Here is a 56,872-nt window from a genome sequence, read left to right on the forward strand (position 1 = left end):
GTACGGGTTCGGGCGGTAGGTGTGCACGACACGGTCGGTGAGGTATTTGTGCACCGTTTCCAGCGGTATCCCCGCTTGCGCCCATTCCACCGCGGCGGTTTCGGCGTCATGGGTGATCCGGGCGGTGGCGGCGCACTCGATGATCGAGTTGACCAGGGCACGGGAGGTTCGGGTCTGCATCGGGTCGGAATCGATGGACAGCGGCGCCAGGGTCGCAGAGAGTGAATCACCCGAGTTCATCTCTGCCTCCGTTTCTCGTCGTCGAGTGGTGAACGGCGGGGGAGAGGCCGGAATATCGAGCAGTGCCGAACTTCGGAACCGTGACCTAGCCGATCAGCTAGTCAGAGGCTAGCCGAACGGCAAGGTGGGAGCAAGACCCTTTCCGCCGGGATCGGCAGCGTCCGCCCGCGGGTGCGTCGCCGACCCGCACCTAGCCGATCAACCGGCCGTTATGGCCGAAATGAGTGACGGCATTCCGCCCGGGTGTCGAATTCGATTTCGGGCGCGAATCAGCCGGGCAGGCGAAAGAGCCGCTGCGCCAGATGCATCAAATGCGACCGCAGCGTGGCGTTGTCGAAATTCGCGACGAGCGGATGCGCGGCCGCGCCGCCGATGGCCGCCATCAGCATCGCGGCCGGGACCTGTACGGTTCCGGCCGCATCGCCGGTCTCGAGGACCGCGAACAACCTGTCCGTGACGCGGTGGAACGGCTCGTAATCGGCCAGGAATTCGACGATGACCGGGTCGGTCTGCAACATCCCGACCAGGCCGCGGCGTTCGATGGTCAGATCGATCATCCGGCTCAGCAGCAGCTCGCGTGCGGTCACATCGCACTGTTCGGCCTCCGCCGCGTCGACCGCGGCCTCGAGCCACGCGAGTTCGGTGCTGGCCACGCCGAGCACGATCTCGAACTTCGTGCGGAACTGGAAATAGATCGCCGCCTTGGTCACCCCGACCGCGTCCGCGATCATCTGTAATGACGTTCCGCTCACGCCGTGCTGACCGAACAACTCCACCGCCGCGGCGATGGTGCGGGCCTGCGCCGGACTGTACGCACCACGAACTGCCGAATCGGTCAGCGCACTGTCGGCGGAACTCACAGGACGAGAATAGGTGATGTTTCATCGAGTGGGTAGCCGGCCGGTCGATTACCCGTGCGCGCGGTTCGGTTGTTGTGGGCACAATGAGGTTTTCCGTCGCCGAGCCTGTAGCTTCCCCGGATATCCGTTCGGCGGATTGAGCGTTCGCGACGCGGCCGTTAGCGTCGTCCCCGCAGTCCGAAAGCAATGTCGATTCTTCCGGTAATCCATGTCGGCGCACGCCGTGTTCTGCCGGGTCGTGACATTCGCGGGTCGTTGTTGCGTGCGATGAATTCGATGCCGCTGTTCGCCGGCATATCTTGGAGGTCGATCGATGTCTGTCATCACCCGTCGTGCCCTGCTCGGTGGGGCCGCGGCGGCGGGAATAGCCGGTGCGGCAACGGGTTTGGCGAACGCGGCCGGGCACGGCATCGCGGCCGCGGTCGGCCGCGTCCGGGTCGTGCGGGAGGATCACCGGGTCATCGTGATCGGATCCGGCTTCGGCGGCGGGGTCACCGCGCTGCGACTGGCGCTGGCCGGTGTGCCCGTGCTGGTGCTCGAGCGGGGACTGCGGTGGCCGACCGGCCCGAACTCCGAAACCTTCCCGCGCGCAACGTCTCCCGACAAAAGGATGCTGTGGTACGGATCCGCGCCGCAGTTGTTCGGCAAGCCGGTCGGCTTCGAACCGTACGCCGGTCTGCTCGAAACGGTGACGAGCGAACATATGACCGCGCTGTGCGCGGCCGGGGTCGGCGGCGGGTCGCTGGTCTACCAGGGAATGACGCTCGAACCCGCGAAAGATGTTTTCCAAAGCCAACTTCCGGCGCAGCTGGACTGGAACACCATGCACCGGGTGCATTACCCGCGCGTGGCGAAAATGCTGCGGATCGCCGTCGCCCCCGACGAATTGATCAATACCCGCAACTACACCGCCGTCCGGGTCTTCGCGGATCATGTGCGCAGAGCCGGATTGCCGGTGTCGAAGATTCCGATGCCGATCGACTGGAATTACGCCCTCGCCGAAATCCGCGGCGAGATGAAGCCGTCGTACACCAACGGCGACGGTGCGCTCGGGGTGAACAACGGCGGTAAGCATTCGGTCGACGTCACCTATCTGGCCGCCGCGGAGGCGACCGGGAAGGTCACGGTCGCGCCCCTGCACCACGTCACCGATATCGAGCGCGGCAAGGACGGTCGCTGGACGGTGCACGTGGACCGGACCGACGCCGCCGGAAAGGTCGTGGAGAACAAGATCCTCACCACACCCGCGCTGGTGATGGCCGCCGGAAGCCTGAACACCACTCGGCTGCTCGTGCGCGCCGGCGCCGAGCGCCGGATTCCGGATCTGCCCGACGGGCTCGGCGGCGGCTGGGGCACCAACGGCGACCGCATCTACACCTGGACCTGCCTGGACGCCGACGTCGGCTATCCGCAGGGCGGCCCGGTCGTGTACGGCAGCCTGAACTGGAAGAATCCCGCCACCGCCGCGACGGTGATCCAGGCATCGATCCCTCCGATGGGGCTGGACGCGCACACCACGATGCTGGTCGGCTACGGCGTCAGCAACGCCCGCGGCCGCTTCGTCTACGACTCCGGCCGGGGCGAGGCCGTATTGCAGTGGCCCGAGGAGGGCGATGCCGCCGCGCAGAACGGCTATATCGGACCGCTGGTCCGCAAGGTCGCGGGTCCGGCGAGCGTGCTCACCGATACCAATGCCGCGGTGCCGTCCACCTGGCATCCGCTGGGCGGCGCGCCCATGGGGCCGGTGTGCGACCTGGACGGCCGGGTGCACGGGCAGCGCGGCCTGTACGTGCTCGACGGCGCGCTGATTCCGGGCAACAGCGCGGCCTGCAATCCGTCCATGACCATCGCGGCGGTCGCCGAACGCGCGCTGGACAACCTCGTCCGGCACGACGTGGGCTCGGTCATCTGAGCCATCCAGGCCCGAATGTCGTTGCCGGGCACGGCCTCCGGACGGTGTGACCGCTGTAGGTCAGGTTCTCGGGGTCATGTCCTGGAGGCCGATCGCGGACAGGAGATCGAGTTTGCTCCTGGCGTCCGCGTCGCGCGGCGTGTCCACCACGAGGCGAAGGTTCGTGTTCTGAGTGGTGAGCACATTGGAGTCCAGCGCGATGTCCCCCACATCCGGATGCGCGGCGATCTTGTGCGCGCCCTGGTGGACACCCACCGACCGAAGCTCCCACAGTTCGCGGAACCGGGGACTGCGGTTCAGTCTCGAGACCAGCGCCGCGATATCCGGGTCGTTCGGGTAGCGGCTCGTCGTGGCGCGCAGGTCGGCGACCAGCGACTCCTCGAAAGCGTCGCGTTCCGCGGGGGTCTGCCGGATCCGGGAAGGCTGGTTCTCGAATTGAGCGATCAGGGCGTTGCGCTCGTCCTCGCCGCCCTTGGTGGGATCGCCGAAGGTCGCGGCGAACAGCGCGTTGCAGTGCAACAACTGCCAGGACGCGTCGCACACCGCTACCGGGCTGTCGGCGAGCTGCTCGACGATCCGGTACACGCTGGCGGGGACCAATCGCGGAATGCGGTCCGGATCGGCGGCATGGCCGGCCAGGCGCAGCAGATGGGCCTGCTCGTCATCGGAGAGTTGCAGCGCGCGGGCGAGCGCCGTGCAGACCTGCGCCGACGGCGTCGATGCCCGGCCTTGTTCGAGCCGGACCACGTATTCGGCGGAGATCCCGGCCAGCTGGGCCAGCTCGCCCCGGCGCAGGCCCGCGACCCGGCGGGGGGAATGGTGCGCGAGCCCGACGACGCCGGGATCGAGTCGATCTCGCCAAGCCCGCAGTGCGACACCGAGTTCGTTCACGAGTCCCATCCTCCCGCACCTGGGCACCCGCGGCGTGGTACCAGCTGTACCAGGAAGAGCTGTGGCTCCCACGGGCCCCACCCGCGGCCCACCATCGATCTTGCGCGCAACCTGCGGCAGGGTGGCCGGACCGCGGCAGCCCTCGATGGCGAATGGAGCTGACATGGACGTATTCCTCACCGGCGGAAGCGGTTTCGTCGGACAACACATCATCGGCCGGCTGCTCGCCGACGGCCATACCGTGTGGGCACTGGCCCGCAGTCCCGAGGCAGCGCGGCGAGTGGAGCGGGCCGGAGCGACGCCCGTCCTCGGCGATCTGGACGACCTGTGCGGGCCGGAGGATCAGCCCGGCGGTTCGCCCGCGCGAGCGTCGCGACCGGCCTGGCTTGCCGTGCTGGACCGGTGTGCCGCGGTGATCCACGCGGCCGCCCGGATGGAGTTCTGGGGGCCGGACGCCGGGTTCGAGCGGGACAACCACCGGCCGGCCGTGTCCCTGTTCAACGCCGCGGCCGCCGCGGGCGTCGAACGATTCGTGCTCATCAGCGCCGCGGCCGTGTCGACCGACCGGCGTCTCGAGCCCGCGCTGGTCGACGAGACCACGCCGACCGGTCGGCCGATCATCGCCTACGGCCGGGTCAAACTCGGGACCGAACGGGCCCTGGCCGGCATCGCGACTCCCGGGATGACGCTGATCACCCTGCGCCCGCCGTTCATCTGGGGCAAAGGCATGACGACGTTGCGCGAGGTGGCCGACTCCGGCCGGTTCGCGTGGATCGACAACGGACGTCACATCATGGACCTGGTCCACGTCGACAATCTGGCGACCGCGACGGCGGCCGCGCTGTCCCGCGGCCGGGACCGCGGGGTCTACTACATCACCGACGGCGCGCCGATGCCGATGCGGGAATTCTTCACCCCGGTCCTGGCGACCATGGGTGTCGACGTCAGCCGCTCACCGAGTTTTCCGCTCGCGATCGCCGCGCCGATCGCCGGGATCCTCGACGGGGTATGGCGACTGCTGCGCCGTCCCACTGCGCCGCCGCTGAACAACTGGCTGATCGCCATCATGGGGCGCGACCGCAGTTACGACATCGCCTGTGCCCGTGTCGATCTGGGCTATCGGCCGAGCGTGAGCTTCGCCGCCGGACTGGATGAGATGCGCACGTCCGGATCGGTCGGCCGGGACGAGGAGACCGCCGGGCGACACGATCGACCGGGCGGGCGCCACCGCTCGACCGGCAGCGCCCACCCGGTGCGTTGATACGGGTGCGTCTTCCGGTTAGGCGGTGATGAGTCCGGCCGTACTGGGAGCGCGCCCGTGCCGCATGAACAGCGCGACGACCAGTGCTACCAGCACCGTGGCGGCCATGAACCAGAAGGTGAGGATGTATCCGCGGTCGGCGAACACCTGTGGGATGGGCTGGGTGACCGAATGCCCCATGACCTCGATGTGGGCTCTCAACGGGTGTGCGGCCTGGAACGCGGCCAGGATCGCGGTGCCGATGGCCGAGCCCAGGCCCATCGTCACCCCGAGCATGCCCGATCCGATGCCTTGCTGCTCCTCGGGCAGGGCGTCCACGATCAGCACCGAACCCGCGGTGTAGAACAGAGCGAAGCCGATGCCGAAGACTCCGGCCAGTATCGCGAACGCCTGCCAGGAGTAATGCGGGATGACCAGCGCGAAGCCGACCGCGCACAGTGCGGTGATGACGCAGGCGACGATCGCGTGGACCCGCACGCCGACCCGCCGGGCCAGCAGTCCGCAGACCGGTCCGGCGATCATGGCGACGACGCCGGTCGTGATACCGATGTGCAGAGCGTAGGCCAGCAGACTGAAACCATTGCCGTAGTGATAGCCCGGATCGAGGGTCACATGCACCGCCGACGCCGGTAGCGTGATGCCGGTCATCTGGTGCGCCTGGTCGATAACCCCTTGCACCACGGACTGTTTCAGCCCGTCCGGACTGGGTGTCTGGGTCATGTACCCGGTGGCGGTGGGCATCACCGCGAGCACGCCGATACCGAAGAGCATCAACAGCAGCGTGAGGCTGACCTTGGGGCTCAGCAGCAGGCGCACATCCATGATCGGTGCGCTGGAACGGAATTCGATCAGCACGAAGGCGGCCACGAGGATCAGGCCGCCGATGAGCCAGGACAGTGTGGCCGGGTGGCCCCACTGCCATTCCTGGCCCTTGTCGACGTAGATCAGGATCAGCAGGGTTCCGGCCGAGAGCGCGAGGATGCCGAACGGCTGGATTCGTTGGCGCACACGGAGTTTGGTCTCCGGAACCACGACCGCCATCACGAGCATCGCGGCCAGCACGTAGATGGCAAGGAACCAGAACATCGCGCGCCAGTCGAAGTTGTCGACCAGAAGTCCGGCGATGACCGGGCCGAGTACCGCGGAGAATCCGACGCCGCTGGCCACGACCCCCAGCCCGATCGGAATGTACTTGCGCGGCAGCAGATCCCGGACCAACCCGTAGGTGATGACGGTCATCGCGACGGTGAACGCCTGCAGTCCGCGGCCGACCAGGAAGACCCACCAATTGCTGGTCACCGCGTCCAGCAGACTGCCGACCAGGAAGAACACCCCGCACAGCAGGAAGATCTTCTTCTTGCCCCACATATCGCTGAGCTTGCCCAGGATCGGTGTGGTCGCCGCGCCCACGATGCCGGGCAGGATCACCGCCCAGTTGATATCGGCCCCGACGTCCGAGAACGTCTTGGTGATCTTCTGCAGGGCAGAGCCGACCATCGTCAGCTGGAAGGTGGTGACCTCCGACAGCAGCACCATGGCGACCACGATGGCGAGGATTCGCCGGCGTGAGACGTCGTCTGCGAGGCGGCCGGTATCGGGCGCGGCGATATCGCCCGATTCCGGAGTGTTGGGCAAGGTGGCCATCGGCCCTCCCACGCGGAGTTGATAACAAGACTCTTGGAAAGGTAGAGCCTTGTTCTCAACATGTCCGGCGTATGCGCCCTGTGAAAGTGCACAGGAAATCGCGCCGGCTCACTGGCGCGCCGGACGACCTAACGAATCGCGGGGCATTCGTTCGGTGCCGGCTCGCCCCGGAGCCTGGCATCGATCCAGTCCGTCGCGCCGTTGGCCCCGTTGATCATGGCCGAGACGTGATCGCCCGGGACCGTCCGGAATTCGGCGGGCACGCCGAGCGCGCACTGGCGGCTGTACATCCGGCGCGGCCCTTCGATCGGAATCCAGAAGTCGTTGTCGCCGTGGTAGATGTACAGCGGCACGGCCGAGGTGCGGTCGGTCAGATTCGTGAGGCGTTCGATCCGGGCCGCGATATCGCTTTCGAGCGGGTGATCGATGTTCGCCGCGACGTCGATCGGGATGCCCACCGCGCCGAGCGGGCCATCGGCCTCACCGCAGATGTCCTTCAACGGCGAGATCGCCGCCCACCGGGCGAGGTGATTCATGTACGGCAGCATCTCGGGATGCTCGCGTGACATCGCCAGCGTCACCGACAGCAGGATGCCCGAGGCGCTGTGGCCGTTGAACACGTGCGCCACCGCGCCGTAATCGGTCACCAGGCCGCCGATGGCGGCCCCCACCATGGATCGGCGCAGATCCGGAGCGTATTCGGGCTGGAGCATCGCCGTCGCGTACGCGGCGATCGCCCCTCCGGAGTAGCCGGTCACCGCGTACCGGCTGTCCCGGAAATCGGCCGGGAACAGCGACCGCACGGCCCGGATCGAATCCAGGGTCAGATGCCCGGCCACGACCGGCTCGGCGTACGCCATGTACGGCCCCTCGTGGTCGGGGATGAGCACCGCCTGCCCCTTGTTCAACGCCGCGGCGACCGAGGGCAGGAAGACGTTGATGCCGTTGTTGTCGCGGACGCCGTGCGCGATGGTGTAACCGGGCGTGCAGTGCAGACCGAGGGCGTTGATCGGCATGGTGTCCACGTTCACCGGCCGCGGTCCCGGGCCGGGCCACGCGGCGGCCGGAACGAGGAACGTCGCCGTGCCGAACGAGGGAGCGCCGGTCGAGGAGGTGGTCCGGAACTTCACCAGCGAGGCGTGCGCGATCGGGGCGTTGAACAGCCCGGCGGCCGCCGCGGTGATGTCCCGGGTCTCGATCGACTGACCGGGACGCAGGCCGGCCAGCTTCGCGGGCCAGTTGTCGAACGTGGAATCGCCTGCGGGCGTGGGGAGTACGGATTTCCACAGGGCCGACCCGGCGCCACCCGCATCCGCCTGCGACGGTGCGGGTAATTGCGGCGACGGAATATTGCCGTCGATCCATTTCTGCAGCGGGGACGGCGCCGCGTCACCGGGCGTCGCCGAGAATTGCGAATCGCCGGGCGTTCCGTCGTCCGCGCGCGCGGGCTGCGCCGCCAATGCGGTACAGCCGGCGAACAGGACGATGACGGTCAGTATCAGGGTTCTCAAAACCAGCATCCTTGTTTTCGAGTGCCGATCGCTGCACGCCCTTGTACATCAGTATTCGGCGGTAGTCCTCCGCTCCGGAAACCCTTGTGGGCCGGAGTATTTCACCGTGCGCGCGAATGCGGTACTCGCGTCAGCGCGCCGGGCATTCGTCGGGCGCGGGTTCGCCGCGCAGGCGTGCGTCGAGCCAATCGTTCAGCCCCGGGTAGCCGGTGAGGAAACCGATCAGATGTTCGCCGGGCACGTTGCGGAACACCCCGGGCACGCCCTGGGCGCATTGCTGCCGGTACATTTTCTCGGCGTCCTCGATCGGGAGCCACCAGTCGAGTCCGCCGTGGTAAACGTACAGCGGCACACCGGATTTCCGGTTGCTCAGATCCAGCTGCCGGTACATCTGCTCGGCGTACGGGCCGTCGAGCGGGTCGCCGATGTTCGCGGCGACATCGAGCGGGAATCCGGCCACCCCGAGCGGTCCGTCCGCATCGCCGCAGATATCCTTGACCGGCGAGGTCGACACCCATTGGGCGAGATGATTCATGTACTGCAACATCTCGGGATGTTCACGGGACATCGCCAGCACCACCGACAGCAGAATGCCGGATTCGATGTTGCCGTTGAATCGGTGCGCCACGTCCCGGTAATCGGCGACCAATCCGCCCGCGGCGGCCCCGACGAGAATGTTCTTCAGGTCGGGCGCGTATTCGTTCATCAGCATGGCCGCGCCGTAGGCGGCGATTGCGCCACCCGAATATCCGTTCACGGTGAAGCGGCTGTCGGTGAATTCGCCCGGCGTGCTGTTACGCACGGCGCGAATGGAATCGAGCATCACATGTCCGGCGATGTTCGGTTCGGCGTACGCCATCCGCGGACCCTCGTGATCGGGCAGTACGACCGCGTACCCCTGCCCGAGCGCCGCCCACACGGTCGGCAGGAATACGGCCAGATCGGTGTTCGGCTTGTCGAATATCCCGTGCGCCATCGTGTAACTCGTGGTGCAGTGCGCGCCCAGGGAGTTGATCGGCAGTGCGTTGACCTGAACGGGCCGAGATCCCGGGCCCTTCCACTGTGCGGTCGGCACGATCAGGGTCGCCGTGCCGAAGGAGGGGGTTCCGGTCGCCGACGTGGTCCGGAACTTCAACAGGACCGCGCGCTGGATGGGTACCGCCACGAGCGGGGCCGCGGTGGCCGTGACATCGCGTGCTTCGAGAATCTGGCCGGGGTCTGCGGCGGCGAGGTCGCCGGGCCAGGCGTCGAAGAGGGGATCGCCGGTGGGCGGGGACAGCACGCCGCGCCACAGCGCCGTCAGTTGGTCGTCACCGGTGTGCGGCAGTGCCGGAACGGTATTGTCGATCCACTGCTGCAACGGGGTCGGCCCCGCAGTGCCGGGCATCGGCTGCGCGCTCGGGTTGATCTGCGCACTCGGATCGGCGTGAGCCGACTGCGCGGCCACAGAGGCACTTCCGACCAGCGCTGCGGAAATCGCAACTGCAAGTAACGCTTTCACCACGAATCCTCGCATCGAAACACTCGGTTCGGTCGAACCTCCACGAGTATCGGCCCCCCGTACCGCTTTTCACGAATCGATGCCGCATCTCTGTGACCGATTCGGCATCTGCTCGAGCCTACTTGTGCCGAATCCCAACTTCCCGCGCGGGGGAACTGTCGGTGTGACAGTGCTCGTGCCCGGAAGTTCCTCGGTGCGTACATGATTCGATCGATCATCCGACCCTGCGAATGTGATTATCCACACTGTGCCGGGCGGTTCGTTCCGGTCACGCGGAGCCGCGCCGAGCGCGATGCGCGGTGCCGCCCCGATGATGATCCGGTCATCGTCCCGGATCATCGGCGGCACAGGGTATTTGCGGCGCAGGGTGTCGGCGGCAGAGCGTATCGGATCACGCCGTCCGCACCGCCACCATGAGCGGATCTCAGCGGAGTCCGGCGAACAGGTCCGTTTCCTGGTCGGGCGCGGCAGCGACGTGGTTGACATGGCGGACGAAGGTCTCGGTGCCGAAGATCATCTGTTGCAGGTCCGAGGGCATGCGCAGGAACGGCACGCTGTCGCTCTGGCTGGCGTGCGCCTCGAGTGCCTTGATCTTGCGCTGGGCGTACGCGGCGACGTCCACCACCGTGGTGATCCGCTCCATCGGTGTACCGAAGTCCTCCGGCGGTTCGAAGTCGACCATGCCCCTGGCTCGCAGCGTCTCGAACATCTCGAGGGAGCTTTCGCGCGGGATCGCGGTGTAGTACAGCTTGGCCGGGATACCGGTCGCCGTGGTCGCCGCGAGCGTGATGCGGTTGGCCTGGATGTGGTCGGGGTGGCCGTAGTTGCCGTTCTCGTCGTAGGTGACCACGACCTGGGGGCGGTAGCGCCGGACCAGCTCGGCGAGTCGCGCGGCCGACCGCTCGATCGGGATATTGCGGAACGATTCCGGATCGTTGTTCGCCTCCCAGCCGTCCATACCGGAATCGCGGTATCCGAGCAGTTCGACGTGCTCGATACCGAGCAATGCCGCGGATTCGCGGAGTTCGGAAAGCCGTTGTGCCCGTACGGCATCCGGATCGTGCCCGGGTTCGCCGGGTTTGATGCCGCCGGGTGCGTCACCCTGTTCGCCGTTGGTGCAGGTCACCAGCACCGTGCGGATGCCCTCGGCGGCGTACCGCGCGAAAATCCCACCGGTGCTGATGACTTCGTCGTCCGGATGGGCGTGTACGGCCATGATCGTCAGTTGGTCGGCCATGAGTCCCCGTCTGTGTGTGCTCGGCGATACGGTGTTCCCACTCTACGAAGCAACACCGACAGCCCAGCGGTGATTCCGTGCGCACCCGGATCGGGCCGCGGGCTAGCATGACCCGGTGAGTTCATCGCCGGGGCGGGCGGAGATCGATTCCGGTGCACTCGAGGCGCTGCGGGTGCCGCTGACCGGGTACTGCTATCGCCTGCTCGGCACCGCCGCCGACACCGACGACGCCGTGCAGGAGACGTTGGTCCGCGCGTTCACCCGCTTCGATTCCTACGATCCGGGCCGGGCCCGGTTGTCGACCTGGGTGCACGCCATCGCCACCAATATCTGCCTGGACATGTTGCGCGCGGCGCGGCGGCGCACGCTGGTCTGGGAGGGGCCGTCTCCGGAGGTTTTCGATCCCGACGCGGTGCTGCCCGGCCGGTGGTTGGATCCGATGCCCGACGCCCGCCTGATCGACACCGGCGACCCCGCCGAACTGGCGGTACAGCGCGAATCGGTGCGGCTGGCCTTCGTCGCGGCATTGCAGCACCTGCCGCCTCGGCAACGGGCCGTGCTGGTTCTGCGCGACGTGCTGGCCTTCACCGCGGCGGAGACCGCGGACATGCTCGGCGTCAGCATCGCGGCGGCGAACAGCGCGTTGCAGCGTGCCCGCGTCACCCTGGCCGCCGCGCGGACGAGCGAGCCTCGCCTCGAACCCGTCGACGAGGAGCTGCTGCGGCGCTATACGACGGCCTTCGAGAACCACGACGTCGCCGGGCTGGCCGCGGTGCTGTGCGCGGACGCCGAAACGGGTATGCCGCCGTTCGCCTGGCGGATATCCGGTCGCGATGCCGCGGTGCGGATCTTCGCCTCGACCGATGCCTGCGCGGGGGACCGGATGGTGCCGGTCCGGATGAACGGCGTGACCGGCGTGGGGCAGTACCGGCCCGGCGACGGCGGTGTGCTGCGGCCGTTCGCGCTGGTGGCCGTGCACGCGCGCGACGGCCTGGTCGCGCAGCTGGTCACCTTCCTGGGCAGCGGGGACAGGTTCGCCGAATTCGGGTTGCCCGCGACGATCCGCCGGCCCACCGATTAGTTCCGGTCGTCCCGGTCGTAACAGTGACGACTCCCATTTCCCGGACCGGAAGGATCGCCACATGACCACCGACAACCTCAGTCCCGAGCGGGCGCACACGATCGCCGAACGCGAGCGTCTGGCCGGGCTGCTGGCCGAGTTGCCCCCGGCCCAGTGGGCGGCCGACTCGCTGTGCGACGGATGGCGAATCCGCGAGGTGGTCGCCCATATGACCATGCCCTATCGGCTGAAGCCGCCCGCGTTCCTGATGGGGTTGATCGCCGCCCGATTCTCCTTCGACCGCTTCGCGGACAAGGCCGCGCACCGCGACACCGCACGACTCTCGGACCCCGAATTGCTCGCCGCACTGCGCGACAACGCACGGCACCCGTGGCGGCCACCGGGCGGCGGGGCCGCGGGCGCGCTGAGCCACGACGTCATCCACGGCTTGGACATCACCGAACCCCTCGGCCTGCCGTCCGCACCTCCGGAACGCATCGCGGTGGTGCTGCGCAGTTCGACCCCGAAATCCTTCTCCTACTTCGGGTTCGACCTGTCCGGAGTGCAACTGTGCGCCACCGACGCCGACGTGGTGCTGGGATCGGGCACGCCGATCACCCTGTCCGCCAAGGACATTCTGCTCACCGTCACCGGCCGCAGAGCCCTGCCGGCGCACTGATACCGGCGCGGCAAGGTCTCGTCGCAAGCGACCGGACGTTCGGTGACAGCGGCCGGATCGGCAAGGGCTGGAAGGAGTCGAGCAGCCGAGCCGCGGCCCGGCTGCTCGACCGGCCCAGGAAGGCAGGACCGACTCCCGGCACTGTCGCCCGCCGGTTCCGGCGGGGCACTACGCGGGAGTGCGGATATACGGCCCTCGGCGTTCGGCGGCGATATCGCGCGAACTGCCCAGGGAGAGGTACTCACGGGCACGCGATCTAGAGCCGCCACCCGTTCGGTTGTCGTTCGCCGTGCGGCGAGGGCAGCGCCTAGATGGCGCCCTTGGCCGCATCGCCCGCGGGGACGGCTTCGAGGACCTGCACGTCCAGCGGGCCGGCCACCAGGTCTTTGAGACCCTCGTTCATGGCTTTGATGCTCGGCGCGCCACCGTGCACGCCCAGCGCCGCCATATCCCGCCACTTCTCGACGAATACGAACCGGTCCTTGCCCCTGTGCAGGGCATACACCTCGCAGCCGTCCTCGTCGTGGACTTGCGGAATGAGGCGGGTGAGGACCTCCGCGACCTCGTCGAACTTGTCGGGCTTCGGAGTAATGGTGGCAACGATCACAGGCACAACGCGAGGGTATCAGTTGGTGACGACAGCTCAGCCGCGAGTTGCGGCCCGGATTCCGGTAGCGCGCTGTGCGGGATGCCCGCCACGTGGCGCGCGACGCGCCGACGGCTACCTCGCAATCTTCGTGTCCAGGCACCCGGAGAAAAGCGGACGGAGAGCCGCTCGGTGTCTGATATACCTTGGCGCATGGGTGATTTCATCGATCTGGCCGATAGGACCGTGATTGTCACCGGAGCGTCGTCGGGGATCGGCGCGGCGACCGCGCGGGCGTTGCACGCCGCCGGGGCGCGTCCGGTCCTGGCCGCGCGCAGGGCCGATCGGTTGGCCGGATTGAGTGCGGAACTCGGCGGCGCGCTGGCCGTACCTACCGACGTGACCGACGCGGTACAGGTGCGCGACTTGGTAGCGGCGACATTGGATCGGCACGGGCGTATCGACGGCCTGGTGAACAACGCCGGGGCGAGCATCATGGGCCCGGTCGCCGAGGTCGATCTCGCCGAGTACCGGCGGATTCTCGAGCTGAACATCGCCGCTCTCGTCGGGGTGACCCAGGCCGTGCTACCGGCGATGCGGGAGCAGCGGTTCGGCCGGATCGTGAACATCAGTTCCGGGACCACGCGCCGGGTGGCGACCGGTTACGGCGCGTACGCGGCGACGAAATCGGCCGTGAACATGCTCAGCGCGGTGTTGCGCGAGGAGTTGGCCGTGGACGGGATAGCGGTGTCGCTGCTGCTGCCGTCCATCACCGCGACCGAGTTCGGCGACGGCATGTTCCAGCTCGGCGTCTCGCCCCGGCCCGGTATGGTGCCGCATCACCCGGAATACGTGGCGGGTGTGGTGCTGCGGTTGCTGCGCACGGGCGAGGACACCGTCGACATCCCGCACGGCCCCGAGCAGCCCGACATCGCCCGCGTGCCCGGCTGAATGCGCTGTCGGCCAGCGCGATCATCTTGTCGCCCAGCCGAATTCACAATGCGGCGCGATGCCGGCCGGATCGGCGCGCTGCGGCTGTACCCGCACGACGCCGCCGCTGCGGTGATCTACAGTGACGACCGATTCGTCCAGTGCCACGATCTCTGCAATGCCGACGCGCTGATGGCAAGGGGGAGACCCGCGACGGCTTCCTGGAGTCGCCCAGCGCGGCGGTGTGCTGCCGCGTGATGACAGCTTGGGAGTTTCGTGCGTTGAAGGACGCGTCGAAGCTGCCCGCGCTGCTGTTCCGGTTCGGTTGCGCGGTCCGGAACTAGCCGCCGGAGACGATGGCGGCGAGGTTGGCGAGCTCGTTCTCCCGTCCTTTGGTGAGGCGCTGCGTCCAGACGTCGTCGTGCATGGCGTCGACGGTCATGACCACGCGGACGCCCGTGTCGGTCGGCTCGAGCTCGACGGTGGTGAGGAACTCGTACGGCTCGACGCCGGGGATGAAGTCGGCCAGGGAGGTGTAGGCGAGCCGGTCGGGGCCGTCGATCTCGGTGAACGTCTTGCGGGACTCGGTCGACAGCGGCATGCCCGCGGATCGCATGAATTCGATCTGCTCGGGGGCGGTCGCGGTCATGGTGTAGACCAGTTCGCCGCCCGGGCGCAGGTCGATCCGGTCGACGCGAACGGTGAAACCGTCGGGTGCCCACCACTTCTCGATGCCCGCCGGGGTGGTCCACAGTTCCCAGATCGCCTGGGCGGTGGCGGGGTAGTCGCGTTCGATGCGGATCTGCTCGGACATGTCGTGCTCCTCGTTCAGAAGTATTCCTTGAAAGGAATATATCTGGGGAGGCATGCTTGGTCAATGGACCCCGCACTATTCGCCGCTCTGGCCGAACCGAACCGCATGCGGATCGTGGAGTTGCTGAACGCCGCACCGCGTCCGGTCGGCGAGATCGCCGCCGCACTCGACCTGAGACAACCGCAGACGACCAAGCATCTCCAGGCGCTCGAACGCGCGGGCCTGGTGGTGATGGAACCGCTCGGGCAGCGCCGCATCTACGCCCTGCGCCGGGGTCCGCTGCGCGAGCTGCGACGGTGGCTGGCGGGATTCGAGGCCGACCATCCCTCGGAGTCGGTGCTCGCGGAGTACCGGGCGGCCATCGCCGCCGAGCCGTTGTCGGCCCACGAATTCCATCGGACGCTGTCAGCGCCGGCGGCGACCGTGTGGGAGTGGTGGACCTCGCCCGATCTGGCGCGCCGGTGGTGGCACCCAGCGCATTTCGAGGTCGCCGACTGCGTCCTGCGGCCGGTCGCCGGGGGCGCCCTGTCGATCGTGCTCCGAGAGGGCGACGGTGCGCTGTATTCCAGTGCCGGGCACTACCTCGAAGTTGTTCCGCCCGAACGGCTCCGGTTCGAGCTGTCACCGCTGGACGGCAACGGGAACCCGTTGTTCCGGACCGAACACCTCCTCGAGCTGACCAGCATCACCGGCGGCACCCGCCTCGACCTACGGATCGACGTGTCCGACCCGACCCCGGGCGCGGAACCGGCCATGGCCGGCATCGGCTTCGGCTGGAATCAGCTGCTGGACACCCTCGCTCACGTCATCAACTCGGCCACAAGCTGATTCGGCTGCCGAGTGGTCGGTGCCCGCGGCGTCGCACATGTTGTCTGCGAGTGGTTTCCGCACAGCCGCCCCAGAGCCGGGGCGGTACCTGGCGCTGAGCGAGTCCGAACAAGCCGCCACCCGTTGGTCCGGCAGTCCAGCGATAAAACCACGGTCGCGATGATGTCGCTCGCCGGTTGCTCGGACCGGCCGGGCGGGTGCGGCTCGTCACCGCGCCACGGAGATGTGCCCTTCACGCCGGGGACCACGCAGTGTCCCTGGTGGTCGACCCTTCCGATGACCATCATGTCGTAGCCGGTACAGGGTGCGTTGCAGGCTTGGCACGTGCGGTTGCCGGTCACCACCTTGTCCGGTTCCGCACGCGGAACCGGGCGGGCCGAGCGGGTCGGTCCGAGCCATCGAACCGGCCGGGACGATGCCGGGTGTGGCCCCGGCAGCGCTACATCATTGCCGCCGCGCTCGTTGAGCCGCTTCGCGATCGGCGAGTATCTGCTTACGGCGCTGTGTCATCGCTTCGGCGGGTGAACCGGCGCCGACGATCGCGTCGAATACCGCGCGGGCGTCTTCGAGCGCGTCGCGGGCGCCGACTCCGGCTGCCGGAGTGATGGCGTGGTCGGCATCGCCGATCAGGACCACCGAATCCTGCGGCGCGCGAGCCTGTTCCAGGGAGACGTTGCGGGCGTTGCTGACGTGCACCACCTCGGTGTGCGCCAGGAACGCCGACACCAGCGACCGGCTGGAAGGCGTTGCGGCCAGGACCGTTTCGGCCCATTCATCGACCGGTCGCATCCCGATGTCGTCCCGGGTGCCGGTAAGGGGTTCGCGCGGGATCCGCACGAACCACAGTGCCGCCGGGTCCTGTGGCCGCCAGATGTGTCCGAAAGTGCTTCCGGCACTGCCGTCTTCGGCAACCTCGGCGAAGAAGTGCAGGACCGCGGGGGCGGTGGCCGGCGGCGGATCCAGTGGCGTGCTGGTCATTCCGTACAGCACGACGTCACCGGCGTAGACCGGGGTGCGGCCGGGCTCGAGGCCCGCGCGGACGACGGAGTCGATGCCATCGGCCCCGACCAGCAATCCCTCGGCGGCTACGACGTCCGCGCCGCGCTCGATCGAATGGCCGCCGTCACCTGAGATCACGCCGGAAATCGGTGCGCCGTAGCGCAACTGCGCGCCGGAGCCTGCGACGAACTCCGAGAGTACGCCCATGAGATTGCGGCGCAACCAGAAACGATGACCGCGACTGGGCATTCCGCTTCGCCGGCCACGACTGTCTTCGTAGTCGAGTCCCGCCAGTGGGTACGAAACCTCTTGCAACGCCGCACGGTCGACGCCCATCGCCGCCATCGCGTCGTGTCCGCGTCCATCGATGAACAGGAACGCCCCGGCTCCGGGGCCGGGATGCTGCTGCTCGTAGATCGCTACCGGGTGACCTTTGCGCGCGAGACCACCGGCCAGGCAACTGCCCGCGATCCCGCCACCGATAACGCTCACCATGTACCGCGACCTCCTAGCGTTTTCGTGCCTACGGCCACCTGCCGGAAGGAGCACCCATCCAGACTGCCACGCGCGCCCGGACATTCGCCCGGGGCTCGAGCGACCGGCATCTCGGATCCGTCGATCCTGTCATCCTCGGCGCGACGTCCGGATCACAAGGCGCTCTTGATGAGACCGCCGTCGACCCGAATGGTTGCGCCGCTGACGTACTCGGCGTAGTCGCTGCACAGGTACGCAACCGCCGCGGCGATCTCCTCGGGCTTGCCGAAGCGTCCCCGGTCGTTGGGGAGCAGCGAGTTCACCGCGTTCGGCTCGATGTCTTCCCACCTCTCGCCCCAGCCGCGAGCGGGACCTATGCCGGTCACGAAGTCTCTGGTCGCCTCCACCAGCATCGCACCGGGCGAAACCACATTGGAAGTGACGCGAGTGCCCTTCAGTTCTCGGGCGAGCGAGACCGCAAGGTTGTGGGGCCGCCAAGGTCGCGCTGTACTGAAGGTGGGTGTTCATCGGTTGGACTGCGAGGCCCCCTCCGATGGTGATCACCCGGCCCCAGTCGCGTTCGCGCATCTGCGGCACGAGCCGTCGAATCATGAGTGCTTCGCCGGTGCGACCCCTGGTGCGAAACCTGTTGCGGCCGTGAATGATTGTGCACTATCTGTCACCGGCAGCTTCGCGGCGGGATCTGCGCGGCGCAATATCTACAACTGTAGACTTGCTTGCGTGGAAAGTCTACAGACGTATACATGTGCGGTACGCTGTTGCCATGAGCCAGGGAACCGACGCCGCGTCGCCCAAGCGACAACGCAATGCCGCCGCTACCCGGGATGCGATCCTGCGATCGGCGGTGATCGCGTTCACCGAGCATGGATACGACGGTGTGGGGGTGCGTGAGATCGCGCAGTCGGCCGGGGTGACGGCGATGTTGGTGAATCGGTACTTCGGGTCGAAAGAGCAACTGTTCGCCGAGGCGGTGGACGTTGCGTTCGAGCCGCGCACAGTGCTGTCGGATCGCACCGAGACCCTGTCACAAGACATCGCGGCCCGACTGGTGGAACGAACTGCGCCGGAGTCGGAGCATCTGGACCCCTTCCTCCTGATGCTGCGTTCCGCGGCCAATCCCAGGGCCGCGGAGGTGATCCGACCCGGGATCGAAAGGCATGCGGGGCGTCATCTGAGCGATCTGCTCGACGGCCCGGATGCCGACGAACGGGCGATGCTGGCCCATTCGCTCATCGCCGGCTTCTGGCTGATGCGCAAGATGATCGGCAGCCCCGCCCTTGTGCGGGCCGACCCCGACCAGCTGGCTCGTCGCCTGCGAGAACTGCTGGATGTGGTTGTCGCCGATCCTGCCGTGCCGTCCTGACGGCGGCATTGTGTGCAGGTGATCGACGTTTCATCCCTCGCATCGACCACCGAGCGAGAGTGTCGGGGTGAGGTGCCCGCTTTCGCGCAGGGCTCGTGGTTCGGATCACGCTTGCCGTGTACGCGGCGGGTCAGCCTGTCTGAGGCTGCCGATGTGCTTGCGGCCCAGGCGAATCGGCTACGGGCGCGTTTCGCCGCGCGACCAGCGATCTACGACAATCGCGGCAACCACTGCAGGTTCACGGCCTCTCTGTGGAGTTCGAAATACGACAGATTGTCTACTTGTCAACGTGAGAACACCGGCCGCGGGATGTCCCGGCAAGAACAAAGCCACAGGTCGACGACCTGCGGCTTGCATTGGAGTGGTCCTAGCTGGTTTCGAACCAGCGACCTCTCGCGTGTGAGGCGAGCGCTCTCCCGCTGAGCTATAGGACCAGGTGGTGCGGGTGTTCCGGGGGAGTGGGGGCTCCGTTCCGGACGAGATGGAACCTTAACACGCGGTACCGGGGTGACGCCAAATCGCGGCGCTACCTCGGGGTTCTCGGTGGGGTGTCGAGCGGATCGGCGGCGGTCCTCCGGCCGTGCTGCCGGAGTGGTGCGATATCGATTCGCGGCGGGCCGTCGATGGCGCGGGGATCGAACTCTGCTGCCGGACAGCATGTTCGGGGAGGCCCTTCGGCCGGGCGTCGCATGCAGTGGAACCTCGGGGGTGGTGACACTGCCGCGCGTGGACTCTGAACGGGGGGTGACATCGCGGCGTCGGCTAGACGGGGCCGGCCTGCGAAACGACATGGCTGTAATTCCGATTTACCCACTCTAACCAGCCGATTTGTTGATGGCGCAGGTGGTGGGCTAATGTTCTCTCTCGCAGCCGGAAGGCAGGAAAGAGCCGGACGGAGGCACACTGCACATTACAGTGCATGCGGATGTAGCGCAGCTGGTAGCGCATCACCTTGCCAAGGTGAGGGTCGCGGGTTCGAATCCCGTCATCCGCTCGAAGGCCAACCCGGCCTTGGTTGGCGGTGTGGCCGAGTGGTGAGGCAACGGCCTGCAAAGCCGTGCACACGGGTTCGATTCCCGTCGCCGCCTCTTAGTAGGCGAACCACGCGCGATTAGCTCAGCGGGAGAGCGCTTCCCTGACACGGAAGAGGTCACTGGTTCAATCCCAGTATCGCGCACCAACGAAGAACAGCAGGTCAGACCCGGTTTTCGCCGGGTAGGGTCTGCTGTTTTTCGTGTCCGAAACCCGCCATGTTGCCAACAGCTTGCCAAGCGGTTTTGCTATCAATCGCCGGGGAGCCGAAAAGAGCGGCTCCGGCGGCTCGCAGGTCCTCGGGTCGGGTCTGGTTGTAGATCCGTAGCGACACCGCGGGGTCGTGGCCGTGCCAGGCGGCGACCACCAGGGGCGGAACGCCGCGGGCGAGCATCATCGACACCGAGGTGTTGCGTAGTCCTTTCAACGGGATGCGGCGCAGTCCCGCCGCGTCGCGGAGTCGCTGGAATTCGTCGCTGTACCAGGCGGGCCGGATCGGTGTGCCGTCCGCGTGGACCGCGATCAAACGGTCGTCCGACCACGGAATGCCCAGTGCAAGGCATTCGGCCTTCTGGTGGGTTTTGAAGGACCACAACGCTTCCCGGACATCCTGTGGTGGTGGGAGGTCGCGTCGGCTGCGTTTGGATTTGGGCCCGTTCTCCTCGATGATCGTCCCGATCGCCACCCGGCCTCGCCGGATCCGTAGCCGCGCGTCGTCGACGCGTTTCCACCGCATGCCCAGTACCTCGCTGCGCCGCAGCCCGTAGCAGGACAACAGCCAGCACGCGTAGAGCCGGTGCGTGCGAACCGATTCGCGGAACGCTTCGACCTCGGCCAAGGTCCACGATTTCCCGCTGTCGTCGTCTTCATCGTCATCGTCGTCAAGGTCGTCCGGTGGCCGGTCGACGAGTTTGACCGGATTCAGCGGCACTCTGCCTTGGTCGACGAAGGACTGCACGACCATCCCGAACGTGGTCAGCGTGGTGCGGACTGTGATGGGTTTGACGCCCTCGGGTACCCGGTCGGGTGCGGGATCCGGGTTTGGGGCGTATACGCCGCGGCGCGGGCGGATGATCCTGCCGGTGCGGACGAGCACTGACAGGCAGTTGTAAACATCGCTATCTGGAAACGCGGCTCGGATCTCGCCGACCGGCACGCCGGCCGTGGGCTGGCGGTCGACGAACGCGGCGACCCGCGACATCAGGCTGTCGGGCTGGAAGTGGCGTGGGTCGGCGCGGCCTTGGTCGAGCATCCAATCGACCAGGGCGTCGAGGTCGGCTTTGGTGACCTCGGCCAGTGGCTTCCGGCCGAGCCGCCGCCGGACCGGTTTGAGATGGTTGCGGTAGCCCTCCAGTTTGACCAGGCGGATCCCGCGCCGCCCGTTCAACCACTCGTCGCATGCATCGTCGACGGTGATGTCCGTGCGCGGCACATAGCGCTGTTCGGCGAGTTCGGTCTTGATTCGCCGGAGTTCACGCTGAGCATCGCCCAGTGTGGGGTAGGTGAATCTGGGCCGGTTCCGTCGACCATCCGGCTTGGTGCCGACATCAACTTGGAATGTGTAGGTGACGGTTCCGTCCTTGGCGGTGTATTCGTCGATCGGCTCGGTTCGGCGCTCGGGCCGCTCTGATTCTTCCGCAGGCATCTGAGATGAGTCTCCTTCTATGCATGAAACGCTGGATCTGCGCCGGTGGGAGATGGTCGGTGTCGGATCGCGGCTCGACGAATCGGAGTCGCGTGGCCCTGTTTCGGGCATGGCAGTGCTACCGGCTATTGCGGCAACTCGACATGCGATTACGAGAACGCGCCGCTGCTGCGGGCTGGGCATCTCCCTGGCGGCCTGTTAGTTGCGTTGCGTCAGTTCGTGTGGCACTGGCCGTGCGCGTGGATGTGCTTCCCGCACTCTGGGACTGGGACTTCCTACTGCGGGGGAATTGCCGCCGGAGTAGGAAGGGAGCCGAGTGGGCGCGGAGAGGCCGCGCGAGATGGATGATGCAGTGGCACAGCGCTATTGGCTGTCGGCATCCGGATCGGAACAGAGCTGGAGCGCTCGACGTATCGATCTGGAGGGGATTCGCACTCGGTTTCCCACTCGAATCGCCGGTAGTTCACCGGATTTCACGGCGGCATAGACGGTAGATCGCCCGACCCCGAGGAGTCGGGCGGCGTCGGGGATCGAGATCGTCGGCTCGTTCAGCAGCCGTCGCAATGCGTCAGCGAGATCGGTGTGAGTGCTGTCATGGTGGGGGCGAAGGTGTTCGGCCATGGTGGGCTCCTGACAGGTAGACAACCGGTCAGTCCCTCGCGAACTTCAGGATACCCCGATCCCACGATTGAGCTCTTGCGCCTGAAGCAGTTTGCGTGCCGGGTGTTGCAGACCAGCATCGGACGCCTTTGATGCCGTGTTGACGACGGTGGATGGGCTGCCGTGCTTGCACCCACATCGGCCCGGACGGGGCCCGATCACTTCGTCAATATGGTGCACCACGACATCGAACCGCCGACATGCAGCTCATCCGCGAGGCATACCACCTGCTACGCGATGCGCTCGGCGCGAGCGCCGGGCAGATCGCGCCTGCGGGCGCAAGGGTCGTGGACCATCGCTGGTGTGGAAAGACTGGTAACGAGGCCTTTTTGAGTATCTGTGCCACGAGCGCTGGGGCGCTCGACCTGTCGTCGGCCCGGTTCGACCAGTAGTGGGAGCGGGGTATCGCGGACGAAATCGATCGAAGACCGTTGCCGCGCAGGTACATTCGTGTGCGATCTCTGCGGAGAGTGCCTTCACTGTCGTCGCCACTGTTTGGTTACGACCCAAGGCGGATCGAGTCGTTTGCAGGTCTGATCTGGGGCGATGAAGCTCGGGACAGTTGATGGTGAGACGCCGACCGATGTGTCGGCCCGAATATCCGTTGTGATTGCTGCGGCGCCCGCTCTGCTCGTGGCCGAAACAGTGTCCGGGAGCAAACGGTCCGCATTTGCCTCTCAAATGTCTCCATTGTTCTAGTGCGTTAACTGATGCAAATTGCATCAGTTAACGCACTAGAACTAGGGAAACGCGCTGTCCTCATGGTGGTCGGGCGAAGGATGGAAGATGGCTAACCGGTTCCGTCTGTGCGGCGGTTGACGTACGCGGTGTACATGATCATCACGGCTTTTTCGCTGATTTCTGCTCTGTGCACGCTGACAAGCTTTTCCTGGCCCGTATTGGGATTCCTCCAGCGTATGTGATCGCTGGTTTCCCAGTTGTATGCGATGCGTGTGCTCGAGGTCCACCGGTGAGTGAACTCCGGGTTCTTGCCCAAGGTCCGCAGCAGTCTTCTGGCTTGTGGCGCGGTGCGGTAGCGTCCCATCCCGGCTTTGAGCCGGCCGACGATGTAGTCCGCTTGTTCGGGCCAGTCGGGGAACAGCTGTCGGGCAACGGGCATGAACCAATAGATGCACAGGTTCCCGGCCTCTTCGAGTCCGGGTAGGGCGAGAGCCATCGGTTTGTTGACGGCCAGCACGTTGGACAGCGGATCGAGATACATGGCCGGTACGTGCTGCGCGCCCAGATCGGTGAGATGGTCGATGAGGGCGGGAGTCTCCTCGAGGTGGCGGCGGTAGCTGGTGAGGTCGGGCAGTGGGAGCGGGTCAGCGAGTAGTTCGTGGGCGTGGCGCGCCTGCGCGGCAGTCAGGCCGTAGCCGGTTGCGACGAGGTCGAGCGTCTCCGGTTTGGGACGGCGGGTGCCCTTCTCGAGCTGGATCAGGTAGGGCTCACTGATCGTGGTCACTTCCGAGGCGGCACGGCGGGTGAGCTCGCGTTCGTCACGGAGCTGTTCCAGGAATGGGGGCAGCTCCGGAACCGACAGCAGAGGTTTCGGTTGCTTGATGCGATGTGGTTTGCGGCGTCGTGGTGGATCGGGCTGTGTCCTGCGCATGCGATGCCCCCCTCCCTTGGGGCTTTCGAGCATGGGATGAGCACGAATAGTCTGAATGGTTCCCCCGAACACTCTTAGACGTACCAGAGTTGGGAAGGGTGGGCAACACCAGAACTTCGCTATTCGATAGCGAATAGTTAGCAGGGGTGGCGCAACGCGACGGATGTGGAGCCGGTTCGAAAAAAAGTCCGCACCGGCCGTTGCGGGATTTATCTGATGCACGCAGCATCAAAACAGCAGGATAACTACCGGAAAAGCGATGCTATCCATTCTTATGCTGCATGCATATATGCAAGCCGCATCAGTTAAGAATCTAGATTTTCAGCGGATCCGGGTGTTGTGTGGTTTTGGTAAGTGCAACTGCTCAGGAGGGAAAACCAGTGGATCCCGATGTCGTCATGACATGGCTCAACAACGGGCTGATTCTGTTGTCGAACGGACTGACCGTGGCCGTACAGATCTTGTCGTTGGCCGCGCCGTTCCTCTGACCGCCGTCTCGGCGAAGGGGCCTCGGCCTGGTGGAACAGGACCGGCGAGGCCCCGCTCGGTAGACCTCGTTCTCTATCCCATCTTTCGAATGATCTTGCCCAGAAGGGTCTATTTCGCATGCCCACAATCAGCTCTGGCCGATCGGCCGCCATCGCCCGCCGAGGGCGCGGAATGCTGGCGGTAGCCGCAGCAGTGCCGATCGCGGTCATAGTGTCGTGCACTGGCACAGGCGTAGCGTCCGGAGCGGACACAGGCCCCGGACAGCCGGGAGTGACGACTCATACGCAGCCGGGCACCACCGCCCCCGCGCCCCCGCCTCCACCTCCCGCTGCGGCGCCACCACCGGCTCCTGTGCCGATGGTGGACTCTCCGCAGCCTGCGGGCGTGCGCAATGGTCCTGTTCCTCGGCCCGAGCCGGGGAACGAGCCGGTCGCTCCGGTGCGGGTGCAGGATCTGCATCTGCCGCGTTCGGTTCCTCCGGTCGCGCCGATTCGCCCGCCGGACAACACGATTCGGATCGGCCAGTTCCAGACCCCGTCGCCGGCCTGGTTGCCGCCGAACGTGCGGGACACGATCAACAACACCGCGGCCGGCGCGGAAGCTCAGGTCTCCACCGCACTGGATTCGGTCGGCTTGCCCGCAGGGCGATCGGATGTGGTGGCTGGTGCGACCGTGGCCGGGGCCGGAATCGGTGGTGCCGCCGGGGCAGCAGTGGCCGGTGTGCCAGTCGCGGCCGTGGGTGCGGTGATGGGCGGGTTGATCGGCGGCACTGTTGGGGGCATCGGCGGAGCGGCGCTGGGCACCGTTGTAGCGGTGCCGGTGATCGGTACGGTGACCAGCGGTGTCGCCGGAACAGCCGTGGGGGCCGCGGCCGGTGCTGCCGCCGGCGCTTTGATCGCCGGTGTACCGGCCGCGGCTGTCGGCGCTGCTATCGCGGGAACTGTCGGCGCGGGATTCGGTGCTGGAGTTGGGGTGGGGCGGTGAAGACGACCACCCGGGTCGCGCTCACGGCCGCCACCAGCATCGTGACGGCCTGGACGGCCGCAATGCCCGCGGTGCATGCAGCGGTGCCGATCGGCCCCCGCTGCCCTGCCCTGTATGTCGTGGCCGTGCAGGGCACCGGCCAATCCGCACCGACCGCGAGCCCGACCACGGACACCAGCGTGCTCGGCGCGCTACTAGCACCGGTGGTCGCGCTAGGCCCGAACCTGGTGCAGCGCAGCTACATCGGATACGACGCCGGCTTCGGTGGCGCGGTCCCGGGCGGGGGAGCGGCTCCGTATGCCACCTCGGCGACCGAGGCGGTCCGCCTCATCGGCGACGCCACCCGACAGATCGCGGCCGCCTGCCCGGCCACCAAGATCGCCGGGGTCGCGTATTCGCAAGGTGCGCAGGCGTGGTCGGAGGTCGCCGAGGAGATCGGAGCAGGCCACGGCCCGGTCCCCGCGGACCGTATCGCTGCGGTCATCTTGTACGCGGACCCCGACCGCCCCGCCGAATCACCCGCTATCGCAGGCCGACCGGGCCAGACCCACCCTGATGCCCCACCGGGAACCAACGGTGCCGCAGTAACCGGTGTGCAGATCACCAGCCCCATGGTCTCGGGCGCGGGCATCGGCACCAACGGACACGGGTACGGCGCCTTGACCGGCCGTGTCGCGGAAATATGTGCTTCCGGTGATCTGGCATGTGCGGCACCTGATCACGCCGCGATCCTGCGATTCGCCGCACGCCTGGCCGCCCAAGCGGACCTGCGTAACCCCGTGGCGGCCCTCGCCTCGCTCAACACACTGTTGACCAGCGCCCTGGGCAATGCGTGGACCACCATCCTGGGCAACGACTTCACCCTCGCGAACGGCACCATCGATTACACGCCACGAAAATCGTTGTCGCAGAGGCTCGTCGAGGCAGCCGACCCCCGGACTCCAGCGCCCGCCGCGGACCAGGTGAACGCAGCCAACGCTCGATGGGGGCAGATCACCGCCACGGTGACGGCCAACCCGATCTCAGTGCTTCCGAAACTCGTGGGGCAGCTGTCTGCCGCGGTCGGTCAACTGGCGGGCGACAACGCGGACTTGGCGAATCCTGCGGTGTTGGCGCAGTTCGCGGACACCGTCGCTGCGCATACCGGCTACGCCGGCAGCGGCCAGCTCGCTTCGGGCGCGGCCTGGTTGATCGCTTGTGCTCACGATATAGCCGGGGGCCACCGATGAACCCCACCTGGGAAGTCGACAGCCACTACGCCGAGGTTGTCATCGGCCACGACCGCGGCCCCGGCGACGTGCTGCGGACTCGCCGAACCGCCGTCCTGGGCCTGAGTCATGTCCGTGAGGCCTGGCAGGTGGTGTACGTGTCCACGGACACCTACCTGGAGAAGATCCCGGTCTCGGGAATCGTCCTGCTACCCGACGACGCTCCGAAGAATGACCACGCCCCGATCCTGGTGTACTGCACCAGCTTCCACGGCCTCGGCGGCCCCGCGCCCTCGCAACTACTTGCCGCTGGTACCGAACCCGAGTCCCACCGGATCGATGCCGCGCTCGAGCGCGGGTTCGTCGTGGCTGTCCCTGATGGGGAAGGTATGGGCATCGCCGGCGCCGGCCCGTACACGTTTCTTGCCGCGCACGCGGCCGCACATACCGCACTCGATATCGCCCGCGCCACAGCGCATCTAGCTGACCGTCACACGAATCCATTCCCGGTAGTGATGTGGGGATATGCCGACGGAGGGCGTGCGGTGATCGCCGCGGCCGAACAACACCGGCAGTACGCGCCAGAGCTGCGCCTATGCGGGGTTGCGGCCGGGGCGGTGCTGGCTGACCCGGGCGCACTCGCGGCGCGGTTGAACGAAACTGGGTGGGCTTTCCTGATGTGGGCCGCCTTGGTGGGGTTGTCGCACGCGCATCAGCACCTACCGCTGCGCCACGTACTCACCGACGCAGGCCACCGAAGCGCCGCTGCGGCCGCGACACTCGACGCGGCAGCTCTAGCCCAAGGCTACTGCTGGCCACTGGGAGAACTATCCGAGCGCCCGGACCCGTGGAACGACCCGATGTGGCGATATGTTCTGGCCAAGGAAAAGATCGGCCTGGCCGTCCCCAGCGTGCCGGTGCACCTGTATCACGGCACCGATGACGAGCTCATCCCCCATGCGCACGGGCACGCGGTGTATCGGCACTACCTGGCCGCGGGCGTGGACGTGACGTGGCGCGACTATGCGACCGACCACATCGGCGCCGCCATCGACAGCGTCGAGGAAGCACTCGACACACTCACCCAGCACCTGAATGCCCCCGCCCAGCCGGCGATCGAGGCGCACTCCCTGTTCCAGCGCACGTGGCACCGAGTGAATTCGATTCTGCGGCAGCGGCTTCGAATACTACTCAAAGGCCGAAGGAGCTGAACATTCATGTACCACAGTGCAGCTGTCTGCGGATCCAAGGCTCGATACGCGTTTCAGGCCCGTATGCCTCGCGTTGCGATCTGCGCGGGCCTGGCGGCGGTGATCCTGGTTTGCTCGTCGGGACCGCTACCGGCCCAGCCACCCACATCGTCTGTTCCTCTGGGTAATACGTGTCCCGCGTTGTACGTGCTCGGGGTACAGGGCACTGACCAGACATCGGCGGATGCGGTAGCGACCGCGGACACCGGTGCGCTCGGGCAGTTCTTCGGCCCTCTGGAAGCCGCTGCCGGCAGCGACATTCAACGCGCCTACGTACCCTACGGCTACATCGCGGACGGCGCGACGCAACAACCGTTCGACCAGGCGGTCGCAGCCGCCACGACGGATCTGGAAGCCGACGCCCGTGAGGTATTGAACCGCTGCCCGCACACCAGAATCGGCGTCGTCGGGTACCGCGAGGGTGCAGCGGCGGTCGCCGCGTTCGCTGGAAAGGTCGGCGCCCGGTCCGGACCGATCCCCGCCGACGCCGTCGCGGGCGTGGCGCTGTTCGCGAATCCCCGCCGCAGCGCCGGAACTCCGGTGCTACCTGGCCGTCCCGAGCAGCGAACACCGGCTCCTGCCCCGGGCGCCAGCGGAGCGCACACCCGGGTGATTACGCTGACGAACCAGCCGATCAACGGTGCCGGAATCGCCCAGACATCCAGTGCGGCACCGGCATACGGTGTGCTGACTGGTCGTGTCGCGGACCTGTGCGTTCCGGGGGATTTGGCCTGCGACACCCCTAAGCAGTCGCCGATCGCCCAGACGATCCAGAACATCACCGCGCAATCGAATCTGCACGACCCCCTCAGTGCCATCACCACCGTGGCCCAAGCACTGGCGGGCACCGTGTGGAAAACCGCGGTCGGGGTCGCAGGCCAAGACATCCAGGGCGACAGCCTCGACCAGTTGTCCTACCAGCCCACCGAATCCCTCGGCCAACGCCTGGCCGAAGCCTCGAATCCGAACACCCCGCCTCCCGGCCCGGACCAGGTGCTGTCGGCATTGTTCCGGTTGGGGACGATCGGGTTGAACACGGTGGTAACTGTCGCGCAGAAGGTCCTTACTCCGGCGACGATCGCCGAGCTTGCCGCGGTCGGTATGACCAATCCCGGTGCGGCGATCGCCGATCTCGGGGTGAAGGTCGCCGGTGCGGTCGCCGAACTCGTCCCACCCTCTACGGCGCTGGGGTGGGTCGATCAAGCCTTCGGCGCGATCACTTCCACCGTCAGCGGAAACGATCTCTACGACGTGGCCACCCGAACCGCGTACAGCGACTCCACCAGCCACGGTGAGGCATACAGCTCCGATCCGGCCACGCCGCAGGGCACACCCGTGTTCGACGCGACCGCGGCCTGGTTCAGCGCCCTGGCCCACGACATCGCCGACACCACCGGGTCCGCCTCGACGCCAGCGCCCGAACCCACCAGCAGCCCAACACCTGTCAGCACCACCGCGAGCACCGATGACGCCGATACCCACGACCCGCTGGCCCCCACCTCGGTGTCACACGCGCCGGTGAGTCCTTAGACCCCTTCGGCGGAGACATGTCTCTGCGTCAGAGAAGCCGGGCAATCCCTCGCGAGCCCCTGAGCCGTCTCCCCGAAGGGCCGAACCACACCACCCGAACAACCAGCCGGAAAGGAGGCAACCCCGATGCCCCACACCACACCCGGTACAGACACCGAGAACGACCACGGGTGGGGCTGGCTCACCACCGCCACACCACCGATCCCTTTGCGCCCGAGCGCATTCCCCGATTCGACAACCGAGAGCGGCAACGAATGGGAGTGGCTGCCCGCCGCGACCCCACCCAGCAGCCCACCGACCACGACACCTTCTCGTCCACGAATACGCCTGCGCACGTGGACAATTGCGGGATTCGCCGCCGGGGTCGTGTTACTGGCGTCGTGCACCGGCGCAGTCCTGACACGACACGCTGGTCACTCTCCTGCAGGAGAAACGGACGCCACCACCCAGCACAGGACCCTCGCACCGGCGAGTCCTGCGTGCGTGGGCCTGACCGGAGCGGTCGTGACCGACCGGGCCGGCGATACCGGCACGGTCGCAGGGCTGATCGCCACCTTCGAATTCGCCTACTACACAGCACGTTCGGCTGATCAGGCAATGCGCACGGTAGCCGCGGACAGCGGGATCGTGCCGGAGAAATTGGCGGCAGGGATCGCCTCGATTCCCCTGGACACCCGTCATTGCGTCGCGATCAACCTGCTTGCGGGTGACGCCGCCGACGTGCATGTGGTCGAACTGCACCCCGATCACAGCCGGGCCGACTACTTGCAGCTGATCAACACCCGCCGTACCCCCGCAGGTCTGGCGATCAGCAACATTCAGAGGCAGCAATAATGCTGCCCGCCAATCAATTACGCGCCATCGATTCCGCTGGGAAGCGACGAAGGCCCAGCGCACTGGACGCGGACACCATCCGGATACCCAGCGCCGAGCGACTCGCGGCAGTGCGGAACGCTCCGCTGCCGACCACTGGCCCGTATCCGCCGCTGATGGCGGTGATGGGAGCGCACGGCGGCGCCGGTGCCTCGACTCTGGCCCGGTGGTGGGCGCATGCGGCGGACACCGGTGTGGCCTGGCCGGGCTCGTCACGCAGTACCCAACGCGTGGTACTGGTCGCTCGCGATTGCATCCCCGGGCTGGTCGCCTCAGCCGAGCGGCTGCGCGAATGGCACGCCGGACTCGCGCCGGACGGTGTCACCGTCGTGGCCTTGGTGCTGATCGCCGCGCGGCCCGGCCGCGCTCCCGCGGCGGTGCGGCGGTTCCGCCGGACCGTCAGCGAACTAGCCGAAGAGGTGTGGTTGATCAGGTGGCACGAGGGCTTACTGGTGCACGAACTCGGCGAGCTGGCCCGCTACACGCCGTTCGACCCAACACCGCCACGCCGCGCACATCTGACTCACGCAGTCCCCGCCGACGTGCACCGGGCGGGTGCTGCGATCACCCAGCGCATCGCCGCGATGCGGGAAGGAAAGGGCACACACTCATGATCCACACACTTCTGGCCGGCCTGGTCTCACTCGACCAGGTCACGATCACCCCCAGCCAACCCCCGGGAGCTCCAGGCCTGATCCACATCGTCAATTGGCTGGCGTGGTTGACGATGCTGGCCGGTATCGCCGCGTTGATCTACGCGGGCGGCAAGTTCGGGTGGGAGCGATGGCACGGCGGTGCGGTCGAATCTCCCAAGATCGTCCTGGGAGCCCTGGTCGGCGGAATCATCGCCACCAGCGCCGGAGGAATCATGACCGAAATCATCAACACCTCCAAATAGCCCTCGAACCCATTGTCCGAGAGCGACTTTCACACTCCGCACCCATCCGCAGGACTCCTCTGGCCGGGTGCGGTCACCCGAGAACGAAAGGCAGTGGCAAATGCTTGCCGAATATCACGAGATGAAACTCGCTGCCACGGACGGTCTTCAGCTGGCGGCGACGCGCTGGGGACCACCAACGGCACCAGCGACCGTGGTGTACCTCCATGGCCTCCTGGAAGATTCGAGGATCTGGAACCTGGTGACACAGCGCGTGCACGAGCGCACCGAAGGCGGCATCGCGCAGATCGTGTACGACCAACGCGGACAAGGACATTCGGGAATCCCGTCGCGGCGGCTCGGTACTACGATGCGCCAGCTCGCCGAAGACTTGAACACCGTCCTGACGCAGGTGAGTGGATCGATCGTCCTGGTGACACACTCGACCGGATCGCTGCTCGTGCACGCCTGGGCTGAGAACTTCCCGCAATCAGCCGCGGCGCTGTCCGGACTCGTGATTCTCAACGGCAGCGCCGAATTCCCCGAATTGCCAGGTCTGTCACGGAGACACCGCCGCAGGGCCCAGCAGTTGCGTCGCTGGCGGCACGGGCCGCTGGAATCGACAGTCACCGCTGGCGCGTCGCTGCTGATGCGAAAGCTCCGACAAGCCAGTAACGGCGGCGCCGTCACGATGCCTGCGGCACGCTGTGACGCCAGGGCACTGATCGACGTCCTGGCGGCTCTGTACCACGCGACCCTGTCCGAGGACACGGCGCAGCGACTACGAACTGTGCCCTCGTTCGTCATGGCCGGCGAACACGACCGCATTGTGCCGGCGACGCAGTCGATCCGGCTCGCGGACAGGATCTGGTCCGAGGTCGACATCATCCCTGGCGGCGATCACCGATTGCCCTGCACGGAGCCCGACCGTGTCGTCGACACGATCGGGCAAGTTCTGGAGATCGTCCACCACACCAGGCGCATTGCGTCGGCCGGTTTGCCGGACGACGCCGAGGACCTGCTGTGAACAAGCCGCTGCCCGGTGCGGTGCAGCAGGAACTGGCGACGCTGCTGAGCTGGCTGGACTGGATCGTGCTGCTGCTGTGCGTGGCGCGCCTGGTGTGGATCGGCGGCCAACTCGCCGTCCGGCTCTACCGCGACGAAGCCGTCGAAGGCTTGCTGGGCTCCCTGATCGCGGTAACCCTGCTCGGCGCCGCCGGCGGATTCGCCCGCGCGCTCCTGCCCTCGCAATGAAAACCGTCGGAACACAAGCTATGCCACGACCACATCAGCACATACCGTCCCGGGTCATCAGCGGCACGATCTGGCTCCTGATCTTGACCTCTACCTCGGCCTGCGGCGCTGGACACCACTCACCGCCACCGCCCAGAACTGCCACGGTCGATCTGGGCGCGAACCCTCTGAACACGAGATCAACTGTGTTCCAAGGGATTGCACTCCCTGATGCTGATCAAGGACCACGCCGTGACGATGGAACGGTCGCGGCCGGATTCGACTACTCACCGGTCGGTGCCGCGCTGGCGGCGATTCAGGCCAGCGTCCGGATGTCGGTCGCCTCCGATACTCAATGGCCGACGATCGGCCAGCACATGCTCGCCCCAGGCCCCGGACGTGACGCGTGGGCGGTAGCACGCGCGCAGCTCTCAATCACCGCACCCTCTAACACGCCACCACTGCTGCTGGGCTACCACGTGCGCACCTACACCCCCGGTCGCGCCGAGATCGCCATCTACGCCCGGCAACCGGACAACTCGCTGACCTGCAACACCGAAACCGTCATCTGGCAGAACAGCGACTGGAAACTGCTGCTACCGGACCAACTCCGCACCCAGGCCGTGACCTCTGTCCCGACCGTGCCCGCCGACATGGTCGCCCTGACCCTGCACTGACACCGGAGAAGCTCATGCCCATTCGCCGCCTATGGCTGATCCTGACCATCAGCATCACTGCAGTCCTCATTACCGGCCTCGCACTGGTCGCGACCAGGCGCCACAGCGCGCCGGAACCTCGTCCCGCAGCGGCGGGAATCACGACCACTGGACCGGTGCAGCCGTCCGCGGGCGAAAACAACGGCCCGACCACCGACCTGTACGGCAACAGGTTGGACGTCACCGACGAGGCGGGGCGTGTACTGCCTCAAAACACTGTGAAGCGAGTGGATCCGCGCAGCCCGGATTATCTGACCGCTGCACCGGCAGGCATCGACTGGCAGCGCGTTTGGGGTGGAGCCGCGATTCCGGTTTCGGTCAGCGATGGCCCCGAGCAGATCCGCGGCGGGGTCGCCTCCGGATTCGCCGATACCCCCCAAGGCGCGGCCCTGGCGGCGTGCGACGCCATCGCCCGCGCGCTCGCCGCGCCCCCAGGGATCTGGCAGAACGTCGCACGTGCCCGTTACCTCGGCGGCGGACAAGCGTTGATCGACAGGTTCGCCGCCAGCCGCGCCAGCACTCCCGACGCAGCTCGCTACGTCACAGTGCCCGAAGGCATCCGGGTCCTGCCCGGCTACCGACCCGACTTCGCGGTCGTTCAAATCGCGGTACGCACACGAGACAGCTTCGCCTACGGCACCTGGCCGATGGTCTGGAACAACACCGACTGGCGCGTCCGTGTCCCCGACGACATCGACACCCTCTGGCAACAAGCCGTGCCCGTAGACACGGTGACCGGCTTCGGGCAATGGAAAAACCAATGAACCCAGCACTCTACGTAGGCGCCGTTGCAGGATCGAACACCAGATCGCAACTGCCCGACGCTGCCTGCAGCCTGCCCGACATCGTCGGCGCGGTGTGCAAAGGGCTACGACTCGGCGGCCAAGCCGTAAACGATGCCGCCAGCTCAGCCTTCGACAGCCTCGTGCAAAGCCTCATCAACGGCATGGGGATACTGCTTCGCTACGACTTGACGTGGTGGACCGGCCTGCCGTCACCAACACTTGCCGCGCCCAACGGCGAACCAGGACCCGCACTCGCATCAATCCGCGGATACACCAGTGGACTACAAGTATTGCTGCTGACTGCAGGCATCATGTTCGCCGCCGCACGCCTGGCACTGGCCAAGCGCGGCGGCGTCGCCGGAGAAGCACAAGAGGCATTCTTGATGTTCGCCCGAGCGGTCTTCGCCTCGATGACATTCGCCGCGGTCGTCACCGTCGGAACACGAGCCGGGGATGCATTCTCCAACTGGGTGATCTTCGATGCCACTCGCGGCGATTCCAACAACGCCGCTGCGCTATTGAACGGGATTTCGCAGACCGATGTTGGCCTCGGAACCGGCGTGCTCTTACTAGTCGGACTGTTCGGGCTAATCAGCATGCTGGTCCAGTTGGTGATGTTGGTCGTGCGTCAAGCCTTCCTGATCCTGGTCGTTGCAGCCCTTCCGATCGCTGCTGCCGCTGCTGGTACCGGGCCGGGCTCGCAGGCGTACAAGCGGATGCTGTCGTGGTCGCTCGCGTTCTTGTTGTGGAAGCCGGTCGGTGCCTTGTGCTACGCGATCGCGTTCAACGCCGCCGGTGCGAAAAGTTCTGTACAGCAACAGGATCCGCAGATGGTGCTGCTCGGACTGATCCTGTTGTTGATGGTGGCCGTTGTACTGCCCGCGCTGATGCGATTGATCGCGCCAGTTGTGGCGACCATGGGCGGTGGTAGTGGAGCTGCGGCCACTTTGGCTGGCGGCTTGGCCGGTATCGCGATGGGCAGCGCCGGTGGTGATCGTTCCGAAGCGCGCAAACTCGGCGAAAACGACGGCGGTGACGCTGGCGGTGGCGGCAATTGGTCACCACCCACCAGCGGACCCCCAACTCCCGGTGGCCCGCAGGGCGGTGGACGCCCTTTGGGCACAGGCAGTTCCAGCGGCGGGACCACCGGCGGGGGCCCGGGCAGTGCTCCCGCGACCGAGAGCGCCACCAGTGCGAGTACCACCAGTGGAAGCAGCGCCGGGGCAGCAGCGGGCGGCGCAGACGCTGCGGGCGCAGGAGCTGCCGGTATGGCGGTGACCGCGGCTCGGTCGGCGCATCACGGTGTGCAGCAAGCGGGTTCGTCTGCTGTGCCGCAAGCGCGCGACACCACGGAGTCCGGGGTGGATCCCGATACACCAGGACCGTTGGAGGTTCGGCGATGACGACGCGCATGTATGGGCGGTGGGAGCGTCCCCGCTCGGCTGGGTTCTTCGGCTTGACCTGGGGTGTGTCCATGTTCGGGCTAGCCTTGATCGTCACCGTGATGCTCGCGTTCATGATCACCCGTTCGTTGCAGGTGACGGTGATCGTGATGGGTTGTGCGGCTGTGGTGTTCACGCCGACGGCGATCACGATCGGTGGCCGCACGGGTTGGGAGATCGCGGTGTTGCGGACCCAATTCGCGCTGGCTCGGGCTCGTGGTGAAGACCTGTATCGCGCGGGCCGGTTCTCGACTATTCCGGGGACAGCGAAATTGCCTGGGCTGCTGGCGAGTTCGCGTTTGAGTGAGTATGAAACCGCGGGCGGTAAACGTTTCGCGGTGATCCATATCCGCCGTTCGGACCATTTCACCGTGGTCTTGCGGGTGTTGCCACGCGGCAAGGAGTTGGTGGATCAAACCCAGATCGACGCGTGGGTGAGCGAGTACGGGCAATTCCTGGCGAGCCAGTCCCGTGGCGGGGAAGTCGTCGCGGTGACCACGGTTTTGGACCACGTGGTGGAAACCCATCTCACCCAGCGGCGGGAGGTCGCCCGGCTGATCCGCGCCGATGCTCCCGAGTTCGCGCGGACGGTGATGCAGCAGGCGGCCGCGGATATCGGCGGTGTCGGTGTGCGTGTGGAAGCGCGCGTGGCGATCACGTTTCGTGCGTTCGGGCAAGGACGGGCCCGCCGTGACACCGGTGAGCAGGCGCGTGAGATCGCCCAACGCCTGCAAGGGGTGCTCTCGCAGCTTTCGCGTGCCGGGCTGCCGGCGACCCCGCTCGAGGCGTGGGAAGTGATCGGGATGGTCCGCAGCCGCTACGACCTCGCCTCCCAACGTGATATCGAGGCCGCGGGCCGCGATATCGAGCGCACCCAGTCATGGGACTCGGTCGGTCCGGTGGCGCACGAGGACCGGTGGGATCACTACCTGCACGACGGGGCCCGGTCGGTGACATGGGAGATGGACCTGGCTCCGCGCGGCGCGGTGTACGAGACCGGCCTGGAAGAGCTGTTGCGGCCACGCGCGGATGTGCCGCGCAAGCGGATCGCCATCGTGTACCGGCTGCATTCGGCCGCCGAGGCCAGCGACCTGGTCGACCGGGACTTCCGCGACGCCCTGGCGGCGGAGCAGACCGAACGAGGGATCGCCTCGGCCGCGGCGTCGATGCGGGTGGACAACACCCGCGCCGCGAGGCACGAACAAGTCCGCGGTGCCGGGTTGACCCGGTTCGGTGTACTCATCACCGCCACAGCCCCACTGGATGCGGACATGCCCGGCATCGAAGCGTCGGTGAAAGATATGGCCGCAGCTTCACGATTGGGGATCCGGCGCTGCTATGCCGCGCAAGCCGCCACCTTCGCCGCGTCCTTGGGTATCGGACTGATCCTGCCCGAACACGTCTCGATCTCGAGGCGCGTGACCGCATGAACACAGCGACCCGCTCCAGCGCACGCCCGCCGAAACACACGCAGCTCAGCGGAATCCGCGTGCTGACCGACGAGGCGCGCATGGCCATCGAACAGCAAGCCCGCCACGGCGGGATACGTGGTGCCCGCGCACGCCTGGTGCTGTCCCGGGACGACCATCGCCGGGCCACCGCGCTGCGCCGGATCGAGGACGCGGGCACCGACGGATTCCTCCTGCCCCTCGCGCGGCTGACCGACCGCGGTTACGCCGGCCGCGGTGGTGGCCGCGCCTCGGTGGTGCCCGCGACACCGGAATGGCGTTCGACGACGGTGCAAGTGGCAGGGTTGTGGCCGTTCGCTGTCGGTGCGACGGCCCCGACGGTCGGTACTCCGATAGGCGCCCATTACATCACCGGCGCCCCGGTGCATTTCGATCAGATGAGTTGGTTCGTTCGCGGTTTCATCACCGCGCCGATCACATTTGTGTTGGCGCTCAACGGGTTCGGCAAGAGTTCGCTGATCCGGCGGCTGGTGACCGGTGCGGTCGCGTCCGGGTCGGTCGCGTTGTGCATGGGCGACACCAAACCCGACTACCGCGACCTGGTCCGGTTACTCGGTGGACAGGTCATCGACCTGGGGTACGGGCACGGCACGATCAACCCGCTCGCGGTCGGCGCCCTGGGCGCGGTCATCGACCGGCTCCCCGACCCGGATCAACGCCGCCAGGTCACTGCGCGTGTGGAGGCCGGGCAGGTCAATATCGTCGCCGGGCTGATCGAGCTGGTTCGTGGCTGCCGGGTCGCGGACTACGAGGAAACACTCCTGATCGCGGGGCTTCGCGAACTCTACAGTCCCGCAGGCGGATTCACTCCCAGCGCGCCGCCGTTGCTGTCGGATCTGCTGGCGGTGATCTCCGCGGGCGGGCAGCGGATGCGCCAGTTCGCCGAGGAAGACGACGAGACCTCGTATCGGGCCAGTACGAAAATGTTGCGTCGCTCGCTGCGGGCCCTGGTCGAGGGGCCGTGGGGTGCGATCTTCGACCGCCACACCAGCACACCCCTGGATTTGTCCAGCCCCGCGGTGTGTATCGATGTCTCCCGCATTCCCGAGGGCGACACCAAACTCCTGGCCGCGGCGTTGATGGTGTGCTGGTCCGAAGGATTCGGTGCCGTGGCTGCCGCGCACGCCCTGGCCGATGCCGGGCTCGCGCCGCCCCGCACCTTCGAAGTCGTCATGGACGAAATCTGGAGGGTGCTCGGCGCCGGGGAGTTCATGGTCGACCGCACCGACGCGCTGTCCCGGTTGAACCGGCCCTTGGGGACCGGGCTGATCATGTGCAGCCACACCATCAAAGACCTGTCCGGGTTCGACTCCCCAGCCGCAGCGGCTAAAGCGCTGGGTCTATTCGAACGCGCCCGCGCCAAGATCATCGGCCCGGTCGGCCCGGACGAGATCGAGCGCCTTCGCGGTGCGGTGTCGATCACCTACACCGAAAAACTTCTCGTCACCTCCTGGGCCGCACCCCGACCACCCACCGACGACCGCGACAACACCGCAGCCAGACGCGAAACACCGCCTGGCACAGGGTGTTTTCTCATCAAGACCGGTGAGGCGAACCAGCCCGGCATCCCGGTCCGCATGAGCTTCACACCCGCTGAGCGGGATGCGGACATCCACAACACCAACCGCCGCTTCGACCACCTCACACCCAGGCAATGAAGGAGACACGAATGCTGCTGAACGAATTCCCACACTCATTGGGCCGCAGCGATATCGAAGGCTACGCGCGAGGTTCGTCGGTGTCCGCCGGTCGTGCCGGCTCGCCGGTCGAGGATGGCGGGCGGTTATGAGTGCCGAGGCGGATTTCGTGGTGATCAATCCGGACGGCACTGTCTTGTATGACGTGCGTGATGAGGGCTCGGGGTTGCGCGGTTCGCTCGCGTGGCATGTTCCGGATCTGAGTACGCAGGGGATGGGGTGTGTGAGGGCCTGGTTTGCCGACGATTTCAGCGACCCGGCCCTGGCAGCGAACCCGCTGGCCGATCGCGTGCTCACCGGACTGGGGTATCGCCATCCCACCGGCTGGTACGGGCCGGTGGCGCTGACCATGGAAGAAACCCCGTCAGGGGACGTCCCACCGCTGACCCCCGAGGTGCGGGAAACACTGAACGGTCTGTTCGCCGGGGCACCCGCGACCGACGTCGCTCCAGCCGATTCCTCCCCACATGCAACAGCGGAGATGATCGAGGCCGCACTTCCCGCCGACCCGGGCGAATCAACCGAAACTGACAGCGCAGCAACACAATCCACACCATCACCGGCCCAGGAAGCGGACCAGGGGATAGAGCTGTGAACCCGCCGCCGCCCTGGCGTGGCGCCGGGGAACAAGCCGATCTCCGCCTGCCCTACGGCGGGCGCGAGGGCGGGGGAGGGCAGGCAGGTGGGTAGTGGGTGCTTCGAAACTCGTTGTCGGACTGTGTCTGTCGATACCGGTGGTGCTGCTGTTCGTGCTGGTTGTGCTGATTGGCGCGGATCCGGGACAGGCCTGCGCGGCCGGGGTGAGCGACGGTACGCAAGGCCCGACCGGGGAGTCGGTGGCGGGGTTGAACGATCGCCAATTGCAGCTGGCGCGCAACGGAGTGGTGATCGGCACACAGCGCCACGAGCCTCAGCAGGTGATCATCGCCGAACTCGCGGCCCAGGCGACCGAGAGTACGTTGCGGAATCTGGCCAATCCCGCTGTCCCCGAATCGCTTCGGTACGCCAACGACGGGCAGGGCTACGACCTGGATTCGCTGGGCCCGCACCAGATGCGCGCCAGTATTTGGGGCGCTGCGGGAATCTCAACTCTGATGAATCCGGTCTATCAGATCAACTGGTTCTATCAGCAGGCCGATCGCTACGCCGGGCAGGGCTTGTCCTCACCGGAGTTGGCGCAAGCAGTCGAACGCTCGGCCCCGGACGCCTACGCCACCCAGATGGAACTGGCACGCTGGCTCTACGCGATGTTCGCCACCATCGACCCCCGGACCGCTGCGGCCGATGCGACTGCGGGACAACAGCCCTCGGGCTGCGGGAGCGGTGGCTCCGGGGCACCGTTGAGCGGGGACGGGGGAGCGTTCGGGACAGCGGTGACCGCTGCGGCCCAGCGGTGGATCGGCACACCGTACGTCTGGGGTGGCGGAGACCCTCCGGGCCCGACCAACGGTGGATTCGACTGTTCCGGGCTCACCCTGTACGCGATTTATCAAGCATCGGGCGGGCGAATCCGATTGCCGCACTACACCCAGGCCCAGCAGGACTCCCCACAGGGACGGGTGGTGCCGTTCGCCGAACGGCAGCCCGGGGATCTGATCTTCTTCACCAGCTCCGGCGAGTCCGACTCGCATCACGTCGCGATCTATCTGGGCCGCAACACCTCTGGTCAGGACATGGTGGTGCACGCCCCGGACTTCTCCGAAACCGTCCGGACAGCCCCGCTCGCCTCGGTAGCCGGGCACGACCGTATGGACGTGCGGCGCTACGCCCCGGCACCGGTCTCGGCGGCAGGACCAGCTTCCGCCCCGGTACGAAACGACCCGCAGTCAACGATCCCGAGTCCGCAGGAAGGAACACGACCATGACACGGATGTACCGACAGGGAATCCAAAACCCTTTGGGCCGCAGCAGAACTCACGGCATCGTGGGCAGGAGGCAGGGTGCCGGATCTGCTGCGGGTGCGGTGCTGCGCGCGGTGTTCAGCGAACCCGCTCGCGGTGCGGGTGCCCCGCCCGGGGCTGAGGCTGTGTCGCGAAGAGCGGGTGAATTCGGTGTCTGAGCTCACCGGCGACGGGGGGATGCTGGCTGCGGCGCGGGCACGCATTGCTGACTTGGCCGTGCGGGGTCCTGGGTTGGCGCTGTGTGCTGCGGCTGAGCGGGACAGGTTCGCGGTGTGCACCGTGGGCGGGATACCGGTGTGGTGTGCGCGGTTCCACCGCGACCTGATCGTCGAGTCGGACGCGATGGCCACCGAACTCGCGGGAGTGCACGCGTTGTGGCTGGCCGAACGAGCGCGCGAACACTATGGCACGAGCGCGGCCAGGGTGCGGTTGGTGCTCACGCCCCGACATCCGATGACCGCGGTCGTGCTCGACACCGCGGCGATCGCGGCTGGGCTGTTGCTGGAGTTGGTGGTGGACGCGCCCGCCAACCCAGCGATCGAGGTATGCGCCAGCGGGCCGCTGACGGATTGGCGCACAGCGGATCTGACCGAGCTGATCGACACTCCCGGGAGCGCTCCATGACCAGGATGCGCGGGGGCCTGTTGAGTGCAGCGGTGTGCGTGCTGGTCACCGCGACATCGTGTAGCGGTTCCTCGTCCGCGACCAGCAGCGGCCGGCGGTGCGCGGCGCTGTTCACCGCACCGTTCGACCAGGTCGATGCCTGCTCGCCGGAGAGTGTGATGACCGCGGCCCTGACCACCGCCTTCAGCTATCAGCCCGCCGAACACCGCACTGCGCCAGCGGCATTCGCTGCCGCGGCACCGTTGATGGACCCCGAGTTCGCGGCGCGGGCCGCACCAGCGGCCGCGGTGCTGGTGCCGATCACCCCGGTGATGTGGCAGCAGTGGGCCGCGCACGCGGTCACCGTCACCGCTGGCGTGCGGGTCACCGGGGACGAGCATCCCCCGGACACCGCCACCAGCGTCGCGCGTGTGCTGGCGGTGACCCAGCGTCCCAGCGATATCAGTTCCTCGATCGAGTTCACCGTGTATGCCCGCGTGGGGCGATCCGACCCGAGCACTGCGTGGCGGATCACACAGTTGGAGGTGAAAACATGAGCGCGAGTGGGGATCCCGTCGAGGAGAGCGGGCAAGCGGTCCGGGCCGGGTTTGTGCAGGCGATGCAGACCGCGGCGATGACGATGAACCTGCTGCAGCGCCGCGGCGCGGAATCGCGGTCGGTCACCGAATTCAACACCCGCCAAGGCATCGCCGGCCTGCAATGGCAGGGATACCACGATCGAGCCGCGCAGGGCAAAGAACTGCACGACCTGGAAAGACAGATCAAGCAGGCGCGGCTGGACAATGATGCCGCCGAAGCCGGGCGCCGCGAGACCGCCCACGAGAACACCGAACAGCGCCGAAACCAGTTGCACGGCTTCCACGTGCAGGCACAGCGGGCCGACCGCAACCGCAAGGACGCGATCCACACCAAACAAGTCGACGGTTACGACACGCGTGCCGTCTACGCCCGGCACCTGCATTCGCTGGATGTGCGATACAAGAAGCTGCTCATCGAGGGCCGCGAACGTGCGCTCGGTTTCGCCGAAACCCTCGCCGCGGACGAGGACCGCGCCGCTTACACCGCTGGTGTGTCCACCGCGGCGTGGGCCGCGGCGCACAGTGCCGCGGGGCTGTCGCGCGAACACGCCGATCAGGCCGCGGCGTGGGACGAACGTGTCGCCGAGGACACCGGCTGGGGCCGGCTGGTCGCGAGCCTGTTCCACGGGGAGGACGAGGACCTGGGCGACGACCTCGATGCCACGGCGGATGTCGGTGGTTGGCGGTGGCCGTCGGAGGCGTTCGAGCCGGTGCCGGGGTTGGCCCAGGAATTGGCGTACGGCATTTACGGCGAGCAGCAATACCAGACGGTAGCACTCGGCGAGGACGCGGCGCCGGATACGGGGGCGTGGATCGGAGAGGTCGTCGAGGCAACCTGGCCGCCCGGCACCCAGCCGCCAGCGATCAAAGCCGGCCCCGAATCGCCTGCGCCCCGAGCAGCTGTCCAGGAATCACCGGCGAGCGCACCAGATCCGGTTCCGCACGATGTGCCCGAGCCCGGGATGGGGCCGTAGCCGTGATCGCTTGTAACACAAGCCCGTTGCTGCGAGGCGGTCGTGGAGCCATCGGCAGGCGGGGTGGAAGGGAAGGGGAGATGAACAAACCCAGCACGTTACATAAACGGGTCCTGCGGGCCATCACTCAACAGGCGTTGGAAGCGCGAAAATGCCTGCCCCGCAGTGAATCCATACGCAGCGACGGAGCCGGCGGCGCGGGTAATCCGGCGTTTCACCGGGGGATGGTGAAGATCCGGGAACTCGAGGCTGCCGCGGTGGTCGGTGGTGTGCCGCGGGAGTGGATCGAGCAGACCCGCTATCGCGGGGAGCTGGGCATGGCGTGGCGGCCGGATCTGCATTGGCGTGAGCACACACCGATCGATCGGCCCGCACTGCTCACCGCCCTGGAACACGATGTGCGGCATGTGGGTGAGATCGCCGCGGTCGCTGCCGCGTACGGGCAGCGCGGGGCGCGCGCGGAAGCGGGAACCTCGCAACTGTTCACGCGGAATCTCGACACGCTGGCGCGCCGGGTGGCCGCGATCGCGCACTTGCTGAACCTTTCCACCGATGAGGCCGAGCAGCTGTGGGGACACCCCGATGTGTGGAGCGCCGTGGCGGACAGGGTGCGCGCTGAGTCCGAGGCGTCCTTGGCCGAGCGTTGGCGCACGTTGGCGCGTCTGGATACCCGGGCCGCGGCACGTCAGGTGGCGGCGCTGGCCGACGTGGGGATCGGTGCGGGATGCGCCGCAAACCCCGCACCGTCGGCAGCGCAGATGGTGCAACGCATCGGGCAGCAGCTGCCTGAGCAGACCGGACACGCCACCACCAGCGAACCGGCCACGCTGGCCGCTGCGGTCACCACCGGTCCCGCGAGCATCACCGGCAGTGCCCCGCGTGCTCAGCGAACCAGGTTCAGTGCCGCGCGGGGAGGCCAGATCACCGAATCCGTCAGGGCCGCGGGACTGGTCAGGGGCCTTCGGCCCGTGTTCTGCAGCCCAGCCGACCCGAAACCCGCACCGCCGGCCGCTGTCGATATAGGCGGGCTCGAACCATGAACGCCCCCTGGGGAAACGAGTCACCCGAGGGCGAGGCGACGCGGGAACTTCCTCAGCCGGCGGTGCCATTGTTGGAGCAGATCCACGCATTGGCGGCCGCGGGTACAGCGATCACTCACGATCTCGAGGACAGTGCGTGGCCGGCGGCGACTGTCGCATTGTGGCACAAGGATTTACAGCGCCTGGATCAGCGGTGCACCGCGGCCGAACAGCAAGCCCAGGCGGCGGGCGTGTCTGGCGAGTTGGTTGTGATGGCGTGGTTTGCCGGGCATTGCGATGCCGAATGGACTCCGAGACAGTCTGATCCGACGCTGGGACTGCGGCCGGTGCTGGGTGCGGAGCTGATGGCCAGTGCCGGGCAACTGCACAATATGGCCGCGGTATTGGTCAGCCACGAATTTCAGCCGGGCTCGAGCCTGCCGCGCGATCCGTTCGAGGCCAATCAACTCACGCGCAACATGGCCGTGATGTTCAAACGGACCGCGATGCTCGCGAACCTGATCGGGGTGAGCGAGTCGGGCTGGGAATCGCTGTGGGATCTGCCGCTGACCGCGCAGCGCGAATACCTCACAGGGTTCCTGGGACCTGATGCGCAACAGGATCTGGAGTGGGCGTGGAATCAGTACACCTCCACCGAGGTCGTGACCACGGTGCTGCACACCATCGAGCAGTTGGAGCACCGCACCGCACGTTTACCCGACCCGGGCTCGCCGAATCCCAGGATCGGATTTGGCGCGGAGCATGCGAAGGCTGCGGCGCTTCGCACCTACCGCAACGCCCTGCACCAACTGCACGAACGCCTCGCCACCGGAGCCGGTCCCGAGGATGCTGTCGATGCCGCCTTCCCACAGCAGACCGACCGTGGCTGGGAGCCGGACAACAACACCTCCGGCAGTGCTGAGCAGCAAGCAGATCCAAGCCCGGAGCTCGAGCCGTGACCACGTCGGGCCATGATTTGCCCGGGAACTCGCTGCCGCCCGCGGCCGCGGGAATCACCGGCCCGAACGAGTTGGTGATCCGCGTCGGCGAGATCCCGCCTACGCAGGCGATGATGCTGCGGCACATCCAAGAACTCGCGCTCGAGGACGCGGACCTGCGTCGCCACCGCGCGTCCGTCCAGCGCGGCACACAGGATGAGGCTCAACACGCGACCGGCGCAGCGGAACTCGACCGGTTCCGCGGAGTCCTGCAGATGCGGGCGCGTGCGGCGGGTGTACCGGTGGAATGGATCGGCCGGGTCACGCAGTTGGGTCGGCAGGGGATCGGCTGGCACGAGAATCAGCTGCTGCCGAACCCGATCACCCTCAACCAGCGCCGATCGGTTCACCGCATCGCGCGGGACACCCGCCATCTGACCGATATGGCAGCTCTCGCGGTCGTGCGTGAACACCACGCCGCCCGCACGGAACTTGCGGTCCCGGATCCGGTCATGGCCGCGCAATACACGCGAACCATGCACGCGCTGTGGCTGCGAGCCACCCGCACCAGCCAGACGCTCACGCTCAGTCACCTGGCCCGGCGGCGAGCCTGGGGTATTGACCAGGACACGCTGGTTCGCCGGGTCCGCGGGCTGCTGCACCTGAGTGCCACGGACATCGACATGCTGTGGCGGCACCACGCTGCCCCCGCCCGCTGTGGCGGACCGGCTCCGAGCCTCGCTGCGAGAACTACGCGACGCCGTGCCCGAACCTTCCGCCGCCGATCCCGAGGCGAGTGCTATAGAGCCCAAGCAGATACTCGGCGCGGCCCGAGCTGCTCTGCTCGCTGTGGTGACAGCACAGCAGGAGCCGGTGATCGGGGAGGCCATCGACGAGGTACTGCCGCAGGTCGATCGGGGCCGTGCCTGGCACCCCGATACCGCCACGACATCTGATACAGGCCACGGCGTCCCACCGCACCGAGACGGTGGGCCCGACCCCTGACCCCAATAGCACTCGAACCCCCTGCACCACACGGTGTTCGAAAGGACAGGAGTCACACCTCATGGACGAACGAATCTCCTCGGCGACTCGCCAGCGGCGCGGATGCTGCACGGGCGCCGACCCGTAGAACCCGGGGCGGGCATCGCATCTCGTCCGGACACGAAAACCTCAGTGCTGCACCAGCATCTGAGCGTGTCCGAGCCATTGACGCTGGCTGACGCGCACGCCCGCCTGCCCCGGAATTCATCGCGAGGGACATCACACTGCCGCACCGGCCCCGTATGCCGTAACCGGTGCGGTCCGCTTCGAAAAACGAAGGCGGCCAACCGATGTCCGAGAACACTCCCGACAAGTCATCCCACTTCCCCGACCACACCACTCCTGGCGACCACACGCCACACCCCAGCGATGTCGAGACCAGCGGTCCGGCCGCTGGCTCTTCGAGCGCGCAGTCCCCGCCATACTCCGATCCGGGCCCCGCGCAGCTGCGTGATGGCCCGATCGCGCACCGGTTCGGCGCCGATGACCCCGATGCTGTGCACGCGAAACTCCTGCGCACGGTCCAAGACGCTTCCGTCGCCCGTTCGGCGTGGATGACCGAGGCGGTCGACCACGACCTGGATACCAGCGACCCGAGCTGGCGGTGGGCGCTGTACTCCAACGGTATCGATGCCGATGTCCGCGACGCGCGCACCAACGCGGAGCAGGCCGGTGTGCCGGCCACCGACATCATCGACGCCGAAGCGTTGGGCAGCGCGGGAGTGTCGTGGGCCGAGCAGCCCGCGCACCGGCATCTGGGGCGCATCGAGCTGCTGTCCCGGGAAGTGTTCGACGCGAACAACCGCGCCGAGACCGCCCGCGGCCTGGTCGGGGATATCGCCGAACGCTTCGATCGCCTCTACGGGGTCATCGACACCCTCAGCGAAGGCCTGAACCACGCCCGCTCCATGGTCAGCGACCTGGCCAAGGACCTGGCCGCGAACGGCTTGCCCCTCACCACCACCGGAGCCGCACCCGACCCGCCGGGCACCGAACACGACGCACCTTTCCTCGCGGCCGGAGCCGAGAGCCGGCCCGGCGCAAGCGTGGGTCGCGCCGAGGGCGGCTCGGGGATCGGAGACGCGGTGGGCGCGGCCCTGCCGGACACCGGCCCAACCCGGTGGGCCACCGCGGAACCGCCACCGGCGCCGGCCGACCAGCAACCGCCCGTGCAGCCGGAGGTCGGCCGATGAACACACCCCGCATACCACAGGCGCGTCGGCGCGAACCGACGACCGTGCCGGTGGGGCAATCCCGCCACCGCCTCGAACACCAGGATACTGAGGGCCTTTGTGAGGGCTCGGCGCCGTCTCCTCGCGCGGCGGGAGACGAATCGTGAGCGGCCCGGCACTCGAGCCGCATCCCCACGAGCAGCAACTGATCGCGGCGCTGCATCGGATCCATGAGATGGCCGCGGCGACTGCGGCACTGGATCGGGTCCTGGCGTTCGGGGGAGCCGATTGGATTGTCAATACCGCGGCCCGCCAGCGTCACGAGACGCTCACGGACCTGGCGCTGGCCGAACAGCACGCCCGCTCATTGGTAGTCGGCGAGCAGATCATCACCGCAGTCCGGCACGGCGGGCAGACCGGCCACCGCTGGATTGATCCCGACCCCGAGCATCTGTCCACCCTGCAGGGCCTGGATCGGTGGGTGCGACGGATCGCACCGGACGCTCCGCCCGCAGCGTCGGGTATGGGCGCGGTGATGCGGGCAGGGGACCTGCCCGCCCAGACGAGTCGGTGGCTGCGCGAGGTGCAGCACCTGGCCGCCGAGGTCACGCGGATGCGCCGGGCAGCCACTGTGACCGCAGCCGGTGGTGATGTCGGTGTGCTGGCGCGGATGGTGACTCGGGTCGGCGACCTCGATCGGCACCGCGAGGCCACCGAGGTCCGGGCACACGCTGCGGGGGTGTCGTTGCGGTGGATCGCGTTTGCGCGCACACGCGGACAGGTAGGCCGCGCATGGGATCCCGATCAACCCCTGATGCTGCCGGTCCCGGACGGCCGGCACCGTGCCGCCGAACACGTCACCGACGACATGCGCCATGTCACCGACATGGCCGCGGTCGCGGTGGTCCGCGACCACCAGCACCACACCGACCCGGGCACGGATCAGTCGGTAGTGCGAAAACAGTTCGCCCGCACCATGGACGCGCTCTGGTTCCGCGCCGCGCGCACCGCGCAGGTCGCCGGATTGACCCCGCAGGAACGTGGCCGGATCTGGAGCACCAGCACCCGGGACTGCCTCGGGCGGGTCGCGCACCTGCTGCACCTCGGTAGCGAGCAGATCGACGCCCTCTGGGAGCAGTACTCGGCTCCCGAGATCGCCGCACAGGCCCACCACTCGTTCAACGAACTCGCACACCCCGACGCCGCGACCAGCAGCACCGGCGTGCACGCGGCGACCGAACTGCTGCCCCCGGCGCCGCACTACTTCCTCGACCGCGCCCGGCACACCCTCGACCAGCTCGCCGCGAACCCCTCACCGGCGCAGGCCGGGATCGGTACCGCCATCGCCGAGGCTATCCCCGCCACCGGCCAGCCACGAGCGTGGGACACCGACACCGACCCGCACGGCGGGGGGACCGACGCGATCGGCCCGCCTGCTGGCCCAGGGCCTGACCCATAGCGGCCGAACACGTTTCGACCCACCCAGCGAATCAGCGAACAGGAACAATCATGACCACAGCAGAACCGGACCCGGTGGCTCGGTGGCACGCCGAGCTCCTGGCCCACATCACCCACCTCAGCGCCGAACACGCGCGGGTCACCGCACGCGGGCACAGCGGCTATGACGGCACCGACGCTGAGGCCCGCGAGGCCTGGCAAGCGCATGTGGATGGTCTGGCCGCGCAGCGAGAACACGCCGAACAGGTCGCCGCCTCCGCGGGCATCCGGCCACCGGCCATCGACCGAGCCCGGCATCACCCCGACCCGACACGTGCTGCGCCGCAGCAGGTTCCGGCATCCACCTCGGCTGGGGTGCCGGAGCATGTGGCGGAGTTCTTCACCGACATGCTGACCGTGGACATGTTCCACCTCGAGCGGATCGCGATGCTCACCGCCGCGCGCCGGCACCGCCTGGACGCCGGCGGTTACGGATTCGGCCCGGCTCCGGATGCGTCGGCTGCGGTTGAACGCAACATGAGCCTTTTGCACCTGCGGATCACCGCTCTGGCCGCCGCCGCCGAACTTACCCCCCTCGAAGGGCGCCGGTTCTGGAACACCCGGCCCGAGCACTGGCGGCATCTGGCACGCGTCACCGTGCACACGATGAACGATCTCGAACTTGAACACACCTGGCGCCGTTACGCGTTCGCCGACACCGACCCCGCGGTCCCGCCCTACATCCCGGTCGACCCACGCACCAACCTGCCCATCGGCATCGCACACACGATCCCACCCACCCCCACCGAACTGATCACCCTGGCCACCACAGCCCTCATCAGCCCAAACCCCACCCACAGGACAGCACTTGACGACACGGTCCCCACCGGCCGAAGCGTGGAGGCGGCATTGCCCGCCGACACCAACCGCGCGTGGTTTCCCAGCGATCACCCCGACACCACCACCTCACCGTCGGGCACGGACATCGGCCCGGATCCGTGAGGGTCTTTCACATCGCTGAGGCAGCGGAAACATCCTGCTGCACGCGGCTCCCGAGTTCTCGACGGTGGTGGCTGTTGACGCCGGCCACCACCAGCTCCCGTCGACGCCATGCACTTTCTCCGCGAGGGACATCCCACCGCGATCCGGATCCGCGCACACCACGCGGAACAGCCGGTGCGGTCCGCTTCCATCAGCGAGGACACGATGTCTACCACCCACCCCGCGCCCACACCCGAAAACGCTCGGCCACAGCCACTTCCAAACGAACCACGCACCACCGCGGTTGCGGTCGAACGCACGCTGGCGAGCCTGTATCTCACCACCGCGGTCCCGCCGTGGCTCCGCGACGGACCGGTCACCCAGACCTATGGGCGCCGCGCGGTCCACGACGCGATCGCGGCGGCGCGGCTGCGTGAGATGCAGAACCTGGCCGCGATCACCGCAGGCCACCTCGACGGCATCACCCTGGACGACGACCCCGATACTCAACGGCAACTCCTGACCGCCGCCCTGGCACACGCCCGCCAGGCCGCCGCCGCCACCGGGATCGCCGACGAACACATCCACGCCGCTCGAGACCTCGGTGCATCCGGCGTGCCGTGGGTCCACGCCCCCGCACACCGCCACCTCGGACGGATCGAACAACTCACCACCGAGCTGGCCGACGCACACACCGGCACGACCCTGCTGGCCCTGGTCGCCGCGCAGGCCCTGCAGCGAGAACACCAAGCCCGCACCGAAATCGCCACACTGCGTGACCAACTCGCCCACACCACCGCCAGCCACACCGACCCCACGACCATTTCCGCGGACACCGCGCCTGCCGAGCGGGCCGTGTCCCGGCTTCGAGCCGTGCCAGCTCTGCCAGAAGCAGCTGGCGGTGATGCTCGCCCCGATGGGACAGGGATTCAGGACGCTGTGGCAGCAACCACGCCTGAAGAAACACTCCCGGCCTGGGACCCCGGGACCGCCCCCAATGGCCCCGACACCACCGCCGGGGCGCGACTGGCCGGGCAGGAGGTCGAGCTATGAGTTGGCCGGACACCAGGGCCGGGATCACCGACCCGGACCACTACACCGATATCCGCGACCCACAGGTACGCGAACTATTCGCCGCGTTCGCGCACCAACACCTGCTGCGCGAGATCGCCCCCTACGGCGAAACCGAGACGCAGACCCTCGAATTCGAACAGTCCGCCGAGCAACTCGACACCGAATGGGCCCAGCACCAGGACCCCCGGCTGCGGCGGATGTGGACCGAGCTCAAAGGCGCGGTCGAGCTGTGGGAAACCCACCCCGAACACGCGCGGGGGATCGCCGAACAACTCGGCCACGCCCGGACGCGCGGAGACCTCGCCCCGGACTCGGAACTGTGGCTGACCAGACGGTACGCCCGCGAACTCACCGGCCACGCCCACGACCTGCCAACCCGATCCGACCAGGACGCCGCACGCTCACGCCCGATCACCGACCGTGCAGCCCAGCGCGAGAGCTCCCGCGAGCAAGGCCCCGACCAGCGCACCGCGGTCGAGAAAACCCTCGGCGCGCCCCGCGCCCCGGTCGGCACGCTCAGCCTGAACTCGGTCGATGCGGCGATCACCGCGACCGATGAGCTGCTGCTGGCCGAGGAATACCTCGCCCGTGCCGACCAACGAGCACAACTGCTCCCACCGCAATTACGCGAGACAATCGTCCTGGACTCTGACACGCGCGCGGCGATGGGACCCGCGGTACAGGCCCGGCTGCTGTGGCAGATCCAAGACCTGGCCGGCGAACACACCCGCACCGCCGAAACATTCACCGGCAACCCAGCCACCGACCAAGCCACCATCGACCGGCTCGACCAACTCCACGCCGCACTGGTCTCAGCCCGCGCCGACGCGATCGACGCCGGAGTACCCCACGACATCGCCTACCGCGCCTACCAACGCGGCCGAGACACCCCCACAGCACCGCCGGGCCAGCCCGCCGACCCGCCGCCGGGGCAACTCGATACGCCGCGACCAGATACCGCTCTCGATCCACCCTTGAACGAGAGTCGGCAGGAAGCGTCCCCAGGCAGCAGCGTTGACGCGCCGAGGCAGGGGACAGGTGCGGTGATCGATGACGCAGTCGCCGCGGCATTGACCGGCGAGCACGGCACCGACTGGTCCCATCCCGCACAGCATCAGCAGCAACCGGCCGCATCGGCCGAACTCGGAGCGGAGGTCGGATCGTGAAAACCTCTGCTGCACAGAGTTATCCACACCTGTTCACAGCGGTGTTGGTCGTGCCGGGGTTGAGGGGGTGATGGGCAGACAGACGCGTCGCCGCAACACCGGCGCGTTGGGGGAGGACACCTGGCTGCTGCTGGCGTTCCTGGCTGCCGCGGGTGTGGTGGTGCTGGTGTGGATCGCGTTGAGCCTGGGCAGTTGGTGCGCCGGCCTGCCGATCGTCGCCAACCCGCTCATCGCGGTACTCGAAGTCGTCCTGGGCAGACATCGGTGGCCGTGGCAAGCCACCGCGATAGCAGCCGTCATCGCCTCCGCAACAACAATGTTCACGCTGTATGCTCGGCGGCGGTGGCCGCGGCGCAGCGGTATCGATGCCGCCGCACGCACGATGGACCCACCCAGTGCGATCACGCTGGCCCGCCGAGGAGACAACGTCGCCGCGGCGAAACGCCTTCTCGCGGACGCACCCGAACAGGTGCGCGCCAAAACTGGGCCGCCGCTGGGCAGCACTGTCCTGGGCGGGGTCGAGCTGTTCCTGCCCGCCGAGCAGTCGCTGGTCATCGCTGCCGGGCAACGCACCGGCAAGACCATGGCATGGGCGATCCCGGCCGTGCTGTCCGCGTGGGGGCCGGTCCTGGCCACCAGCAACAGGCCGGACCTGTATCAGCACACCGTCGCCGGCGCCGAGCAACGCGGCACCGTGTGGATGTGTGACCTGCAAGCAGTCACCGGCACACCACAATGCGGGTTCTGGGTGAACCTGCTGGCCCAAGTGCACAACCTGCCCGCCGCCCGCAAACTCGCCGCGTTCTTCGTCTCCGCAGCCTCGGGGTCCGCGACCGAGAAAGCAGGCGCGAAAGTCGACTCCTACTTCGACGGCGGCGCACAAGAGTTGCTGTCCCTGTACATGTTCGCCGCTGCCTGCGCCGAGGGGGATCTGCTGCACGTGTCCGAATGGCTGTCGGCGGACCAGGACCAAACCCCGGCGCTGATCCTGCGCGCGAACGGGCACCTGGTGCCCGCGCGGCGGATCCTGGACGCGCAATCGCTCTACGCCAGACAGCGAGATGGCTTGTACGACATGGCCAGACGATTCCTGAATACCCTGTCCGACGAGGGATACGCACAGATGATCACCCCGCCCTCACGCACCCAATTCAGCGTGTACGAAGGCGCGAACGGCGTCGTCATCGACACCACCCACGACCCGATCACCCACCACCTACCCGAATTCACACCGGCCCACTTCGCCACCAGCACCGACACCCTCTACGCGTTGTCGATGGCCGGCCCGGACTCCGCGGCAGCCCTGACCGCAGCGCTGATCGGTCAGATCCTGGAAGCCGCGTTGACGATCGCGCGCTCACGCCGCGGCGGACGTCTGCCAGTCCCGCTGCTCGCGGTGCTGGACGAGGCCGCGAACTGCGCCCGCATCGGAGAGCTGCCGTCCTACTACACCTACGCCGCGGGCAGCGGAGTCATCTTGGTGACCATCCTGCAAGTCATCGAACAGGGCGAAGACCTGTGGAGTGTCAATGGATTACGCACCATGCGCGCCCAGTCCATCGAAATCTTCGGCGGCAACATCTCCAACAATTCCTACCTCGAGGAATGGGCCCGCCTCATCGACGACCACGACGTCGCCGATCACTCCCGCTCCGTCGGCGCCGGCGGGGTCAACCGCACCACTTCGTGGCGGCCCGAACCCATCCTCAACATCGCCAAACTCAACAAACTCCCGCGCGACCGCGCCCTGATCCGCCTGCCCGGACACGAACCCATCCTCATCAAAAAACACTTCTGGTGGGACAACCCCGACCTCACCCCGATCATCACCACCTCCCTGAACCGCTTCAACAACGCCCCCACCGGCGACGCACCTGTCGGGTCGCTACCCGACGGCGAATGCGCCAGCGGTACACAAGGAACCGAACTATGACCACACCCTCGACCAACCCCGCCTCCCCGCCGGCCGCAGCCGCCGGGACGTCGAAGCAGGCGCCGATCCCACCCAAATACCGCGACTTCGTCACCTTCGCCGAGAAATGGCTCTTCCCCTTCGTCACCACACGATTGGCCGAAGCCAACCGCGAACAAACCATGACCTGGTGCACACAATGGTGGCGCCACCGACCCGTCTCCGTCCGAATCGCACACCTGCACAACGCCTTTGAAGCCACGAGGCGCAGCCGCAGCGGCAGCGCCGTATCCACCTACCTGCTCTCGCACATCGACGCCCACTTCCGCATCATCCTTGACGCCGCCAACGGGCCCCTGCACCGCTGCACACGCACCAAACACGTTGCCTTACAGCCCCTTCCTTTCGACCCGGTACCGCCGGGCTGGTTCGGGCCCCCACCCAAACCCGGCCCCGAGGACAAGCATCGACCCCGGTACACGCACTACGCGGACTTCGTCGAACACTGGCTCCTACCCGTGACGGCCGTGCGGATCGCGTGCAACAACCGCGAAGGCCACTACACTTGGTGCCGGCAATGGTGGGCCCACCACGGGGTCGCCCTCCGATTCGCTGCCCTGCACGCCGTCTTCGAAGCCGCCCGCACCGCAGACGACCAAACCGCCATGTCCACCTTGTTCGTCAACCACATCGACCCCCACATGCGCCACATCCTCGAAGCCGCCAACGGCCCCCTCCACCGCTGCACCCCCGACCGCCACATACCCCACCCCGGCCTGACCAGCACGCCCGTCCCACCGAACTGGTTCGGCCTCGACGGCGCCACCACACCCGTGGAGGAACTGGGCTTCGGACCGGACTTCCGTAGCCTTCGCCCAGGCGCCTGAACGTTCAGCGATTCGACCGGACAGCTGAACGCAATGGCGAACAACTTTGTTCGCCGATCCCAAGACCTCGAAAGGAGATCCACATGGAGGGCGTGTACGGATCTCGGCTCTGTCGCATCTGGACAGACCCCGGCGCACCTCAATCAACGAGACCGTCCGGTCGGATTCGTTGGACGCCCCCGACGACTCTGGGCGAGGACCGTACCCGACGCGCAATGAGAGAGTGACAACCTGCTTGTTGTGACAACCTACTGTGTTGCGGAAGTTGGATCATTGATCCGGTAGGAAGGCTAGCGCGGCCCGTCGAATTCGACATGCAGGTGCGAGGGGGTGTCGGGCGGGGTGGACCTGGCTCGGGATCGCCTCTGCCGGCACCTTGCGCCCTCATGCGTGGGCGGGGCCGACCGGCAGGAACGACAGCGGGGTCGGGTCTATGGGCCGGTGGGTTTCGATCACGCCGAGAAGGCTGGTGAGAGTGGCCAGGCTGGTGGAGTGGGCTTGCCCGCGTGGAGCACCGACGAGCAGGATCTCCACCGTGCAGTTCGCGACGGTGCCGGCCCGACCGGAGCGATCCAGCACGACCACGACCGTGCTGACGGGCTCCAGCCCCCGGCACAGATACTCGATGCCGGTGTCGGAGGGCAGGTATCGGAAGGTCAGCAGTTTCGGGCCGGAACATTCGCGAACGAAACTCCAACCGCGGGCGCGCAGAAGGATATCCAATCCGGTGAACGTGGCCATGTCGTGCGCGGGTACTGGATGACCGCAGTCGGTGCCCACAGCTTGAAGGACACTGGCTGGTGGGTACCGGCGATGCCAGATCTCGGTTTGTAGCGACATACCGAATTCTGCCTCTCGCTGTGATGCGCCGGGGCGGGCATCGTGAATGAATTGCCACAGACGCCAGCGTGATGCTTTCCTTTTCCAGCCTCGGGGCATGGAGATGAATCCTTGCAGTCCGAACCAGCGAACCACGAGGTGACACGCCTGGACAGGCTGCGATGCCGACCGCGGACGTGCGCGTATATCGTCTGCGGTGGCGATTCGGTTGGATCGCAGAAATGGGTTCCGCCGTGCCCGTCACGGCATCCAGCCGGACGCGTGTGGGCGCACCGTCCGTCGAGCTGCGCATCTGCGCGGATGAAATCGGTGCCGAATCCGGTTTCGGGCCGATCGTGCTCCGCGTCGCCGCCGCGACGATGCCAACAATCCCGCTTCGACTGACCATCCCTACGCCTACCGGAGGTGCGCGGCCAAGGTTTCGATAAATTCTTGACATATCATGTCGAAGTGGCAGTGTGATCAACGAGGCCGGGGTCCGGAGCGTCGATTTCGGACACTGGTCGAAGTGCTGCAGGCCCAGTCGCGTGCGTAAAGCGACTGAGCCTGCGGCCTTCGAGGCAGCGACGAGCTGACCACACCTGTATCGACCAACACGCCGCCAGTTGATCCACGGCGCACGTGAGCGCGGATATCTCCGTGCGGTCGGTTTCGACAGCCGATCACCGGCGCACCGATAATATTGAGTCTGGCTCACTCTCGGGTCGGCTCAACGCCGGGAAATCGGGTATGCCGTAATCGGTTGGTGGAGAGCAGGTTCTCGCCCACCCGCAGTGGTTGATCCGTGGCGTTCGACCCGGTCATCGGGAACCGGGGTCGCCCGGGCAGACGGGCGATCTACACCGCGACTTCGTGGACCGCGGCACCGGCTCGCACGTCCAGAACCGCCACCAGCACCATCCGGCACACGGCCATGTCCGACAAGTGTCCACGCAGGGTGATCACCGTGTCCGCGGCAGCGCGTCGGCATTCTTGGACCGGATCAGCGAACGCCGGCGGCAACGTCGCGCTCTGCGGTGTGGGCTCGTGGAATACCGTTCCCAGTTCGTACCCGAGCGAGCGGGCGGTCTCACGCAGCTTGTCCTCACTCGCACCGCCGTCGCGGTCATCGAGGAGATCGTCGCGCACGTAGCCGTAGGCCAGAGGTAATAGAGCAGTTGTCATGGTGAATCGGTTCTGAAGTCGGCGTGCTTTTCCGGTACGACGACCACCCTGCCCCTGAGACAACACCCCCACATCGGTGGGAATACCTACACCGCTACCTGAAAGCGTTACTCTCCACGCCACTGGATCCAGCGGACCGACTCCAAGAGGGCGGGGAGAAGGCATCGACATCGGCGGCGGCACCACCTGGCTCGAACCCATCACCGATGAGAAATACACACAAGCCAACAAAACCGGCAAAACTAACAACTAGGCCACCAAACACACTGGTCATCACCGGCATAGCAGTCGTTCAGCTATCGACAGGTCCCGAATCGCACAGCGGATCTGGACTGCGTTTGCCCCAGCAGACTGGTCGCCGTCAGGTCCCTTAGAACCGATTGAGGACTGTTGCGAATCCGCCCGACGGTGGGGCGTGATGAGACCTGCAAGGATTTGAGGCCAAATAGGTTGAGCCACAACAGATCTAATCGGCGATAGAATCGACCGCATAGTTGAGGCGGCTGAACGGGACCGACAGTGACACCGCCACAGGCTGTTTCGCCGATCGAGCGGACGCTGCCGCCGACCCCAACGAAGACGACTGCTGATCGGCAGCCACTTCCTGCAGGTAGGACGCCTCTCGGTCTCCAGAGCCTTGACCGGCTCCGGCGCCGAGAGACATTCCGGGCTGCCCTTACGTCCTGGCGTGGGCCGATAACTCTTTCAGCGCAGCGCAGCGCTATCCGGTGTCCGGGGATATTCATGCCTGTCCGATTCCGCCCAGGATGACCCACCGTGAGGTGGGTAGGTCATCTGCCAGCCAGTCCTGTACCGGCGCGATCCCCGGGGCGAGAAGTTCGAAGTGG

At 67.1% G+C, this 56,872-nt stretch carries 53 protein-coding genes, 4 tRNA genes and 1 pseudogene (1 of these 58 cut by a window edge); 40 read left to right on the plus strand and 18 right to left on the minus strand.

Going from position 1 to position 56,872, the window contains the following annotated elements; all coding sequences use genetic code 11:
* On the minus strand, window positions 1–240 hold a 240-nt coding region (locus AC5WS7_RS37305), incomplete at its 3' end, for a hypothetical protein (protein ID WP_495959367.1).
* Between the two features lie 269 nt (window positions 241–509).
* Window positions 510–1,100 carry a TetR/AcrR family transcriptional regulator gene (locus AC5WS7_RS37310; RefSeq protein WP_495959368.1) on the minus strand — a complete coding sequence of 197 codons (591 nt, stop codon included), beginning with the start codon at window positions 1,098–1,100 and terminating at the stop codon, window positions 510–512.
* A gap of 313 nt (window positions 1,101–1,413) precedes the next feature.
* On the opposite strand from AC5WS7_RS37310, the gene AC5WS7_RS37315 reads away from it, so the two are divergent.
* Complete coding sequence (locus AC5WS7_RS37315; RefSeq protein WP_495959369.1) at window positions 1,414–3,012, plus strand: GMC oxidoreductase; 1,599 nt, start codon at window positions 1,414–1,416, stop codon at window positions 3,010–3,012.
* 60 nt (window positions 3,013–3,072) lie between these two features.
* Here the strand turns inward: AC5WS7_RS37315 and AC5WS7_RS37320 are convergent, their stop codons facing one another.
* Window positions 3,073–3,912, minus strand: coding sequence for a helix-turn-helix transcriptional regulator (locus AC5WS7_RS37320; RefSeq protein ID WP_495959370.1), 840 nt, complete (start codon window positions 3,910–3,912; stop codon window positions 3,073–3,075).
* A 154-nt stretch (window positions 3,913–4,066) separates the two neighbouring features.
* Between AC5WS7_RS37320 and AC5WS7_RS37325 the strand changes: the two genes are divergently transcribed.
* Window positions 4,067–5,164 (plus strand): NAD-dependent epimerase/dehydratase family protein, encoded by a 1,098-nt coding sequence (locus AC5WS7_RS37325; protein WP_495959371.1) that lies wholly within the window; start codon window positions 4,067–4,069, stop codon window positions 5,162–5,164.
* Between the two features lie 18 nt (window positions 5,165–5,182).
* Here AC5WS7_RS37325 and AC5WS7_RS37330 read toward each other — a convergent pair whose 3' ends face one another.
* The 4 genes from AC5WS7_RS37330 to AC5WS7_RS37345 all read right to left on the minus strand — a co-directional run bounded on the left by AC5WS7_RS37330 (window position 5,183) and on the right by AC5WS7_RS37345 (window position 11,057).
* Window positions 5,183–6,808: an MFS transporter gene (locus AC5WS7_RS37330; protein ID WP_495959372.1), complete on the minus strand. Its 1,626-nt coding sequence runs from the start codon at window positions 6,806–6,808 to the stop codon at window positions 5,183–5,185.
* A gap of 128 nt (window positions 6,809–6,936) precedes the next feature.
* Complete coding sequence (locus AC5WS7_RS37335) at window positions 6,937–8,319, minus strand: lipase family protein (protein WP_495959373.1); 1,383 nt, start codon at window positions 8,317–8,319, stop codon at window positions 6,937–6,939.
* A gap of 130 nt (window positions 8,320–8,449) precedes the next feature.
* Window positions 8,450–9,766, minus strand: coding sequence for a lipase family protein (locus tag AC5WS7_RS37340; RefSeq protein WP_495959374.1), 1,317 nt, complete (start codon window positions 9,764–9,766; stop codon window positions 8,450–8,452).
* 478 nt (window positions 9,767–10,244) lie between these two features.
* Window positions 10,245–11,057 (minus strand): PIG-L family deacetylase, encoded by an 813-nt coding sequence (locus AC5WS7_RS37345; protein ID WP_495959375.1) that lies wholly within the window; start codon window positions 11,055–11,057, stop codon window positions 10,245–10,247.
* 115 nt (window positions 11,058–11,172) lie between these two features.
* Here AC5WS7_RS37345 and AC5WS7_RS37350 point away from each other — a divergent pair, with 115 nt between their 5' ends.
* Both AC5WS7_RS37350 and AC5WS7_RS37355 read left to right on the plus strand, forming a co-directional pair.
* Complete coding sequence (locus AC5WS7_RS37350) at window positions 11,173–12,138, plus strand: RNA polymerase subunit sigma-70 (RefSeq protein ID WP_495959376.1); 966 nt, start codon at window positions 11,173–11,175, stop codon at window positions 12,136–12,138.
* Window positions 12,139–12,199: 61 nt separating this feature from the next.
* Window positions 12,200–12,796 (plus strand): maleylpyruvate isomerase family mycothiol-dependent enzyme, encoded by a 597-nt coding sequence (locus tag AC5WS7_RS37355; protein WP_495959377.1) that lies wholly within the window; start codon window positions 12,200–12,202, stop codon window positions 12,794–12,796.
* Window positions 12,797–13,103: 307 nt separating this feature from the next.
* Here AC5WS7_RS37355 and AC5WS7_RS37360 read toward each other — a convergent pair whose 3' ends face one another.
* Window positions 13,104–13,409 (minus strand): putative quinol monooxygenase, encoded by a 306-nt coding sequence (locus tag AC5WS7_RS37360; RefSeq protein WP_495959378.1) that lies wholly within the window; start codon window positions 13,407–13,409, stop codon window positions 13,104–13,106.
* 186 nt (window positions 13,410–13,595) lie between these two features.
* Here AC5WS7_RS37360 and AC5WS7_RS37365 point away from each other — a divergent pair, with 186 nt between their 5' ends.
* Window positions 13,596–14,333, plus strand: coding sequence for an SDR family oxidoreductase (locus tag AC5WS7_RS37365; RefSeq protein WP_495959379.1), 738 nt, complete (start codon window positions 13,596–13,598; stop codon window positions 14,331–14,333).
* Between the two features lie 319 nt (window positions 14,334–14,652).
* Here the strand turns inward: AC5WS7_RS37365 and AC5WS7_RS37370 are convergent, their stop codons facing one another.
* Window positions 14,653–15,126, minus strand: coding sequence for an SRPBCC family protein (locus AC5WS7_RS37370; RefSeq protein WP_495959380.1), 474 nt, complete (start codon window positions 15,124–15,126; stop codon window positions 14,653–14,655).
* Window positions 15,127–15,189: 63 nt separating this feature from the next.
* On the opposite strand from AC5WS7_RS37370, the gene AC5WS7_RS37375 reads away from it, so the two are divergent.
* The gene (locus AC5WS7_RS37375; protein WP_495959381.1) at window positions 15,190–15,954 is read left to right on the plus strand and encodes a metalloregulator ArsR/SmtB family transcription factor; all 765 of its coding nucleotides are present in this window, start codon (window positions 15,190–15,192) and stop codon (window positions 15,952–15,954) included.
* Window positions 15,955–16,398: 444 nt separating this feature from the next.
* On the opposite strand, the gene AC5WS7_RS37380 is transcribed toward AC5WS7_RS37375, so the two are convergent.
* The gene (locus AC5WS7_RS37380) at window positions 16,399–17,448 is read right to left on the minus strand and encodes an FAD-dependent oxidoreductase (RefSeq protein WP_495959382.1); all 1,050 of its coding nucleotides are present in this window, start codon (window positions 17,446–17,448) and stop codon (window positions 16,399–16,401) included.
* A 152-nt stretch (window positions 17,449–17,600) separates the two neighbouring features.
* Window positions 17,601–17,858 (minus strand): SDR family oxidoreductase, encoded by a 258-nt coding sequence (locus AC5WS7_RS37385; protein ID WP_495959383.1) that lies wholly within the window; start codon window positions 17,856–17,858, stop codon window positions 17,601–17,603.
* Window positions 17,859–18,211: 353 nt separating this feature from the next.
* Between AC5WS7_RS37385 and AC5WS7_RS37390 the strand changes: the two genes are divergently transcribed.
* The gene (locus AC5WS7_RS37390; protein WP_495959384.1) at window positions 18,212–18,811 is read left to right on the plus strand and encodes a TetR/AcrR family transcriptional regulator; all 600 of its coding nucleotides are present in this window, start codon (window positions 18,212–18,214) and stop codon (window positions 18,809–18,811) included.
* 362 nt (window positions 18,812–19,173) lie between these two features.
* Here the strand turns inward: AC5WS7_RS37390 and AC5WS7_RS37395 are convergent.
* A tRNA-Val gene (locus tag AC5WS7_RS37395) sits at window positions 19,174–19,245 on the minus strand.
* Window positions 19,246–19,732: 487 nt separating this feature from the next.
* Between AC5WS7_RS37395 and AC5WS7_RS37400 the strand changes: the two genes are divergently transcribed.
* From AC5WS7_RS37400 to AC5WS7_RS37410, 3 genes are all read left to right on the plus strand, one after another.
* Window positions 19,733–19,805: transfer RNA gene (locus AC5WS7_RS37400), tRNA-Gly, on the plus strand.
* 23 nt (window positions 19,806–19,828) lie between these two features.
* A tRNA-Cys gene (locus tag AC5WS7_RS37405) sits at window positions 19,829–19,899 on the plus strand.
* Between the two features lie 17 nt (window positions 19,900–19,916).
* Window positions 19,917–19,991 (plus strand) — tRNA-Val (locus AC5WS7_RS37410).
* 15 nt (window positions 19,992–20,006) lie between these two features.
* On the opposite strand, the gene AC5WS7_RS37415 is transcribed toward AC5WS7_RS37410, so the two are convergent.
* Together AC5WS7_RS37415 and AC5WS7_RS37420 are read right to left on the minus strand one after the other, a co-directional pair.
* A complete protein-coding gene (locus tag AC5WS7_RS37415; RefSeq protein WP_495959385.1) occupies window positions 20,007–21,488 on the minus strand; it encodes a site-specific integrase in 1,482 nt (493 codons plus the stop codon).
* A gap of 363 nt (window positions 21,489–21,851) precedes the next feature.
* On the minus strand, window positions 21,852–22,109 hold the full coding sequence (locus AC5WS7_RS37420) for a helix-turn-helix domain-containing protein (protein WP_495959386.1): 258 nt from the start codon (window positions 22,107–22,109) through the stop codon (window positions 21,852–21,854).
* A gap of 145 nt (window positions 22,110–22,254) precedes the next feature.
* Between AC5WS7_RS37420 and AC5WS7_RS37425 the strand changes: the two are divergent.
* A pseudogene (locus tag AC5WS7_RS37425) lies at window positions 22,255–22,417 on the plus strand (NADP-dependent phosphogluconate dehydrogenase); the annotation flags it as partial.
* A gap of 521 nt (window positions 22,418–22,938) precedes the next feature.
* Here AC5WS7_RS37425 and AC5WS7_RS37430 read toward each other — a convergent pair.
* Entirely contained in the window at window positions 22,939–23,793 is an 855-nt protein-coding gene (locus AC5WS7_RS37430) for an MmyB family transcriptional regulator (protein ID WP_495959387.1), read from the minus strand.
* Between the two features lie 840 nt (window positions 23,794–24,633).
* Here AC5WS7_RS37430 and AC5WS7_RS37435 point away from each other — a divergent pair.
* The 29 genes from AC5WS7_RS37435 to AC5WS7_RS37575 all read left to right on the plus strand — a co-directional run bounded on the left by AC5WS7_RS37435 (window position 24,634) and on the right by AC5WS7_RS37575 (window position 54,020).
* The gene (locus AC5WS7_RS37435) at window positions 24,634–25,233 is read left to right on the plus strand and encodes a hypothetical protein (protein ID WP_495959388.1); all 600 of its coding nucleotides are present in this window, start codon (window positions 24,634–24,636) and stop codon (window positions 25,231–25,233) included.
* Entirely contained in the window at window positions 25,230–26,462 is a 1,233-nt protein-coding gene (locus tag AC5WS7_RS37440) for a cutinase family protein (protein WP_495959389.1), read from the plus strand. The genes AC5WS7_RS37435 and AC5WS7_RS37440 overlap by 4 nt, the downstream gene beginning before the upstream one ends.
* Entirely contained in the window at window positions 26,459–27,652 is a 1,194-nt protein-coding gene (locus tag AC5WS7_RS37445; protein ID WP_495959390.1) for a lipase family protein, read from the plus strand. Before AC5WS7_RS37440 ends, AC5WS7_RS37445 begins: the two co-directional genes overlap by 4 nt.
* A 63-nt stretch (window positions 27,653–27,715) precedes the next feature.
* Window positions 27,716–29,221: a cutinase family protein gene (locus AC5WS7_RS37450; protein WP_495959481.1), complete on the plus strand. Its 1,506-nt coding sequence runs from the start codon at window positions 27,716–27,718 to the stop codon at window positions 29,219–29,221.
* A 504-nt stretch (window positions 29,222–29,725) separates the two neighbouring features.
* A complete protein-coding gene (locus AC5WS7_RS37455) occupies window positions 29,726–30,055 on the plus strand; it encodes a DUF8176 domain-containing protein (RefSeq protein ID WP_495959391.1) in 330 nt (109 codons plus the stop codon).
* Entirely contained in the window at window positions 30,055–30,708 is a 654-nt protein-coding gene (locus AC5WS7_RS37460) for a DUF6668 family protein (RefSeq protein WP_495959392.1), read from the plus strand. The genes AC5WS7_RS37455 and AC5WS7_RS37460 overlap by 1 nt, the downstream gene beginning before the upstream one ends.
* On the plus strand, window positions 30,705–30,992 hold the full coding sequence (locus tag AC5WS7_RS37465) for a hypothetical protein (protein WP_495959393.1): 288 nt from the start codon (window positions 30,705–30,707) through the stop codon (window positions 30,990–30,992). Before AC5WS7_RS37460 ends, AC5WS7_RS37465 begins: the two co-directional genes overlap by 4 nt.
* A 121-nt stretch (window positions 30,993–31,113) precedes the next feature.
* Window positions 31,114–31,998, plus strand: a complete 885-nt coding sequence (locus AC5WS7_RS37470) for an alpha/beta fold hydrolase (RefSeq protein ID WP_495959394.1) — start codon at window positions 31,114–31,116, stop codon at window positions 31,996–31,998.
* Window positions 31,995–32,225 (plus strand): hypothetical protein, encoded by a 231-nt coding sequence (locus AC5WS7_RS37475; RefSeq protein WP_067891573.1) that lies wholly within the window; start codon window positions 31,995–31,997, stop codon window positions 32,223–32,225. The genes AC5WS7_RS37470 and AC5WS7_RS37475 overlap by 4 nt, the downstream gene beginning before the upstream one ends.
* Window positions 32,226–32,245: 20 nt before the next feature.
* On the plus strand, window positions 32,246–32,881 hold the full coding sequence (locus tag AC5WS7_RS37480) for a DUF8175 domain-containg protein (RefSeq protein ID WP_495959395.1): 636 nt from the start codon (window positions 32,246–32,248) through the stop codon (window positions 32,879–32,881).
* A 14-nt stretch (window positions 32,882–32,895) separates the two neighbouring features.
* Window positions 32,896–33,684 (plus strand): DUF8175 domain-containg protein, encoded by a 789-nt coding sequence (locus AC5WS7_RS37485; protein WP_495959396.1) that lies wholly within the window; start codon window positions 32,896–32,898, stop codon window positions 33,682–33,684.
* Window positions 33,681–35,108, plus strand: a complete 1,428-nt coding sequence (locus tag AC5WS7_RS37490; protein ID WP_495959397.1) for a TrbL/VirB6 family protein — start codon at window positions 33,681–33,683, stop codon at window positions 35,106–35,108. The genes AC5WS7_RS37485 and AC5WS7_RS37490 overlap by 4 nt, the downstream gene beginning before the upstream one ends.
* A complete protein-coding gene (locus AC5WS7_RS37495; RefSeq protein WP_495959398.1) occupies window positions 35,105–36,577 on the plus strand; it encodes an SCO6880 family protein in 1,473 nt (490 codons plus the stop codon). Before AC5WS7_RS37490 ends, AC5WS7_RS37495 begins: the two co-directional genes overlap by 4 nt.
* On the plus strand, window positions 36,574–38,274 hold the full coding sequence (locus AC5WS7_RS37500; RefSeq protein ID WP_495959399.1) for a putative type IV secretion/conjugal transfer ATPase: 1,701 nt from the start codon (window positions 36,574–36,576) through the stop codon (window positions 38,272–38,274). The genes AC5WS7_RS37495 and AC5WS7_RS37500 overlap by 4 nt, the downstream gene beginning before the upstream one ends.
* Before the next feature lie 127 nt (window positions 38,275–38,401).
* Entirely contained in the window at window positions 38,402–38,908 is a 507-nt protein-coding gene (locus tag AC5WS7_RS37505) for a hypothetical protein (RefSeq protein ID WP_495959400.1), read from the plus strand.
* 94 nt (window positions 38,909–39,002) lie between these two features.
* Window positions 39,003–40,178 carry a C40 family peptidase gene (locus AC5WS7_RS37510; RefSeq protein WP_495959401.1) on the plus strand — a complete coding sequence of 392 codons (1,176 nt, stop codon included), beginning with the start codon at window positions 39,003–39,005 and terminating at the stop codon, window positions 40,176–40,178.
* A 315-nt stretch (window positions 40,179–40,493) separates the two neighbouring features.
* Window positions 40,494–40,838, plus strand: coding sequence for a hypothetical protein (locus tag AC5WS7_RS37515; RefSeq protein WP_495959402.1), 345 nt, complete (start codon window positions 40,494–40,496; stop codon window positions 40,836–40,838).
* Window positions 40,835–41,374, plus strand: a complete 540-nt coding sequence (locus AC5WS7_RS37520) for a hypothetical protein (RefSeq protein ID WP_495959403.1) — start codon at window positions 40,835–40,837, stop codon at window positions 41,372–41,374. The genes AC5WS7_RS37515 and AC5WS7_RS37520 overlap by 4 nt, the downstream gene beginning before the upstream one ends.
* Entirely contained in the window at window positions 41,371–42,390 is a 1,020-nt protein-coding gene (locus AC5WS7_RS37525; RefSeq protein WP_495959404.1) for a hypothetical protein, read from the plus strand. Before AC5WS7_RS37520 ends, AC5WS7_RS37525 begins: the two co-directional genes overlap by 4 nt.
* An 80-nt stretch (window positions 42,391–42,470) precedes the next feature.
* On the plus strand, window positions 42,471–43,430 hold the full coding sequence (locus AC5WS7_RS37530; protein ID WP_495959405.1) for a hypothetical protein: 960 nt from the start codon (window positions 42,471–42,473) through the stop codon (window positions 43,428–43,430).
* On the plus strand, window positions 43,427–44,368 hold the full coding sequence (locus AC5WS7_RS37535) for a hypothetical protein (RefSeq protein WP_495959406.1): 942 nt from the start codon (window positions 43,427–43,429) through the stop codon (window positions 44,366–44,368). The genes AC5WS7_RS37530 and AC5WS7_RS37535 overlap by 4 nt, the downstream gene beginning before the upstream one ends.
* Complete coding sequence (locus AC5WS7_RS37540) at window positions 44,365–45,303, plus strand: hypothetical protein (RefSeq protein ID WP_495959407.1); 939 nt, start codon at window positions 44,365–44,367, stop codon at window positions 45,301–45,303. The genes AC5WS7_RS37535 and AC5WS7_RS37540 overlap by 4 nt, the downstream gene beginning before the upstream one ends.
* A 378-nt stretch (window positions 45,304–45,681) precedes the next feature.
* Window positions 45,682–46,584: a hypothetical protein gene (locus tag AC5WS7_RS37545; protein ID WP_495959408.1), complete on the plus strand. Its 903-nt coding sequence runs from the start codon at window positions 45,682–45,684 to the stop codon at window positions 46,582–46,584.
* Between the two features lie 142 nt (window positions 46,585–46,726).
* Window positions 46,727–48,022, plus strand: a complete 1,296-nt coding sequence (locus AC5WS7_RS37550) for a hypothetical protein (protein WP_495959409.1) — start codon at window positions 46,727–46,729, stop codon at window positions 48,020–48,022.
* Between the two features lie 50 nt (window positions 48,023–48,072).
* Window positions 48,073–49,002 carry a hypothetical protein gene (locus AC5WS7_RS37555; RefSeq protein ID WP_495959410.1) on the plus strand — a complete coding sequence of 310 codons (930 nt, stop codon included), beginning with the start codon at window positions 48,073–48,075 and terminating at the stop codon, window positions 49,000–49,002.
* A 204-nt stretch (window positions 49,003–49,206) separates the two neighbouring features.
* Window positions 49,207–50,034 carry a hypothetical protein gene (locus tag AC5WS7_RS37560; RefSeq protein ID WP_495959411.1) on the plus strand — a complete coding sequence of 276 codons (828 nt, stop codon included), beginning with the start codon at window positions 49,207–49,209 and terminating at the stop codon, window positions 50,032–50,034.
* On the plus strand, window positions 50,031–51,221 hold the full coding sequence (locus tag AC5WS7_RS37565; protein WP_495959412.1) for a hypothetical protein: 1,191 nt from the start codon (window positions 50,031–50,033) through the stop codon (window positions 51,219–51,221). Before AC5WS7_RS37560 ends, AC5WS7_RS37565 begins: the two co-directional genes overlap by 4 nt.
* A 70-nt stretch (window positions 51,222–51,291) precedes the next feature.
* Window positions 51,292–53,154 carry a type IV secretory system conjugative DNA transfer family protein gene (locus AC5WS7_RS37570; RefSeq protein ID WP_495959413.1) on the plus strand — a complete coding sequence of 621 codons (1,863 nt, stop codon included), beginning with the start codon at window positions 51,292–51,294 and terminating at the stop codon, window positions 53,152–53,154.
* A complete protein-coding gene (locus tag AC5WS7_RS37575; protein WP_495959414.1) occupies window positions 53,151–54,020 on the plus strand; it encodes a DUF4913 domain-containing protein in 870 nt (289 codons plus the stop codon). Before AC5WS7_RS37570 ends, AC5WS7_RS37575 begins: the two co-directional genes overlap by 4 nt.
* 384 nt (window positions 54,021–54,404) lie before the next feature.
* On the opposite strand, the gene AC5WS7_RS37580 is transcribed toward AC5WS7_RS37575, so the two are convergent.
* The 3 genes from AC5WS7_RS37580 to AC5WS7_RS37590 all read right to left on the minus strand — a co-directional run.
* Window positions 54,405–54,761 (minus strand): hypothetical protein, encoded by a 357-nt coding sequence (locus tag AC5WS7_RS37580; protein ID WP_495959415.1) that lies wholly within the window; start codon window positions 54,759–54,761, stop codon window positions 54,405–54,407.
* Window positions 54,762–55,697: 936 nt separating this feature from the next.
* Window positions 55,698–56,024 (minus strand): hypothetical protein, encoded by a 327-nt coding sequence (locus tag AC5WS7_RS37585; protein WP_495959416.1) that lies wholly within the window; start codon window positions 56,022–56,024, stop codon window positions 55,698–55,700.
* 742 nt (window positions 56,025–56,766) lie between these two features.
* Window positions 56,767–56,872: the 3' end of an SAM-dependent methyltransferase gene (locus AC5WS7_RS37590; protein WP_495959417.1), read on the minus strand. The gene runs 701 nt beyond the window's last position; 106 of the gene's 807 nt are visible here — the last part of the coding sequence; its start codon lies beyond the right edge, outside the window; it ends in the stop codon at window positions 56,767–56,769.

Source organism: Nocardia sp. PLKS1-43, from assembly GCF_059510335.1.

What these genes read in the sequence shown, in the direction of transcription:
- AC5WS7_RS37315 (WP_495959369.1), top strand. Translation starts at nt 1,414, where the DNA reads ATGTCTGTCATCACCCGTCGTGCCCTGCTCGGTGGGGCCGCGGCGGCG.
- AC5WS7_RS37320 (WP_495959370.1), bottom strand. Translation starts at nt 3,912, where the DNA reads ATGGGACTCGTGAACGAACTCGGTGTCGCACTGCGGGCTTGGCGAGAT.
- AC5WS7_RS37325 (WP_495959371.1), top strand. Translation starts at nt 4,067, where the DNA reads ATGGACGTATTCCTCACCGGCGGAAGCGGTTTCGTCGGACAACACATC.
- AC5WS7_RS37330 (WP_495959372.1), bottom strand. Translation starts at nt 6,808, where the DNA reads ATGGCCACCTTGCCCAACACTCCGGAATCGGGCGATATCGCCGCGCCC.
- AC5WS7_RS37345 (WP_495959375.1), bottom strand. Translation starts at nt 11,057, where the DNA reads ATGGCCGACCAACTGACGATCATGGCCGTACACGCCCATCCGGACGAC.
- AC5WS7_RS37355 (WP_495959377.1), top strand. Translation starts at nt 12,200, where the DNA reads ATGACCACCGACAACCTCAGTCCCGAGCGGGCGCACACGATCGCCGAA.
- AC5WS7_RS37365 (WP_495959379.1), top strand. Translation starts at nt 13,596, where the DNA reads ATGGGTGATTTCATCGATCTGGCCGATAGGACCGTGATTGTCACCGGA.
- AC5WS7_RS37370 (WP_495959380.1), bottom strand. Translation starts at nt 15,126, where the DNA reads ATGTCCGAGCAGATCCGCATCGAACGCGACTACCCCGCCACCGCCCAG.
- AC5WS7_RS37375 (WP_495959381.1), top strand. Translation starts at nt 15,190, where the DNA reads ATGGACCCCGCACTATTCGCCGCTCTGGCCGAACCGAACCGCATGCGG.
- AC5WS7_RS37380 (WP_495959382.1), bottom strand. Translation starts at nt 17,448, where the DNA reads ATGGTGAGCGTTATCGGTGGCGGGATCGCGGGCAGTTGCCTGGCCGGT.
- AC5WS7_RS37390 (WP_495959384.1), top strand. Translation starts at nt 18,212, where the DNA reads ATGAGCCAGGGAACCGACGCCGCGTCGCCCAAGCGACAACGCAATGCC.
- AC5WS7_RS37415 (WP_495959385.1), bottom strand. Translation starts at nt 21,488, where the DNA reads ATGCCTGCGGAAGAATCAGAGCGGCCCGAGCGCCGAACCGAGCCGATC.
- AC5WS7_RS37420 (WP_495959386.1), bottom strand. Translation starts at nt 22,109, where the DNA reads ATGGCCGAACACCTTCGCCCCCACCATGACAGCACTCACACCGATCTC.
- AC5WS7_RS37430 (WP_495959387.1), bottom strand. Translation starts at nt 23,793, where the DNA reads ATGCTCGAAAGCCCCAAGGGAGGGGGGCATCGCATGCGCAGGACACAG.
- AC5WS7_RS37445 (WP_495959390.1), top strand. Translation starts at nt 26,459, where the DNA reads ATGAACCCCACCTGGGAAGTCGACAGCCACTACGCCGAGGTTGTCATC.
- AC5WS7_RS37450 (WP_495959481.1), top strand. Translation starts at nt 27,716, where the DNA reads ATGCCTCGCGTTGCGATCTGCGCGGGCCTGGCGGCGGTGATCCTGGTT.
- AC5WS7_RS37460 (WP_495959392.1), top strand. Translation starts at nt 30,055, where the DNA reads ATGCTGCCCGCCAATCAATTACGCGCCATCGATTCCGCTGGGAAGCGA.
- AC5WS7_RS37465 (WP_495959393.1), top strand. Translation starts at nt 30,705, where the DNA reads ATGATCCACACACTTCTGGCCGGCCTGGTCTCACTCGACCAGGTCACG.
- AC5WS7_RS37470 (WP_495959394.1), top strand. Translation starts at nt 31,114, where the DNA reads ATGAAACTCGCTGCCACGGACGGTCTTCAGCTGGCGGCGACGCGCTGG.
- AC5WS7_RS37480 (WP_495959395.1), top strand. Translation starts at nt 32,246, where the DNA reads ATGCCACGACCACATCAGCACATACCGTCCCGGGTCATCAGCGGCACG.
- AC5WS7_RS37485 (WP_495959396.1), top strand. Translation starts at nt 32,896, where the DNA reads ATGCCCATTCGCCGCCTATGGCTGATCCTGACCATCAGCATCACTGCA.
- AC5WS7_RS37490 (WP_495959397.1), top strand. Translation starts at nt 33,681, where the DNA reads ATGAACCCAGCACTCTACGTAGGCGCCGTTGCAGGATCGAACACCAGA.
- AC5WS7_RS37495 (WP_495959398.1), top strand. Translation starts at nt 35,105, where the DNA reads ATGACGACGCGCATGTATGGGCGGTGGGAGCGTCCCCGCTCGGCTGGG.
- AC5WS7_RS37500 (WP_495959399.1), top strand. Translation starts at nt 36,574, where the DNA reads ATGAACACAGCGACCCGCTCCAGCGCACGCCCGCCGAAACACACGCAG.
- AC5WS7_RS37505 (WP_495959400.1), top strand. Translation starts at nt 38,402, where the DNA reads ATGAGTGCCGAGGCGGATTTCGTGGTGATCAATCCGGACGGCACTGTC.
- AC5WS7_RS37520 (WP_495959403.1), top strand. Translation starts at nt 40,835, where the DNA reads ATGACCAGGATGCGCGGGGGCCTGTTGAGTGCAGCGGTGTGCGTGCTG.
- AC5WS7_RS37525 (WP_495959404.1), top strand. Translation starts at nt 41,371, where the DNA reads ATGAGCGCGAGTGGGGATCCCGTCGAGGAGAGCGGGCAAGCGGTCCGG.
- AC5WS7_RS37530 (WP_495959405.1), top strand. Translation starts at nt 42,471, where the DNA reads ATGAACAAACCCAGCACGTTACATAAACGGGTCCTGCGGGCCATCACT.
- AC5WS7_RS37535 (WP_495959406.1), top strand. Translation starts at nt 43,427, where the DNA reads ATGAACGCCCCCTGGGGAAACGAGTCACCCGAGGGCGAGGCGACGCGG.
- AC5WS7_RS37545 (WP_495959408.1), top strand. Translation starts at nt 45,682, where the DNA reads ATGTCCGAGAACACTCCCGACAAGTCATCCCACTTCCCCGACCACACC.
- AC5WS7_RS37555 (WP_495959410.1), top strand. Translation starts at nt 48,073, where the DNA reads ATGACCACAGCAGAACCGGACCCGGTGGCTCGGTGGCACGCCGAGCTC.
- AC5WS7_RS37560 (WP_495959411.1), top strand. Translation starts at nt 49,207, where the DNA reads ATGTCTACCACCCACCCCGCGCCCACACCCGAAAACGCTCGGCCACAG.
- AC5WS7_RS37565 (WP_495959412.1), top strand. Translation starts at nt 50,031, where the DNA reads ATGAGTTGGCCGGACACCAGGGCCGGGATCACCGACCCGGACCACTAC.
- AC5WS7_RS37570 (WP_495959413.1), top strand. Translation starts at nt 51,292, where the DNA reads ATGGGCAGACAGACGCGTCGCCGCAACACCGGCGCGTTGGGGGAGGAC.
- AC5WS7_RS37575 (WP_495959414.1), top strand. Translation starts at nt 53,151, where the DNA reads ATGACCACACCCTCGACCAACCCCGCCTCCCCGCCGGCCGCAGCCGCC.
- AC5WS7_RS37580 (WP_495959415.1), bottom strand. Translation starts at nt 54,761, where the DNA reads ATGGCCACGTTCACCGGATTGGATATCCTTCTGCGCGCCCGCGGTTGG.
- AC5WS7_RS37585 (WP_495959416.1), bottom strand. Translation starts at nt 56,024, where the DNA reads ATGACAACTGCTCTATTACCTCTGGCCTACGGCTACGTGCGCGACGAT.